Below are 41,897 nucleotides of genomic sequence, written 5' to 3' on the forward strand. Positions count from 1 at the left end.
TACTGACTACTGACTACTGACTACTGACTACTGACTACTGACTACTGATTACTGACTACCGCCATGGTCAAATTTCGACCAGATCTTCCGAAAATTCCTGCCCTCGTTTGACCAGTTCCGCCGCCAGTTTAATCGCTTCAATCAGGCTTTGGGGATCTGCCAATCCACGTCCGGCAATGTCAAAGGCGGTGCCGTGGTTGGTGGAGGTTCTGATGAAGGGAAGGCCGAGCGTTACGTTGACGGCTTCGCCAAAGGACAGGCATTTAATCGGGATCATTCCCTGATCGTGATAGGAACACAGGACAATGTCGAATTCACCTCTGGCCGCCCGTAAAAAGACATTTTCGGCGGGAATCGGGCCAGTGATGATCATGTCGGGGTGTTCAGTGAGGCAGGTTTCAATCGCTGGAACCATTTCCGAAGCTTCTTCAAGACCAAACAAGCCTCCTTCGGCGCCATGTGGATTGACAGCGGCGACTGCAATGCGTGGCCGCCGGATGCCCCATCGAATCAGTTCACGGTGGGTGAGTGTGAGCATGCGCTCAATGCGTTCTTTGGTGATATAGGTCAACGCCCGGCTCAAGGGAAGGTGATTGGTCAGCAACACCACGCGCAACACCGCCGAAACAAAACCCAGGGCAAAGGTGCGGGTCCCAGTCAAATGGGCGAGGAGTTCGGTGTGCCCGGTGAAACTATAGCCGCCAAGCAGAAGCGACCGTTTATTGATTGGACAGGTGGTTAACCCTTCGATGATGCCAGCCTGATAGAGTTTGACGGCGGCTTCGATGTATTCACCTGAGGCTTTTCCGTAGGTCGGAGAGATTTCACCCCAGGTGAGAGGTTCAAAGAGGTTATCAATGGTGCATAACAGCGGGCGGTCACTCTGAGTTGGGATTGATGCTTCGGAAAAGCGGGCCACCAGTTCGTCAAATGGCCAGACATCCATCTCAAATGGAAGATCAAGGTGGCGGGCGACCTGGCGCAGATGATTGGCGTCTCCGACGAGGATCAGGTCAGCCACGGCACGCACCTCGGGGTCGGTGCAGGCTTTCAGGGCAATTTCTGGGCCAATCCCGGAGGGGTCTCCGATGGTAATTCCAATTCTGGGTTTCCAGGTGGACGGGGTAGATGCGGAAAACTCTTGTGTCAAGGTTTGATATCCTCAGTGCCAGAAATAAATCTTGGAATTTGGGGACCGGGCTGAGAGGCATAAATGCCAGAGAAGAGAAATGAACCCGATCTGGACAAGGGGACAAGGGGACAATTCCACCAAATTTGTGAGTGTGACTGACGTTCGGTTGGGAGCGGGGATGAGACGATTGGTTTTTTCTCCAGGTCTTTGTGTCTCCCCATACTTCTTGTCACCCACATACTCAACTTTCCTTCTCCTGGGGCTCATGCCTGTGAGAGTCTGATCGGGATCAAGGGCCACACCAGATCAGGCTCTCGGGAAGTATCATATGGGAGGGCAAAAATCAATATCCGGTGCAGGAGCCGCCGGGAAAGGGCTGGGCCCGCAGTTGCCGCCAGTCAGGCTAAACGTTGAAAAGATAAGGAGATTAGCTCCTTTTTGCCACGCAACCTGCCTTGACAGTCGGTTTTGCGAAATGGTACTTTTTTGGCCGCATCCCCACACTAACCTCCTCCGCATGCAGTTCTATATGAGCAAGAAAGCGTCTGATTTTATTTTTGATGAGCGAAGTCGTGACATTTTGTTGGCGATTGTGAAGCTCCATATTGCCACTGGTGAAGCGGTTGGTTCCCGCACGCTTTCAAAAAATTCCAAACAGACTCTGAGCGCGGCCACCATTCGCAACATCATGGCGGACCTGGAAGAGGCTGGATATTTATCTCAGCCACACCCGTCAGCCGGTCGGATCCCGACTGATAAAGGCTATCGCTATTATGTTGACAATTTGATCCGTGGCGCCCGGGTTTCGCGATTGGATGAGGAATTTATTCACCGGTCACTTTTGACGGATCCTGAATTAACCCGTGAGAACCTGCTGGAACGAACTTCGCATCTGTTGTCGCAAATCTCGCACCATGTGGGCATTGTCCTTTCCCCCAGGTTTTCACAGGATATTATTCAGCATATTGAGTTTATTCGATTGTCAGAAGGACGGATTCTGGTTATCGTCGTCTCCCGCACCGGGATTGTCCACGATTGTGTGGTTCGCCTGGACGAAGACTTATCGCAGGACGAACTCAATCGCACCTCACGATATTTGTCAGAAAATTTCAAAAATTGCAGCCTTGGCGCCATCCGCGAAGAGCTTCTGGTCCGCATGACCGAAGAAAAAGCCCTCTATGACCGCCTGTTAAAAAACGCGATTTTGTTGTGCACCCAGACCATTGACCACGATGCCGAGCAGGCGGACGTGTATGTTGATGGGACGGTGAACATGTTGAATCAGCCTGATTTTGTTGATCTTGATCGAATGCGGGCTCTGTTCCGAATGTTTGAAGAAAAAGGGCGACTGGTGAAAATTTTGAACAAATGCCTGGCGATGGTGCCTGACGGTGGAATTGCCATCCAAATCGGGGCTGAAAACCAGCTTCCAGGCATGCGTGACTGCACCATCATTACCTCACCCTACTCATTTAGCAATCAGGTCATTGGCGGAATCAGCATCGTGGGGCCAACCCGGATGCATTACACCCGCGTCATCAGCATTGTAAGCTACGTGTCTCAACTGTTTAATCAATTGCTGAATGAGGAGGGGCCGTTTGAAATTCGCCAGGATGGGTCAATTCACCTGATTGACCAGAAATTGAAGCCGACACCGTTTGCCCTTCCGATTCCGGAATGACCAGTGGCCAGTGGGAGAAATTTTAAGCCTGCACCAGTTCGGGTTGCTTTTGTAAAGAGTTGCAGCCGAATCCGCAACAGCGAATAGGCTCAAAACGACCTCAGGTGACCCCGCCCAGGTTTTTTTATGGATCCGTCATCACGACGCTTGGCAACATCGCTTTGTTTTCGGTAAGGTAAGACAGCACACAGTTTTTCAAAAACCGGTGTGATTCAAACACCGCCCGCACCCATTCGTGAGTCAATCACCTGTCATTTCTGTTTTCAGCAACGCTCTTTTTATTGTTTTTCCATCTTCAGTCCAGTGCCTTGGACCACAACTGACCAACTGCCGAACCGAAGTTCTTGCCATTATTTGCCTGGTTCATTCACTTGTGCACATTCAGTGCTCATTGAAAACGGTTGTTTTTGTGCTGGCGATGTTGGTTCAGGCGGGTTTTCGTTCCCAGTCCAATCACCGAATCCCCGACCGTTGAAAACTGAGAAAAAGAATGACAGCGCGGCAAAAAATCTTTACCAGTTACCTGTGTTCATTTCATTTCTGATATTGAGCCACTAACCACCCGGAGGGTCTGTGACGAATATTCCCGTTCATTTCGAGTCATCAAAGCAAAAAGAAGAACCTGCGCCCCAGATGCCGGAAACGATACAACCGGAATCTGGTGTCACGGAAATCGAATCTCAGCCGGAGGTTGTTGCGGTGCAAACCCCAGAAGTTTCAGCGGCTCAGCCAGTCGTGGCTGAGCCGGAGCCTGCCGAAGTTGTTGCCCCTGAACCACCCAAAGGGCTGGAGCCGGTTGAACCCCAACCAGAACCACCGGTTGACCCGCCGGCGGCACCACCGGTTGAGGCGAAACCTCAGTCAAGTGGTGGTCTCACAATGGAGGAAACCGTTCAGTTGCTCACTGATCTGGCAACTTTACAGGAAAATCTGGCCCACGCTGAACAGCAAACACTTTTGGCTCGCAAACACGTTGAAATCGTGCAAGAGCAGCTTGCCAAGGTCAATGAAGAAAAGAATTCCTGGCACGAGCAGTTGCTGCGTCAGCGGGCTGAATTTGAAAACTTCCGCAAACGGGTTGAACGTGAAAAGCAGGAGTTGCGGCTGAATTCCAGAGTAGATGTGATCAGAAGCATGCTGGAGGTTTTAGATAACCTTGAGCGGGCACTCACCATCGGGCAATCGGATTCAGGCAACCTGGAAGCCTTTTTGGAAGGTGTCCAACTGATCCAAAAACAATTGTTTGGCTCCCTGACCAACTTTGGCTTGACGCCAGTCAAAGCCGTTGGCGAAATGTTTGATCCGTCCATCCACGAGGCGGTGGCAACTCAAGTATCAGAGGACCTGGAGCCAAACACCATTGTTGACGAACTGCAGCGAGGGTACCAGCTTGGCGACCGATTAATCCGTCCCGCCCGGGTCCGAGTCGCGATTCGGGGCTAAGGGATCGTTAAAAATAAATTCCTGGGAGCGCAGGCGTCCCGCCCGCCATAAGTCGGAAGATGCGGGCAAGATGCCCGCGCTCCCAAATGAAAACGGGAAGTTGATTTTTTACAGTCCCTAAGGATGGGGGCGATTCCTGTGCAAAATTCACTGTGAGGCCACTGGTTTTTGCCTTTTCGGCAACCTGGTTTTGTTTTCACTTATTTTTGATGAATGTTCACCCACCAATTGGCGGCGCTTTGCTGGTTGTCAATTCGGCAACAACAAAAAACTGCCAGATGGATCTACTTAACCGAACACACTCCTTCACTCCCGTATTCAGTCGGGGGGATTCAGTAAGTCTTTAGGAAAGGCTGAAAAGTTTATGGGGAAGGTCATTGGCATTGACTTGGGTACGACCAACTGTTGTGTGGCTGTCATGGAGGGGGGAACGACGCAAATCATTCCCAATAAAGAAGGTGGCCGTACAACTCCGTCCGTCGTCGGGTTTACAGACAAGGGGGAACGACTCGTAGGGCAGATTGCCAAGCGCCAGGCAATTACCAATGCCGCCAATACTGTCTATGCAGTGAAACGCTTAATTGGGCGCAAATTTAACTCCCCTGAAGTCCAGCGGGCACGGGAAAGCAGTCCGTATGAAATTTCCGAAGCCCCAAATGGCGATGCCCGGGTCCGTGTCCAGGGACGTGACTATAGTCCACCTGAAATTTCAGCCATCATTTTGCAGCGACTCAAGGCTTCGGCTGAAGATTTTCTCGGTGAAGAAATTGAGGAAGCCATCATCACCGTCCCGGCCTACTTTGATGATTTCCAGCGCCAGGCGACTAAAGATGCTGGAAAAATTGCCGGATTGAATGTCCAGCGGATTATCAACGAACCAACGGCTGCCGCACTGGCCTATGGTTTGGGGAAGACCCAATCGGAACGCATCGCCGTCTATGACCTGGGTGGCGGCACGTTCGATATCTCAATTTTGGAAATGAACGATGGTGTTTTCGAAGTTCTTTCCACCTGCGGTGACTCGTTCCTCGGTGGCGAAGACTTTGACCAACGGATCATTGACTGGCTGATTGAGGAGTTTAAAAAACAGACCGCCATTGACCTGCGGGCTGACCGGTTGGCGCTTCAGCGGTTGAAAGAAGCCGCCGAACGAGCCAAGTGCGAAGTTTCCACCTCGCTGGAGGCCAATATCAATCTGCCGTTTATTGCGGCTGACGCCACTGGCCCCAAGCATCTTAATATCAATCTGACCCGCGCCAAATTTGAAGAACTGGTTTCGGATCTGGTTGAAAAAACAGTTGAACCCTGCCAGAAAGCCCTGTGGGATGCCCGTTTGAAACCCGAAGACATTGATCAGGTGCTTCTGGTTGGAGGGCAAACCCGTTCCCCCATCATCCACGAGTGTGTTCGCAAAATCTTTAATAAAGATGCTTCAACCGCCATCAACCCGGATGAAGTCGTGGCGATTGGTGCTTCGATTCAGGGTGCGGTGCTGACGGGTGAAGTAAAGGAACTGGTTCTGCTGGACGTGATTCCGCTCTCGCTCGGGATTGAAGTTCGCGGTGGACTGTTTCAGAAAGTTGTGGAACGCAACTCAACCATTCCAATTCGCAAAGGGTTGACCTTCACCACCGTTGCTGATAACCAAAACTCAGTCGAAGTCCATATTTTGCAGGGGGAACGCGAAATTGTCGCCGGCAATCGCTCGCTTGGACGATTTGAGCTGGTTGGGGTTCCGCCGGCACCGCGGGGTATTCCACAGATTGAAGTTGTGTTTGAAATCAATGCCGATGGGATTGTCCAGGTTTCAGCTCGCGACAAAATGACCGGGCTTGAACAGGCAATGCGTGTCACTCCTTCGTCGGGTCTGTCAGCCTCGGAAATTTATGATCTGATCAATGAGGCTCAGATCAATGCCGAAGCTGACCGCCGCACCAAAGAATTGCTCCTGCTCAGGAGCCGCCTCGAAGGGTTGATGCAAAATACTCAGCGGTCATTTAGTGAATTTGGCTGGATGTTGTCAGCTAATGATCAAGAAATGGTTCGTGACACGCTGCTGCAAGCCAAAGATGGGCTCTCGTCCCAGGATCCGCTCTTAATCCGTCAACTCCTTGAAGCCCTTGAACATGCGGCGAAGGTGATTACCGATGCCATGTTTAGCCCGGCGGCTTCTGGGCAGGAACCAGGTCCTTCAAGCGAAGCTGATGCCGGGGAAAGTGGGACCAAATTGTTGACAGAATAGGAAAGACGTTTAAGTTTTGAGTTCTGAAAAAACCAGGGCTGAGGGCTTGGGCTGAAAAGGCCAGGGCTTGGGGCAGAAAGACTCGCAAGCTCGGAGCAAAGGAAGGGATGAGGGATGACGGATGAGGGATGAAACAAAACCAATTCTTCAGCCCAATTTCTTCAGCCCAATTTCTTCAGCCCTAAGCCCTAAGCCAGGCCCTGAACCCTGGTTCTGTAGCTCAAAACTTAATCCAAGACTCAAAATTTTCGCAGTGAGGTTTTAGCAACTGCAATGGCAACCAAAAGAGATTACTACGAGGTCCTGGGTGTCCAGCGTGATGCCAATGAGGCCGAAATCAAAAGTGCATACCGTAAACTGGCCATGAAGTACCACCCGGATAAAAATCCAGGTGACCAGGAAGCAGAAGAAAAATTTAAAGAGGCCGCCGAAGCCCATCGGGTATTGTCTGATCCACAACAACGAGCCCGATATGACCGGTTTGGCCACGCCGGAGTTGGAACGGCAGCCGCTGGCGGTAGCCAGGGATTTGGTGACTTTACCAATATTGAAGATTTGCTCGGCGATTTATTTGGGTTTCGGGATGCCTTTGGTGGCGGTGGTCGTCGAGCCAGCCAGGTCCAGCGCGGAGCTGATCTGCGCTACGACCTTGAAATTACCCTTGAAGAAGCGGCCAATGGGGTCAGACCCCGAGTGCGGATTCCACGGCTCGAAACCTGTGAAACCTGTACCGGATCAGGTGCCGCCGCTGGTTCATCCCCCTCAACCTGTACCACCTGTAGCGGCACAGGTCAGATTCGATACCAGCAAGGGTTTTTCAGCGTCAGTCGAACCTGTTCGGCGTGCCGGGGCACTGGCCGCATGATCAAAAATCTATGTAAAGATTGTCGCGGGGAAGGCCGGGTCCAAAAAGAAAAAGTGCTTGAACCAAAAATTCCGGCTGGGGTTGATACCGGAGCTCGGATTCGAATTCAAGGTGAAGGTGAATCGGGAATGGGCGGCGGCCCGGCTGGCGACCTCTATATCGTCATTCATGTCAAAGAACATGAAACCTTCAAGCGGCAGGACAACAATCTCTATTGCACGGTTCCGATTACCATTTCACAGGCGGTTCTCGGCACCGAAATCAAGGTCAACACCCTCGAAGGCGAAGAAACACTGTCTATTCCCGAAGGCACCCAAACCGATACCGTCTTCCGCATTCGCAATAAGGGCATTGTTTCACTTTCAGGTCGTGGAAAAGGCGATTTGTTTGTTTCAGCGACGGTGGTTACCCCAACTCGCCTGTCACGAGAACAGCGAAAACTCTTTGAGGAACTGGCGAAACTGGAGTCTCAACAGACCGAAGAAGGGTTTTTTGACAAAGTGAAGAATATTTTTGGATAGGAATTTGGTGATTGGCTCTGGGGAATCCATTCTCCCCAGAACCCGGAACCCTGACAAGGTGACCGACTGACAAGGTGACCGGGTGATTTTTTCATCCCTCATCCTTCATTCCTTATCCTGTCCGAAAACCCGGAACCCAAAAATAAGCTCCCAGACCTTCAGGCTGTAAAAATCCATCGTTGACGGATTTACTCAAAGTCTGGTAAGTTAGGCACGCCTACCATTTCGTTTTCATCCAGGGTTTCTCGCACAATTTCATCGGCACCTAGCCACTTCATTGAAAGACCTTCAACTCTTGCGGAGGAACGTCCATGGCATCCTTGTTGAAAAAATTTCTCTTCACGGCCACTCTCACAACCGTGATGCTCGTTGCCGTCGGGCTTTTGGGGACCACAGCAAAGGCTCAAACTCCAGAAAGCCCGGTCTCATTGCCGGTTGCTTCAGAATACACAATGGCCTGTGCCGGGTATATTGCTTCCGGACCTGCATCTGAAGAAATTCAAATTGTTGGTGCGGACCGCGAATCTGAGCACGATATGTTCGCCGATGGCGACATTGTCTACCTCAACAAAGGCCGTGGGAGCAATGTTCAGCTTGGAGCTGAATACCAGATTGTTCGCAACATTGGCCCCGTCAAGGATTTTAAAGGTGGAAAGGTTGTCGGAACGCTGATTTATGAATTAGGTCTTTTGCGGGTCATCGCTTTGCAAGACAATACTGCCACGGCCCAAATCAAAGTTGCCTGCCGGCCAATTAGTTTTGGGGATGCGGCTGTTCCCTACGACAAAAAAGTTTCACCCACCCCTCGGCCTTATAAGCCACTCTCTGTCGCTGGTACCCCAACCGGACGAACGTCAGGTCAAATTTTAGCAGCGCCGGATAACCGGGAATTTTTGGCCCAAAATGATATTGTGTACCTCAATATCGGTGCTGACAATGGGGTCAAGGTTGGTGATTACCTGACGATTTACCGCCGATTGGGCAGTGATGGAATTACCAGGTTTCGCGATGACCGGGTTGGTTCACCCCGCCGGAGAGACTACTCCAGTGATCGCTACAACAGCCGTGACAATACCTCGATTGCAACGGTAACCAAACCAAAGCCCCAAATTATTGAACAGGTACCTCGAAACACGCTCCCACGAGCATTGATTGGTGAAGTTGTCATTGTGCGGGTTGAGGCAAATGCTGCCACCGCGATCATTACCCGAACCACTCGTGAAGCGTACCCTGGTGATTTCGTCGAACTCCAATAACTCCATTGTTCTCCACCAATCCAAATTGTGCCTGCCAGTGCGATGTACTGGCAGGCTTTTTCTTTTTGGAAAGCCCCTCACCCCTTTCTGGAATTTGGTATGGCCTTTCCAGCCAAGTTACGTTACCCTGACCAGTTTTGCTGTTTCATCCAAATTTTAACCCCATTGAATTGTAAAAGGTGAATGTTGTGAAAGTACGTCAGGACCTTCGGAATGTCGCGATTATTGCCCACGTAGACCATGGCAAGACCACGTTGGTTGATTCCATGCTCAAGCAATCAGGACTCTTCCGCTCGAATGAACGAATTATTGACCGCGTCATGGACAATATGGATCTGGAACGCGAACGCGGCATCACGATCATGGCCAAAAATACGTCGGTTGAGTATCACGGTGTCAAAATCAATATCCTCGACACCCCAGGCCACTCTGATTTTGGCGGCGAAGTGCAGCGCATTCTCAAAATGGTGGATGGCGTGATGTTGCTGGTGGACGCTTCGGAGGGGCCGCTTCCGCAAACGCGATATGTGCTTTCCAAAGCCCTGGAACAAAATCTGAAATCAATTGTGGTGATCAACAAAATTGACCGCCAGGATGCCCGTCCCCAGGAAGTGGTCAATGAAGTGTATGACCTGTTTATTGACCTCGATGCCAATGACGACCAGATTGATTTTCCAATTATCTATGCCATTGCGCGGGATGGAATGGCGAAACTAAGCCTGGAGGAAGAGGGCAATGATTTGCGCCCGCTCTTTGAACAAATCATCAAAACGATTCCGCCGCCCCCAGATCGCCGCGAAGAGCCGCTCCAGGTGTTGGTGACCAATATTGCCTATGACGAATATGTTGGAAGACTCGGAACCGGGCGAATTGTGGCTGGCGAAATCAAAATGGGCGATCAAGTGATGCTCATCAAACGGGATCGGCAGATGGAACGCCATAAAATCACCCAGTTGTACACTTTTGACGGGTTGAAACGGGTTTCGTGTGACCGCGCTGGCGCCGGCGATATCATTGCGGTTGCAGGGATCGAAGCGATCAACATCGGTGAAACCATTGCTTCGGTGGAAAATCCGATTCCGCTGCCGCTGATCCAGATTGACGAACCGACCATCTCGATGATCTTTTCAGTCAATAATTCACCGTTTTCTGGAAGAGATGGGAAGTATGTGACCTCACGTCAGTTACGCGAACGGCTGTATAAAGAGACATTGGGGAATGTTTCGATCCGCGTGGATGACACCGACTCTCCGGAAAGTCTGAAGGTCTCGGGACGAGGCGAACTCCAGCTTTCGATTTTGATTGAAATGATGCGCCGCGAAGGGTACGAAATGCAGGTCTCAAAGCCCGAAGTGGTCATCCGGTTTGAAGACGGCATCAAAAAAGAACCCATCGAACTGGCCGTGATTGACTGTCCCGATACCTTTATTGGTGTGGTGACGGAAGCAATGGGCCGCCGAAAAGGCAATATGACCAAGATGGTCAACCACGGTACGGGTCGAGTTCGCATGGAATTTGAAATTCCTTCACGTGGCTTGATCGGATTTCGCTCGGAATTTCTGACCAATACCAAAGGAACAGGCATTCTCAATACTCTGTTTCTCAAATGGGGTGAATGGTCAGGTGCGATTACGACTCGCCTGACCGGCGCTCTGGTGGCTGACCGTTCTGGGGAAGCAACTGCCTATGCCTTGTATGGGTTACAGGAACGCGGCGAATTGTTCATCCGACCGCAAACCCCAGTTTACGAAGGCATGGTCGTGGGTGAAAACTCCCGCGAAGTGGATCTGGACGTCAACGTAGTTCGGGAAAAGAAACTGACCAATATGCGGGCTTCCACTTCGGATGAAGCCATCCGCCTGATTCCATTTCGTGAATTGTCGCTTGAACAGGCACTCGAATTTATCCGGGATGATGAACTGGTGGAAATTACTCCGGCGGCGATTCGGATTCGGAAACGAGTCCTGGCTGCCAATATGCGTCCCAAACGAAAGAGTGAAGAGTCTTGAACCTCCCCGCCCTACCGCTGCGCGGTTGAGGACAGGGCTTTCTCGCATTTTTTCTGGTAAAGAGCTAACTAATCACCGGATACAGGTGCAACTTGAGAAAAATTTGAGCTTTTCTTGAGGACAAAATAAAAGCCAACCCGGTATTGTCACTGCCGAACTACTTCACCGTAGAACTCTGGTTGACGGAGAATGCGAACCACCGTCAACCAGATCACTTTCTTTCATCAAAACCCCGAAGACCCATTGGCCTCTCTCCCCTCAATTTCCCACCTCACCCGTTCAAAGAAGCTTCCCAACCTGATTCGCTTCCATTGCTTTCATTGATGTCCAAAACCACTGGCAACGGAGGTGACCTCCTGCTTCGACAGGGGATTTACCTGTGGAATCAGTCAATCATTTTGACGCTGCGGCTGTGAACGTGGTATCGTGGGGCGTCAATAATTCAATCCAATTACAATTTGCAGGGTTTTTCACATCAAGGGTTTTCCAAAGGGATTATCGAGCCGGGGAGGTTTTTAAACGATAAGTCTCTTTTTGCTTATCGTTCGTTGGCGCCGACCACGACTAAACTCCTTGTTTGGTCAAGCTCAAACCATTGAAAAATAAAGATTTGAGGATTGTATGGTAAAAAAAATCGGTGTATGCGTCTGGATTGCCTGCCTGACCTGCGTGGTTGGCCAGCCGGTGGTTGAACTGAGCCACCATATTGCCAAGCCGGGACATATTGCGAAACCAGGTCATATTGTGCGACCAATCACTGGATCTTCACTTCTGGAGATGCAGTCCTAGTGCATCTGGCGGGCTGGTCCCGCGAGCAAGAGTGGGCATTGGGGGGAACATGCGAAAATATTTAGCTTCGCTTCTATTTCTATTGAGTTTGCTGACGGTTTATGTGCCGTTGCCGTCGGTTGACGCCGATCAGGCTGGTGTGACGGCCAATGTCGAAGTCTTGATGCCGGGCGGGTTGTTGGAACGAACCAACACGGTGGCCTATACCGCCAATGGTCGCTATGGGGTCATTGCTTCAGCTCAGGCCCGACCTGGGGATACCGACCCTCATTCCGGGCAATATGCCTATGCGTTTGATGCTTTAACCGGCGCGATTACCGATCAATACTGGTTGGGGCCAACACCGAGCCGAACCGTCCTGCATAAACTTACTTCACAGGTGGCTATTGTTCACCAAAGCAAAGAGCCGGAAACCTTTGGGGCTGGGTGCATCAGTCTGATTGCGATTGATGGGGCTGGCCAATTTAACCAATCACCACATCTCAATTCACTGCTACCAGAACCGATCCAGGTTCTTCTGCCTGCGTGTGGAAATCCAGACCAGTATTCATCTGAAATTTTGGATGAAATCTGGATGCATCCACAAACACCAGTTGCGATTGTTTCAAACAAAGCCTCGTTGTTTGCTGTCAGCCTGACTGACGGCACGATTTTGAATCGAATCGAAATGATTCCCCCCGACTTGTTTGAAGAAGGGTGGCGAATTTCCGATTTTGACGTCAACGTTCAAACTGGTCGAATTGCCGTCTTGAAGCGGTCAAATGATGAACGATTTAGCCTGAGCTTTGTGCGGTATACCCATCCCGGCAGCTTTACATTTTTGGGTGAAACTCTGCGGGTGGTGGATATTATTGGCGACCAGAGCAACGTCGCTTTCAATGAAGATGGTACTGAGGCTTTTGTCGCCGCCAGTGGGTCTGGGTCGCTGTATCGGTTTACGTTGCAAGGCATTCGGATTTCAACCTTCCGCCTGCCGTTTATGCAGGCCGAAAGCAGTGCCGAAGCCGAGGCGACGCCACTGATTGTGTTATCACTGGCCAATAGTACCCGTCTGGCAATTCAAAAACCGGGTCACATCCAAAAACCAGGTCACATCCAAAAACCAGGGCATATCACGCTGATCAATGATACCAAAGGCACGATTAGCTTTGTGGCTGAACAGACTTTTTCGTCAGCCTTGACCAATTTATCTTTTGATCGGACTGGAAACCTGGGATTTGTCGGTACACTCAACGGCGAGGTTTTCCAATTCTCGTCCTTTGATGGGCAATTCACCCAAATGCCGATGGGTCTGCAAGATGCCATCAGTCTAACCTATGACGATACACATCAACGGTTAAGCATTGGCACAAATCTGGCACAAGCTTCGGATGGCACTCCGGTCAGTGCCGTTCGCCTGGTTGACGTCCAGTAAATTGAATCAATTCCTTTGAGTTTTGGACTCCGCTTCTCTGACCACGATGGTTGGCCGGGAACGGGTTTCAAAACTCAAATTTATTTTGTAGAAGCTCAGGTTCCGGCATTCCAAAAATAGAAAAAATTCAGTTATGTCGTTCTGCCGATTGATTTTCGTGGTTACCCTGGTTTTGACGGCCTGTGTCCAGGTTGGTGCTGGCGTCCCCCAGCGACACACACTGACGGGTGATATTCGGGTCCATCCTCAAGTTCAGTCCAGTTTTTTATCCCAAAATCGGGACATCCTGGTGTATTTGCCTCCCAATTATGAAAAGCACACCACCAAGCGGTACCCGGTTCTGTACATGCATGATGGCCAAAACCTCTTTGACGGCGCGACGTCGTTTATTCCCGGCGCTGAATGGCGAGTTGATGAAACCGCTCAGGCACTGATCACTGCCGGCCAGATTCGACCCGTCATTATTGTGGCCATCTACAACACTCGGGATCGAATTGCCGAATACACACCAACTCCGGATCCAGAATACCCCAATGGGGGCAAAGCTGATCTCTATGCCCGAATGCTGGTTGAGGAAGTAAAACCCTTCATTGATCGAACCTATCGGACCAAACCGGATGCCTGTAACACCGCGCTGGCAGGTTCCTCGCTGGGTGGTTTGGTTTCATTGCATATCAGCTTGAAATATCCGGGCACCTTTGGGCGAGTTGCCGTGATTTCTCCATCTGTTTGGTGGGATAATCGGGTCATCGTGAACGAAGTTTCAGCTTTGCCTGCCCGGTTACCATTCAGAATTTGGCTTGACATCGGGACACAAGAAAGCACCAGCAGCATACCGAACGTGAGGCTTTTGCGTGATACCTTGATTGGCAAAGGCTGGATGCTCAACCAGGATCTGAAGTATCTTGAAGCAGAAGGCGCCAGACACAACGAAAGTGCCTGGGCACTCCGAGTCGAACCTATCTTGAAATTTCTATTTGGACCTGGAAGCACCAAGTTGAGGTGTTAGGAGGATGAGAACTGGGGGTTTTGAAACCCAACCTTCAAAAGAAAACCCTGAACCCGGAGGGGACTATGGCTATTAAACCAACTGATGCAAAAAAACTCGCCGACCAGTTTAACACCCGTGAGCTTTCACATTTGATCGAAGTCTCGGATGAACTGATGCGTGTGGTGATGGAAGCTGGAGAATTTGACAAGGCTGAAGGCGCTGCCCAGGCAGCGGCGGAAATGTCGGCGGCACTGGTGGTTCGCAAAGAGGGCGGGGTGCGTGAACTTGCCCGCCGGGTGCGCGACCGTGTCACAGAGGACAAAACCGCACCCGGGGTTGAGGCTCAACCAGCCGAAACCCAACCGGAGTTCAAAGCTGCTGACACCGATCCACCTGGAGAACCCCAACCTGCAAGCTGAAGACATTGATTGGGCTGAAGACATTGGGCTAGGGGCTGAGGGCTGAAGAAGTTGGGCTGAAGAACTGGGTTTATTTCATCCCCCATCCCTTCAATCGCTCCGAGCTTGCGAGTCTTCATCCCCAAGCCCTGAGCCCGTCTTCTTCAGCCCGATGTCTTCAGCCCAACATTTTCCTCCCCAACCTATGACTGAACATCTCTGGATCAATGCTGCCCAACTTGCTACCCCAACCGGTTCACCAGCGTGCGGTGCCGGACCGATGAATACCTTGCAAATAATTGAAAATGCTGCCGTTTTAGTTCGTGATGGAAAGATTGCGGCGCTTGGGGCGACTGATGAAGTCCGGAAAATCACTTCGGAACAAGCCGAACTTCACGATGTCGGCGGGCTGACGATTGTACCTGGGCTGGTTGACGCTCATACCCATCCGGTCTTTGCTGGAACACGGGCGGATGAGTATGAACAGCGAATTTTGGGGAAGACCTACAAGGAAATCTCGGCGGCGGGCGGGGGGATACGGCGTTCGGTTCGGTTGACACGAGCCGCAACCGAAGATCAATTAACCGAACTGGCCATCCACCGGGCCAGGTCTTTTGTGTCGCACGGAACGACAACCATTGAAGGAAAAAGTGGTTATGGGCTCTCGCTCGAAGATGAACTCAAGCTCCTGCGAGTCCTTCGGACGATGAATCAAACCACGCCGCTGGAAGTAGTTCCTACATTTCTCGGTGCCCACGAAATCCCCGATGAATACCGCGAGCGGCGTGATGAATATCTGACTTTACTCGTTGAAACCATGCTTCCAGCCGTTGCCAAAGAACACCTGGCGGTCAACTGCGATATTTTTTGCGAGCCGCATGTGTTTTCACTTGAGGAATCACGGACCTATTTAAAAGCCGCCAAACAGCTTGGATTTGGACTGCGCGTCCATGTTGATCAACTCACCCGCTCTGGTGGCTCGCAACTGGCTGCTGAACTGGGCGCCGTATCAGCCGATCATCTTGAACAGGCTGAAGAAGAAGAACTCCTGGCGCTCAAAGAAGCCCGAGTCTTTCCAGTTTTGCTGCCGGGTTCGGTTTTCCACCTGGGATTGAAAAAATATCCGCCTGCCCGCCGCATGATTGAACTGGAACTCCCAGTTGTACTGGCAACTGATTTTAATCCGGGAAGTTCGCCTTCACTCAGCCTACCAATGGCCATGAGCCTGGCCTGTACTCAGATGCGGATGACACCCGGCGAAGCCCTCACCGCCTGCACGCTCAATGCTGCCCACAGCCTGGGCCTGGGAGACCGGATTGGTTCGCTTGAAGTTGGGAAGCAGGCCGATTTTGCCGTTTTTGATGTCACTGATTACCGACAAATTCCTTACTACTTTGGAACGCATCTGGTGCAGGCAACTGTCAAACGCGGGGAAGTTGTGTACTTTAAGACCAGTTTGTAGTCAGTAGTCAGTAGTCAGTAATGCCAGTCAAGGGTTGAAGCAGTTTTGGTTTTTAACCTACGAAGTAGGTGACGGCTCGTAGCCCAGGGCGAGTCTTCGAGCCCTGGGAACCGGTCACTCCCCACTTTTCCCGCCTGGCCAGCCGCCGCCGTGGGCGGCGGCTGGCCAGGCGGGGGAAATCTGGATCTGACCCGCATCCGGTGGTAGCGCGTCCAAAGCGACGCTGACCACCGGCTCACCTTACTCCATCCCAACGGGGATGAAAACCAAAAAACACTTCAATCCTTAACTGGCATTACTGACTACTGACTACTGACTACAAATCTGGTATTCTCCCCGATTCTATTTTTCACTACCTCTTACACGTTCTAACCCGTCGCAAAATAAGTTGGTTCAAGGTGCTTTTGAAGAGCGCCTGAATTTTGGCTGCATTGTCAGTCGAGGAGGAGTTCTACCTTCATGAAAATTTTGTTTTCCGTGTGGTTCATTGCGAGTTTTGTGTTCAGTTTATGGATCCCGAATGGAACCGTATCATCCAATACCCGGTTGATGCCGGCAAAAGTTGAAAGCGGCAATACGGTTCAACTTCCACGTCACCCAACGCTGTCTCCGGATGGCAACACCGTTGCATTTAGCTGGCGCGGCGATATCTGGACCGTTTCGACCCAGGGTGGGACAGCGTTTCGGTTAACGGCCCATCCAGCCTATGATTCACAACCTCAATGGTCACCTGACGGGAAGTGGGTTGCGTTTGCTTCGACCCGAAACGGAAACACCGATGTTTTTGTCATGTCTTCGCAGGGAGGCTCACCCCGCCAACTGACGTTTTATTCTGGCGGAGATGCTCCGGTGGGTTGGACGGCTGATAGTCAAGCGGTGCTTTTTACGTCAGTGCGCGAATATCGAAATGCCGGAAACATCCCGTCGCTCTACCGGATCGCACTTTCAGGCGGCCAGCCACAGCGAATGCTTGAAGAAGGTGCAATGGAAGCCCGCCTGTCTCCGAATGGAAAACAGATTGCTTTTACTTCCGGACGGGTTGAATGGTGGCGGAAACGGTATCGTGGCACGGCCAATTTCGATCTCTGGACCTATATTCCAGGCACAAAGAAATACACCCAGTTGACCACGCACGAGGGAAATGACCACTGGCCGCTGTGGTCACCTGATTCAGGCGAAATTTATTATGTTTCCGATGAAGATCAGACCTTTAACCTCTGGATGATGAGCAGCACGGGGGCTGGCAAACGCAAATTGACGAGTTTTAAAGATGATGGTGTGCGATTCCCAACGATTTCGGCGAACGGCAAGATGATTGCCTTTGAAAGCAGTACCGATCTGTATGTGATGGAAACGGCTGGGAAAAGCCCTCGCAAACTCCAAATCGAAGCCCCAACCGATGATTCTGAAAATCCGACGGACCGGCGGGTGCTGACTGGACAGGCCACCGAGATGGCACCGTCGCCTGATGGTGAGCAGGTTGCTTTTGTGGTGCGCGGCGAAATCTTTGTGGTGAAAAAAGACGGCGGTCAGGCCAAAGCCATTGCCAGCCATGCCACACGAGAACAGGATCTGGTCTGGTCGGCGGATGGGAAATCACTGGTGTTTGTTTCAGCTCGGGATGGAAACCTGGAGTTGTACTCGGTGACCTCGGACGAAACGGAAGAAAAGCGGTTGTCGTGGGCGCTCAAGACCAAAATCACCCGATTGACCGAATCACCGGAACCGGAATCGAATCCGGCGTTTTCTCCAGATGGCAAGAAACTGGCCTTTGTGCGTGGACGTGGTGATTTGTATGTCGCCGACGCCGACGGCAAAAATCCGGTGCGACTGGTCGAAGGGTGGAGCACGCCGCAGTTTTCCTGGTCTCCGGATGGTGAGTGGATTGCCTATACCAAAGAAGATGATGAATTTAATAGCGAAGTTTTTATCATTCCCGCCAAGGGGGGCACGTCGGTGAACGTGTCCATGCACCCCGATAATGACTTCTCACCGCAGTGGTCAGCCGATGGGCGGACCCTGGCCTTTGTTTCCCGGCGGCCTCGAACCGATTTTGAAGTGTACTATCTGTTTTTGCGCAAGAGCGATGATGAAAAAAGCAGAGAGGAACTCGAAGACGAAGAAAAGAAAAATGCCAAGCCTGCCCGTCCGATAACTCTTTTACCAGGTCAAGGGGCCCCGAAATCCCAGGCTGAACGCCAGCAGGATCCCCAGGATCCATCTGGCCAGTCAGACGAATTCCCCAAAATGCCCGAGAAATCAGCACCGGTCAAAGTTGAGATTGACTTTGAAGACATTCATAAACGGTTGCGGTTGCTGACCACGTTTCCGGGCACAAAAAGTACCTTTGCGATTGCTCCAGACAGCAAAACCTATGTGTTTACCTGTGACAACCAGGGTTCAATGGACCTCTATTCGATTGTCAGAGATGGCGGAACGGCTCAGAACATCACACGGGGCGGGCAATTCCCATCCAGTTTGAAATTCACCAAAGACCAGAAGCTCTTTTTCCTGAGCCAGGGCGGGCGGATCAATACGGTTTCGATTCCACCGGCACCAAAGCCAGGGGGGCGTCAGTTGCCGGCAGGTCTTACCGGTGGTGGTGGTGCGACCCCCACACCGGTGGCATTTCAAGCCCGTGTCCTGCTTGACCGGGCGACGCTCCGGCGCGAAGCGTTTTTGGAAGGCTGGCAGAATATGAATGATGGGTTTTATGACCCGAAATTTCATGGTGCCAACTGGCAAGCCTGTCGCCAGAAATACCTGACCTGGGCCATGGCGGCTTCCTGTGATGAAGATTATTTCGATGTCTTTCGAATGATGCTGGGTGAACTCAACTCCTCGCATCAAGGAATCTCCCCACCGTTTGAAGGTTCGGACCAGGCGCCGCTCCAAACCGGTGCTTTGGGTGTGATGTGGGATGAAGCCTACTCCGGCGAGGGGATGCGTGTCGCCAGAGTGATTGCTCGCTCACCAGCTTCAAAAAGCATCAGTCGGCTCAATCCCGGAGATGTGGTGCTCTCCATCAATGGCGAGCCGGTTTCGATGAAGACGGGTGTTGATCAAGTATTAAATGACACCGTTGGTCAGCGGACGTTGCTGGTGGTGGCCAAAGACAATGCCCAGGGAGAAAAGCGGGACGTAGTAATCCGTCCAATCAGCATGGGTGAATTTGGAACGCTGATTTATAACGACTGGGTTGAAAGCCGCCGCGTGATGGTTGACAAACTTTCGAATGGAAAGCTTGGGTATTTGCACATTCGAGGGATGGATCAGGTGAGCCTGGACCGGTTTGAACAAGAACTTTATTCCGAAGCTCACGGCAAATCCGGGCTGGTCATTGATGTTCGCGACAACGGCGGCGGATCAACCGCGGATTATTTGTTGACGATGATCAACGTCCGCCCGCACGCCTACACCACACCACGGGGAAGCAATGGAAAAGGCTATCCACAAGACCGACTGCCGTTTTATTTCTGGACTAAACCGACGACCTTACTGTGCAACCAGTTTTCCTACTCGAACGCTGAAATCTTTTCGCATGCGTTTAAAGCCACCAAACGCGGCAAATTGATTGGGAAGCAGACGTACGGAGCCGTGATCAGCACCGGGGCGGCCCCGTTGATTGATGGTTCGACGCTTCGCATGCCCTTCCGCGGCTGGTACGTGGTTGGGACCAACCTCAACCAGGAACTCAACGGTGCCATGCCGGACATCACGGTTGACGTGATGCCAGGTGACGAAGCCGCTGGTCGTGACCGCCAGATCGAACGGGCCGTTCAGGAACTGATGACTGAGGTGAAATAAATTCCGGGTTCGGGGTTCGGGGTTCGGGGTTCGGGGTTCGGGGTTCGGGGTTCGGGGTTTTTCGAACTGTCACCTCTTTCGTCCTTTTCGTTTTTCCCGGAACCTGGGACCTCGGATTTCACCGTGGGCTGCGCACCACGGCTATTACACGACGACCCTGCGGGCCTAAACCCTTATCCTGGTGTAGATGAAAAGGTGAATCTGTCATTCCTCTTCTCTCATGCCTTTGAAAACCCTGAACCCTGAACCCTGAACCCTATGATCTACCGCACCTTAACCCCTGAGGATTTTCCCGAACTTTTCCAGGTGATGCGGCTGGCTTTTTCGGATTACGTGGTGCCGATGCAGCCCACGGAAGCGCAATTTTTTGAAATGTTGACCCGGCGGGGTGTGGTCTATGACCTCTCCGCTGGTGTTTTTGATGACGGTAAGCTGGTTGGATTTACCTTAAATGCCGTGGACGACTGGAATGGTGTCATTACGGCGTATGACATCTCAACCGGAGTAATTCCCGCCTTTCGAGGGAAAGGCGTTGCCGGAGCATTGTTTGAATTTTGCCGGCCACGGTTTGAATCATGTGGTGTCAGGCACTATCAGCTTGAAGTGATTGACCAAAATACCCCGGCGATCAAAGCCTACCAAAAAATGGGGTTTGAGACCGTTCGCCACCTCGACTGCCTGGTCCTGAAGCCCAATACAGTTCGATTGCCAGTTGAAACAACCCCGGTTGAAGTACAAGCGGTGACTTCACCGAAGTGGAGTCACCTGCAAACTTTTTGGGATTGGCAGCCGTCGTGGCAAAACTCAATCCGGTCGCTCGAACGCAGCCGGGAGCCAAAGGTCATTCTTGGTGCCATGGTGGAAGGGAACTGTGTTGGCTATGGCGTGATTTATCCTTCCAACGGAGACCTTCCGCAACTTGCAGTTTCACCAGGGTTTCGAAGACAAGGGATTGGAACTGCAATTCTGGCAGGTTTGATTCAGTATCTGTCTGGTGAAACGACAGTTCGATCGATCAACATTGATGCCGCGGCTGACAAAACGCTGCAGTTTTATCGGAAGCTTGGATTTGTGCCACTGGTGTCTCAGCTTGAAATGCGGCTTGAACTCTGAGCTTTTAATATTCTCCGTGGAGCGTAAACGCCGCCCAGTAAAATGGGGAAGCGTACTTCTTACTTCGGTACAGTTCGAGTTGGGCGGCTCGAAGCGCAGCCGAAGGCGACATCTTCTGCTTGAGAATTTTTTGATAGAAGCGGGTCATCAGTTCGGATGTGGCTCGGTCATTGACCGACCAGAGGCTGACCATCACGCGCGGTGCCCCGGCGTATATAAATCCACGAGTGAGGCCCACGAGTCCTTCACCCTGGATATTGGCACCGAGACCGGTTTCACAGGCGCTTAAAACAACCAGGTCAGCGTGTAAATTGAGCTTATAAATGTCAGATGTGCGAACAAATCCATCCTGTGTTTTTCCATCTGGGCTGACCAGCGACAAAATCAAAGCCGATTGTTCGGGTTTCTTGGGGTCAAAATAGCCGTGAGTTGCCAGATGAACATACCGAAACCGGCTGAGTTCGTCTGAAAACAATGCGTCTCGACTGGCTTCAAAGTCAAACCGGGTCAGTACTTTATCTGAGCGGGGAATCAGTCGGAGGATATTGGTGGCTTCGGTGCGGGTAAACGGCAGTCGCGTGAGTTGTAATCGGGTGTTGTAGTCAGACACGATAGCCGTGAGGTTGCGCTGGCCAGAGGCAAGTTGTTTCACTGTTTCCGCAATGTCTGAACGAGGGGAAGGGGATTTCTGTCCTTCAGTTTCCGGTCCACGAACTCCCATCACTTTGAGTCGTGGGTCAGAGGATTCAAACACCGGATCAGCAAACAACGCCAGGGTGCCATCGGCTGGCGTGCGAGTGGCGTGTTCCTGTCGAATTAAGGCCAGGGTGGTGGCCGATGGAATCGAAACAATTTCGTGCTCAACCACCAGCGGCACGTAGCTGGACTGGCCGGGAGTTGAAAGCACCCCAAATGGAAGGTAGTGCAAGGCCCCATCCGCCACCACCAGCAACCGTCTGGTGCCGAGTTTTTTCGCCACCGGACCCAATACCAGGTCTGAGACCTCACGCGCCAGTTGAGTCAGTTCCACTTCAGAGCAATCGGCTTGTGACTTGCTGGCTTTATCTGAAGTTTCCTGGCCCAAGAAAACTCGTTTGAGGGGATTGAGTTTCAGGCATTCATACAATGCTCGGGTTTTGGTCTCGATTTCTGCTTTTCCCGCAAGCTGAAAGACCTGACAGTCGGTTTTAGAAATCACCCACAGGTAGCTGTGAGGTGTGCCCAGCGAATATTCAAGCAGGAGCGTGTTGTTGTCCAAACACGTCCGCTGAACCTGCTCGACACTGAGGGGTTGAGGCTGGGTCAGGCTGGCATAGTGGGGGCTTTGGTTGCGAATCTCAATCTGGGTCTTTCGATAATCATCATAGAGGGTTGAAATTTCTTCCTGAATGCGGGTGATCCGCTCCTTACGGGCCGATTCGGCCAGGGTTTTGGTCAGGTTTTGTTCTCTGGCCAGAATCCGCTCAATCAAATTTTTTTCCTGAGAGAGCAAATCGCCTGATCCTTCGGTTGGCAATCCTTCGCCGGGCAACAAGAGCAACTCAAGCAAGCTCCGGGCCCGGCGAGCTTCGTTCTTTTGAAAGGCTTCGCGGTCATACCCGGCTGAAGGATTGCGGCGATGGAGTTCCATCAACAAGTGAATGTAATTTTCAAACAAGGATTGAGTTGATGAGAAGTAGGACAGTCTGAACGATTGATCAAGGACGGTGGACCGAATTTGTTCCACCAGTTGAATGGCTCGTTCCAGGTCAGCCCGTGCCTCATTATATTGACCAAGCTGAAAGTGGATGGCAGCCAGATCATTGAGCAGGTTGACAGTGGTGGCGCGATCTCCTCGTTGTTCCGCTGAGGCCAGTGATTTTTGAAATTGTTCGAGGGCGAGCGGATAGTTTTTTTCCGCAACGTAGACTTTGCCAAAGACGCGCCAGATTCGACTCAACTGGCTCTGATTTCGGGTCGCTTCAAAAATTTGATTGGCCTGGGTCAAATATGAAAGCGCCTCCTGAGTATTGTTCTGGTCAAGATGAAACTGCCCAAGCAGGGCCAGGGCCGCCGCTTCATCAATCTGGCTTTTCAAAGTCCGCGACAAGGCAAGTGATTGATTCAAATACTGTAAACTGGTGGCTGGTGAAATATTTGGCAGGCGGGCAAGGTCATGAAGGAGAAGGATTTGCTGTTGTTGATTCCCAATTCTGATGGACAGGTCTAAGCCTTTTTGGAAGTACTCGGTGGCCTCATCTATCTTTCCGAGTTTCAGATACAGGTTTCCAATCTGTGCCAAAATTGAAATTTCGCGGTTCTGGTCATTGAGTTTCACCAGCAACTGGTATGACTGCATGGTGTAGAGCAGTGTTTTCTCAAAGTCTCCTAAACTGGCGTTGATGGTTGCCAGATTTCCAAGATTGGAGGCCAGCCCGCTGATGTTTCCGACTCGCTGGGAAATTTCAAGCGAGCGTGTCAGGTATTCTTCAGCTTTGCGATATTCGCTCGAAGCCACATAGACCGAGCCGATGTTGTTGAGTTCAATAGATTCCCCCACCAGATCGTCAATTTTCCTGCGGAGCACCAGCGCCTGCTCATAATAGTCAAGTGCGGTTTCAAACTGTTCCATCAATCGGTAGGACCGGCCAATGTTGGTCAGTGCTGCTGCCTGAATGACCAGATCCGGCTGGGTTTCCAGTAACTTCAGCGCCTGGGTATAGTATTCGATTGATTTTTGCAGGTTCCCAAAGGTTCGCTCAATCCGCCCGGCAAAAACGATCATGATGGCTTCACTGGCCAGATCGCCGGCTTCGTGGAATTCCCTGGCGGCTCCAAGATATGAATCAAGTGATTTCTGGAAGCCGGCTTTGTCCTTTGCGCCACGGCCAGTGGTTTCCGCCACATAGTTCAGCTCCTGGGCCCGGAGCAGGTGTTGATCCTGTGGAGTTGGGGGGCGATGAACGGTTGGCCGGATCACATAGCTACCCGGAATTTCTTCCTGGTAAGTAGAGCCCACGATCACAAAGTACCGGCTGGGTGTTTCACTGGAGAAATAAATGGGCTCGATGCCACGATCACTTTCCAGCCGGTTACAATGAAACAGTTTTTTCCCATCCGCATCCTCAATGATGAGGTACAGATCCATGCCCTTCTGTTCAAAATCAATTTTGAGGAATTCGCCACCCTCCAGATCAACGATGTAGCGGTGTAATTGATTGGGACGAAGTTTAAACTCAGTTGGAACTTTCGGGAGTGGAACGGTTTCAGGTTGACTTTTGGCGGTTGCAGTTTGAAAAATGGGGGCTGACTCCGCCAAAACTGGAACCCCAGTCAGGTACAGCAAGCCAATGAGGTTGCTCAGGCAAAAGACAATCTGACGAGAGAAAGAGGGGCGATTCCAAAAAGTCGAGATAGGCATAGATGTCGAACACAAGAATGAAAAGGTACGGAGTTCAAGCTTTCGCTTGTCTTCAATCTGGCGCTGAACCAAATTAGGGCTGAGGATATTAGGCTAAGGGCTGAGGGAAATACAATTTTATCAACAGCTTAACCTTAATGGTATTATTATCTGAAAAGCAGTGAATGCAAAATGCTTTGAAGGGAGCTTGTAATGTCTGGGTTGTACATCGTGATCGAAATTAAAATACCAGATTTCGATCATTACGTGAGCGGGCGGGTACTTTCAAGAGTAGAACCCGTCCTTCACGCGGTTGCCCAGCACCAAAATGTCAAACCCTTGATGGAATTCTTTAGCCAAAATCCAGAGGCAACCCTGGAGATCTTGCGGAGCGAAGGTGTTCCTGTAAAAAAGCAAAAACCAAAAATCCTTCCTGAGCAATGGTTTGAAGCCAAAGAAGGATTAGCAACTGTTCAAACACTTTTAAAGTGGGTCACTGAAAACCCGGAGCGAATTAAAAATCATGAGGCACTCATCACAGAACTGAAAGATTTTAAACGGGTACTGGAACGGGCTCAGGCAGCAGGTGTCAGATGGCATTTAGATGTTGATTATTAAGGGTAGCTTCCAGTTCAAAAAATCAATCAACCCAGATGAGCCACACGAGGTTAAAACGACAATTGTGATTTGTTCAAATTGCAAAACACTCAATCCAGATACCCATGTGTCCTGTGCGGAATGCGGAACCCCATTGAAGGCAAGAGAGTCCATCCGTTCGGTTGATCATTTCCGACCAGTCAATCAAGTGTCAACTCCAACCTCAGTTGGCAAATGTATCACCTGGGAAGGCCACCAGGTGCGGTTCTTCTCATTTCTCTCGCCCCGGTACTGGTATTTTGCAACCGAGATGTATCTCTATGTTGACGGGAAACTTCTCGGAACAGCGGGCGGATTTGGTTTTGTTGACTCAATTGAATGCCAGATCACCCATCAACGGCAAAAAGTCCAACTGCGGGTGACGACAGGGCCAAGTTTGATCCCGATGTTTGAGAACTATCGGGTATTTATCAATGATCGGTTGATTGATAAAGGAAGAATGCGGGTCTTTTTTGGTCTCGATCCCAATCTCCACCAAAAGTCAGGTTGAATTTCAGCCAAAATCAAAATTTCAGACCAAGCGAAGGAGGCACGGAATGACTGGGCCAGTAAAACGGGCTTGTTTGTTGATTGGAGTTGTTCTGGTTGGTATGACGGGAGCTTTCTCTGGTGTTTCAGGCCAGACCGCTGTGCCTGCTGGGAAAGCCAATGTCGCCGTACCGGCGGAACTGGTTACGGTTCGCACGAAAATCCTTGAGCGAATACAGAGTGACCATATCCCCTCCTTTGCCATTGGCGTTGTGCGAAACGGAAAAGTGATCTGGGAAGAAGGACTTGGCTGGGCTGACCAGGAACGAAAGATTCCAGCGACAGCGGAAAGTCTGTACGCGGCGGCTTCGGTTTCGAAGTCAATTACAGCCACTGGTACCCTGGCACTGGTTGGGAAAGGCCGGTTCAAACTTGATCAATCGGTAGATTCGATTCTGGGGGCTGGTTGGGCGCCGCCGATTGGGTATCCATCGCAGGACGTGTTGATTTCCCATCTGCTTGCCCATACTTCGGGAATTCCACACCTCTGGCATTATCAATATCCTGACGTTCCAGCCAGTCTTGTCGGACGTGATGTGCTCATTCAAAAGTATGCTTTCCAGGCGGCACCTCCCGGACAACGCTACGTTTACACCAATTTGGGCTATGGCGTGCTGGCAAAAATCATCGAAAAAGCCGGGAATGCCCCATTTCAGCGAGTGATGAAACAGTCACTCTTTCGACCCCTTGGAATGCAGCAAACGACAACTGATGCCTGGCTCGGAGACAAAAAGACCGTGCGTGGCTACAGCGGAGACGGAAAAGTGCTGCCATACCGTTTTCGACTGGGACCGGATGGCGGCGCTGGGTTTTTCTCGACGGCACACGACCTGACCCGGTACGCTTTATTTCATCTTGGAGCGATTGCTCCGGCGGCGCATTTGGGTGGAGCTTCGATTTCGACGGAACTGGCCAATTTGCCAGTGGAAAAAGCCTACTATCGTGGCTGGGGTGTGGTGAAACTGCCGACTTCCACCCTGCTCATCAGCGACGGGCAAATGGCTGGAGGCACAGCGGTTGTGATCTTGGTGCCGGAACAGCATGCCGGAGTGGTCGTGCTTTCAAATGCGACCGGGAGTCCATCAGCCGAAGTAGCGGTTGATATTCTCAATGCACTGATTCCTGAATTCGGTGCTCAGTTTGGCGCTGCGATTGGTGAACTTGAACAAAAACTGACCGCCCCTGGTCAAATTCCAACCGGGCGTTTCAAAGGATCACTCAAAAGCGTGGCCGATGAAGTACCGGTCAGCCTGGATTTGACCAATCCCGCCCTGCCGGTGTTTGAACTTGGCGGAAGCACGTTTGTCCTGCGGGGAATTTCCTGGGAGCGCGGCGCGATGCAGGCAACGGTGACTGGTTCGCTCGCCTTTGCGCGAGGGCGTGACCGAACCCACAATCTGGTTTTAACAATGTGGCTGCACAACGGAGAGCTTCAGGGCATCGCCCAGGAAGATTTTACCGATGACCGGTCACGAAGTGGCGTTCCCTATCGGCTGATTTTGAAACCTGTTCCATAAAGAATCAGCCAATGAAGCCCAGACGAATCATGCTCATCCAATATTTTTGGAGTGCGGGGACTTGTCACCGCTTTGGTATTCGGCGACTCGTCGCCAGAGTTTGGGTCTTGGGGCTGAAGGCTGAGGGAAATATTGTTTTCTCAACAACTTTGCCTCTGAGGTTTTGGACCTTGGCGACAAGTCGCCAGATATAAAAGCTCCGACAAGTCGGAGCACTCCAAAGGGTTTGTTATGCTTTTCATTCGATTGTGGTTGGTGTTGTGTCTGATGATGGTTTTAGCGGGGTGTCACTCTTCAGCATTGCCGCCGCCAGCCGCCAGGCCAGAGGTGATACCCAAGAAACCGCCTGAATCAATGTTTCAGATCCAGGATTTTTTTCTCAAGGTAGACCACCTGACCATCAACGAATATGAAGTGGTTAAAGTGAGAAAAACAACTGCTATCAAGGGGATTCGAGAACCTGTCCCGGTCAATGTGGCTGTTCTCAAACACCAGGGAACAGTGCTGGCTACCTTTGAAGGTGCCCCTTATCCATTGGGGAACGCGATTGACTTTGCTCTGGTCTCATTGCTCAACGATGCGCACAAAGAACTGGTCATTTCCTCCACTATTCCGCGAGGAGGGAGGCATTGGGTCGTGAATTTTTCTCCCCAACCAGAAGTCATTTTTGATAGTGCTGAGTTTCAGCTTGGCGGAGAAGACCTGTTCTTCAGCGACCTTGACCAGGACGGGATGGCCGAACTCTCAATGTCAGTTAATGCGTTTGCTGGGTTTCAAAATATAAATCTGGCCGAAAGCCCTCGCCCGGAAGTCATGTTTAAGTTCGATCCAGTGGCCAGGCAGTATCAAATTGCCAATAAACTCTTTCGGGAAAGGCTTTTACAGGGAATCGAAGTTCAGCGAAAACACCTCAGTCCAAACCAGACTGAGCCTTCCCTTGCTGCACGGCTCGATGTGTTGCTCCGCTATGTGTATGCCGGGGAAGAAGCGCAAGGGTGGGCGTTTTTTGATGCTGCGTATCCTGGACATGATCGTGAAGAAATCAAAAAAGCGATCAAAAAGGTACTTGCGCAGGATCTGGTTTATAAATCCCTCAATCAATAAATGCGGTTTCCCAGCCTGACTCTAACAAATATGTCTGAGGAGCGCCTTTTGAATTTTCCTTCACGAACACAATTGACTTTATAAAAGAGGATATGTACGGTTTTTCTGTACAGATTCTGAGAGGTATCCCATGCCAATTCAAACCACCTACACTGATGCCCGAGCAAATTTTGCGAAGTTGTGCGATCAGGTGACATCTGACCGTGAGGTGGCGATCATTACTCGCCGTGGTGCCGAAGATGTCGCCCTCATTTCAGCTTCTGAATTATCCAGTTTGCTTGAAACCGCACATTTGTTGCGCTCCCCAAAGAATGCGGACCGGTTATTGACCGCGCTCAAGCGTGCCCAGGAGCGAACAGTCGCTTCCCAAACAGTTGATGAACTGCGCCAGGAGCTTGGGGTTGATGAGTGATCGGGATGCTGTGTTCCAGCCTGAATTTCGTGAAGATTTGCGGTTTTGGGTTGAAACAAACCGCAAAATCGTTTTACGGGCATTTGCTCTGATTGAAGCCACCATGCGTGATCCGTTCAAAGGTATTGGTAAACCCGAACCGCTCAAATATTTGGGGGCGAATGTCTGGTCACGCCGACTGACCCAGGAACACCGCATCGTCTATCTGGTCAGTGACGACCGAATTGATTTTCTGCAAGCCAGATATCATTACTGATCCACCCGTTTTCTTCAGCCCGAAGTCTTTCAGCCCCCCGCCCCAAGCCCTCAGCCCTGGTTTTCTCAGCCTCACACTCCACAAATCTTCTTCCACTCTGGATTGAAGCCAGTTCCAGCCGCCGCCAGTTGGCGGATTTCATGCCAGATTTCGCTCAGGAGCACCGGCGAGATCTTGCCGAGTTCGAGTTTTTTCGCTTCGTAGCCATAACTTGAGAGATCTGAAGTCAGGTAAAAGTTTTTGAGCGCCACCGTCCGTTTTTCCTTCAAGTCACCGCTGCCCGTGTATTCAATCACCACTTTCACGCCCAGTGAGGGCAGGTTTTTTTGATACACCCAAAACCAGAGGCCATTGTCAGACTCAGCCCGGCTATAGCCAAATTTGGCGGCTTTGCCGTGCAGCACGACGGATTCGATGAGATGGCCGGCAAAATCAGCAAGTTCTTTTATTTTGTGAAGGTTCTCAGGCAGGTGATAGGGCGCCCAGGCAACCTGTGGAAAAAGGGTTTCCACTTCGTAATCGGCCAGATGTGACTGCCACTGAGCGCGTTCGGCTTCGGTCATTGAAAGTGCATGCGCGACTCGAATCCGCGAATCCGCCGGCAGTTCAACCGGGTTGTCATCGGCATCGGTCAACGTTCCATCTGCCAGCGGTCGAAATGAACATACCGATGAATGCGGGGTGGCTGCTTCCCAAATCACGTGCTGGCACAGTCGGCCCATGACTGGATGCTTTTGGAAAGACAGCGTCCAGTCTTCCGCCGACCAGTTGCGGCGAAGGCACATCGCTTCCCAGAGGTGATTGGTCTGAAAATCAAAGAGTTCTTTCAGTTGTTTTTTGAGATCCGAAAACGTCTTTTTGGCTTCTTTGGCCAATTTTTCATCATCGCTGGCTCGCGGTGTCGGAAGTGCTTTGAGTACGGTACCTTCTGCGTCCTTGAGCACCAGTTTGACGCTATCATCAATCTGGACTGAAAACGAACGCGGGCCAAAATCGAGCTTCAGCACACCGTCGGAATCAAACCCAAATGTCGGAATGGTGCGGTCAATCAGGTCATCTTGAGACCAGCCTTTGCCTTTGGCCAGAATGTCCAGGTACTTTTGGGCTTGCTGGCGGATACTTTTGGTTCGATTCTTTGCCTGCGAAGTCCGCACCAGCCACTGAATACACCGCGCATCATCAACCGTTCCAAGCATTTGCACCAGTGCCCAGCATTGGGCTGACCGTTTGACCTGCCAGTCGTCAAGATACTTTTCAATCAGCGGAATCAACGTCGCTCCACCAAATGACCCGGCAACCGACAGAATGCCTTTTTCCTTAATTGCGCTGCCGCGTTTGGTTTTGTCGGCAATCATATAGGTCAGAAAGTCCTGAAGCCGCTGATTTTCTGCTTCGGGCGTGAGGTTCAGGAATGAAAAATGCCGAAATTGTTGAAATTCAGCGGTGAATTGCTCAGTCAGGGCGGCAATGTCAGGGTGCTCAATAATCTTTATATCTTGTTGAATCCATTGCTCCAAAACAAATTTTCCCAGGACCTCGCCCTGCGAGTTGGGGATTTGTTCGGGCCAGCCCTCCTGGAGCAAGGTGGCTTCGGGATTTTTCTTCCGAAAGCCTTGAACGAGCCACCACGAAACAATGTCAGGTTCGACTGGTTCTCTGGTATCGCTCCAGGTCACAGCCGGAAGTTGATCAAACGGAAACCAGAGCAGGTCTTCAGAAATGCCTTTTTTCAGGCCACGTTGGGCCGTGTCGAGCAGGGAGTCACGGGTAAGCATAGAAGAAGGGTTCAGGGTTCAGGGTTCGGGGTTCGGGGCTGTTTTACGGTTTTTGAATAAACTCGTCAAACTGTTTTTCGGTGAGTACTCGGGATGATGCCAGTTCGGGTTCAGGGTTCAGGGTTCAAAAGACAAAAAGGACAAAAAGGATGAAAGGGACACAAAATCGAAACCCTGAACCCTGAACCCTGAACTCCGAACCCCGAACCCCGAACCCCGAACCCCGAACCCTGAACCCTACTTCATCGGCAATCGCCGCACCCGTTTGCCTCCGGCAGCAAAAAACGCATTGAACACTGCTGGCGCGGCTGGAGGCACCGGTTGTTCGCCGATGCCGGTTGGAGGCGCCGTGCTGGGGACCGTGTAGACTTCGACCCGCGGCATATCCTTGATTCGAAACACCCCAAAATCAGCATAATTGCTTTCGGCGACGCCACCATTTTTCAGCGTGATTTCACCTGACATCGCGGCTGAGAGTCCCCACACGATACCGCTTTCAATCTGACCTTCCAATCCGAGCGGGTTGATGACCTGTCCACATTCGACAGCACAGACAATTCGATGGATTTTGGGCCGGCCATCGGCGCCAACTGAGACTTCGGCAATTTGCGCCATGGTGGTTCGTTCGTGATAGACGTTACAGGCGATGCCCAGTGCGTGGCCGTTGGGAAGTGGTTTGCCCCAGCCGGCTTTTTCAGCCGCCAGTTGGATCACCCGTCGCAGACTCGGACGAATGGTTTGAAACGGGGCAACATCAGGCTTGAGAAACTCCAGTCGAAATTCAACCGGGTCGGCTTTGGCCGCATGCGCCAGTTCATCCAGAAAGCTTTCACGGGCAAAGACATTTGGTGGGTAATGCACCGCCCGCCACGGCCCTGAGGGTACCGGCGAATCAACCAGTACAAAATCATAGTGCATGGCTGGAAATGCGTAGGGTGAATCATAGAGCCCCCATCCATAGCCAACGTGCCAGTTTGGATCCTTAAAATCAGGTGGACTCAGAACTGAGAGTAACGACGCACAGAGCCGATGGCCGAAACTGGTCAATTTGCCGCTGGCATCCACCGTTCCGGTCATCCGGTGCATGGAAGCCGGATGAAAATAACCATGTTTCATATCATCACTTCGCGACCAGATAACCTGGACCGGGTCCGGGCTCTGTTTGGCGACTTCGACGGCTTCGGTGACATAATCAAACTGCAATCTCCGGCCAAAGGCGCCTCCGAGCAGAGGAACGTGCATTTTGACAGCGCCAATTTCAAGGCCAAGCTGTTTGGCTACGCCTTCCTGAGCCTGATTGGCGCACTGGGTACCGGTCCAGATTTCGCATTCGCCTTTGCGGACGTGAACCGTACAGGTCAGGGTTTCCACTGGTGCGTGGGCCTGAAAACCGTAGGCATATACTTCTTCAAGTTTATGGGTTGCCGATTCAACCGCTTTGGCCCGGTCACCCTGGGTCCAAATCACTCGGCCTTCCTGGCGGCTCAAGTCCTCCATCCGTTTCCAGTGGAGTTCAGACGAATAGTCTTTATTTGCACCCAGATCCCATTCGATTTCAAGGGCTTCGACGCCCCGAAAGGCCGCCCACGTGTCATCGGCAATCACGGCAATTCCAGTTGGCACCTGCACGACGTTGCGCACACCCCGAATCTTTTTGGCTTTTGTTGCGTCCCATCTGGCCACTTTTCCACCCAGGACTGGAGACCGTTTCACAGCCGCAAATCGCATGCCGGGCACGCGAATATCTGCCGTGTAGGCGGCTTTCCCGTTCACGATATCTGGTCCGTCAACGCGTTTGACCCGGCTTCCGAGCAGTTTGAAATTGTTTGGGCTCTTCACTTTCGGGGAAAGCGGTGGTGTCAGTTTGGCTGCCGCCGCGACGAGTTCGCCATACGCCGCTTTGCGTCCCGTCGGAGGATGGATGACCATTCCCTGTGAGGTTTCACAGGTCGCGGGCTCAACCTGCCAGGTGGTCGCTGCTGCTGCAATCAACATCTCCCGAGCCGTGGCCCCGGCGATCCGAAGTGGGCTCCACGAACCGGTAACGCTGCCGCTGCCGCTGGTGCGCATCCGTGGAAAGTCAGTGCCAGGCATGGGGAATTGAACTGTGACCTGTTTCCAATCAACGTCGAGTTCTTCGGCCACAATCATTGGAAGTGATGTCCGGACACCCTGACCCATTTCAGCCTTGGCAGCCATAATCGTGACGTTTCCAGCCTGATCAATCGAGAGCCACTGGTTGGGCTGAAATGGCGCTTGTTCCAGGCTCAGATTGCGCACTGCGCTTTCAGCCGAAGCCGGGATTTCCAGAATAAGTGCCAGCCCGGTGAGGGCGCTAAGTTTGAGAAATTGTCGTCGTGAAGTACTCATAAGATTAGGGTTCGGGGTTTAGGGTTCGGGGTTCAGGGTTCAGGGTTCGGGGTTCGGGGTTCAGGGTTCAGGGTTCAGGGTTCGGGGTTTTCGAATAAATGTCATCTTGTCACCCTGTCACCCTGTCATTTGTCACCTTGTCATTTGTCACCCGGTTACCTTGTCACGTTGTCACTTTGTCAGTTTGGTCGCGGCTCGATGGACGGCCCGGCGGATGCGCTGATAGGTGCCGCACCGGCAGACGTGTTGGGAAAGCACTTCGTCAATTTGTTCGTCGGTTGGATGTGGCGTGTGTTTGAGGAAAGCGGCGGTCTCCAAAATCATGCCGCTCTGGCAAAAACCACACTGGGCGACGTCTTCTTCAAGCCAGGCTTTCTGACAGGGATGGGAATTGTCTTTCGAGAGTCCTTCGATGGTGGTGAAGGACTTCCCGGCGGCATCCTGGCACGGGATCTGGCAGGCGCGAACCGACTGGTTCCCCTGCAAAATGGTACAGGCGCCGCACACCCCAAGGCCGCAGCCAAACTTGGTTCCGGTCAGCCCCAAATAATCACGCAACACCCACAGGAGCGGCATTTCGGGTTCGACCGAAACCGTTACTTTTTGCTGATTGATCGTTAATTTGTAATCTGGCATATCTGGAGTGCTGCGGCTCAACGCAGCTTTGGAGTGCTGCGGCTTGACGCAGCTTTCAGCTTTGGGAAGCTTTGAGGATATGAGCGAAGGGATTTGAAGTAGAGGAACTTCTTGTGGTCGGTCTGGTAGAAACCGACTCTAGCGGAGAAATTTAGATTGCACCAGATGCGTGATTGGGAATTTACAGATTGTTTACAGCCATCTGAGCCGTAACCCAAATCCTAGAGGGCAAAATCAATCCAGTTGCCGCCCAAACCCCAGTCCGAAAAGTTCTGGATTTATACCGAAAAATCCCGCCAAATTTGCCTGTTCAAAGCGGTTATTCACGGTGTGTTTAACTTCGGCATTCTAAGCTGGTGAGCAACCGAACGATCTTTCAATCCCCAATGATTCTGATTTGTGGTTCATTACTCGCCAGAGAAGGATGGTGGTTATGGTCACCTTGAGGTCGCCGCACTTTGTTATTTCTTTCATTCTTTTTGCAATGAGCTCAGTATTTTGGGTTCCTGCCAGCCTGACATCTGCTTCGTTTCTTCCGCTGCAATCCGCTTCATTTTCAATTGTTGAACGCACACCAGTGGTCAATGAAGGAAATCAACTTCGATTGACGGTGATTGATGCAACTGGTCAACCGATTTCGGGTGTTGTCTGGGAATCCGGTAGCCCGGAAATTGTGACTGTTGAGTCCCAAACCGGAGTCCTGCACGGGGTTTTACAGGGAGTTGCCACGGTGACGGCTCGTCGGAATGCAGAGAGCACATCGGTGTTTGTCGTGGTGACGCGAGTCAGTTCCAATCGCGGCGCAACTGTGCCGGGTGAAACCAAAGTTGATACCCGAGGACGAGTCTATCTGACCGACCCGGTCAACAGCGTGGTTCTGCGCAAGGAAAGTCTTTCCGCGCCGGCTCAGCTTTTTGCCGGTTCAGAGTTAGCGCACGGCCATCGGGATGGAAATCGGCTGGGTGCCTGGTTTGCCGGGCCAACCGCTGCCACGATTGACAACGGTGCGCTGGGCGGAGTGTATGTGGCTGACACGCTCAATCATTGCATTCGCAAGGTTGGGTATGACGATCAGGTTTCAACCGTGGTGGGGAATGGTACCGCGGGAATCTTGACGGCTGACATCACGCCGCTTTCAAGCGCGGTTTTGCGCGGTCCACGTGGCGTGGCGATTGATACGGGTGGCAATCTGTTTGTCGCAGATACCGAAAATAACGCCATTTTTTATGTTGATTTTAACCGGCAGGAGATCCGTCTGCTGGCTGGAATGCCCGGTGAGGCGGGGCTGGCAGATGGAACTGGCCGCACCGCCCGGTTTGCTCATCCGCGAGGGCTGGCGCTCAGTCCAGATGGGCGACTGCTGGCGGTGGCTGACGAAGGAAACCGGGTGGTCCGACTGGTTTCAAAATCCGGGGTGGTCAAAACAGTCGGTCGCCAATCTGCCGCACGGGAATGGAAGACGAGTTCCGAAGATGAATTTTTGTTTCAAGCGCCACAATCGGTCAGCTTTGACGGGCAGGGAAATCTGTGTGTGGTTGACAAGGCCGAAGCCTACGTTGTGACCAATCCTGAGACGACCTCTCCCGAACGGATCCCGCTGGCTCAACCGGGCGTGTCGTTTGGACAGGCGGTGAGTGTGACTGTCCGGGGCTATCAGACGTTTGTGCTTGATGCCCAGGCCGCCAGCCCAGACGAGGCGGTCAAAGTGGTAACGATTGGCCCGCCGCGCATTAAAACCATCAGCCGGACGTCTGACCAGATCGAAGGTGGTGCCGAAGTTGTGGTTGATGGTCAAAATTTCGGACCCGAAACCCACGTTCTGCTGGGTGACCGGCTGGTTGAAGCTGCGGTCATCGAAAGTGCCACACGCTTGCGGTTTCATGTTCCGCCACAAAATGCGCCTGGGAAACGCACCCTTTCGATCCAAACCCGAGGCGGTCTGGTCCAGCAAAAGTTCGAAATCTTTGCCAAAACTTTTGAAGCCATGGCGGCTGGGGAAATCACGACCGTGGCGGGTGGGGTTCCGTACTCGGGCGACAGCGGCGTTGCTACCCTGGCCAGCTTGAAATTTCCGCGTTCGATTGCCATTGACGGTGCCGGAAATATGTTTATTGCTGATCGGCTCAATCATCGTGTTCGGCGGGTGGATGCCATTTCAGGCATTATTTCAACCGTTGCCGGAACCGGAGCGGCAGCCTATAACGGCGACGGGCAACCAGCCCTGAGTGCCAGTTTGAACTTCCCGACTGGTGTCGCGGTTGACCACGATGGGAATGTCTGGATTGCTGACCAGCTCAATCATCGGATTCGCCGGGTGGATGCCATGACGGGAATCATCACGACGGTTGGTGGAACCGGGGTGGCTGGTTTGAGTGGTGACGGAGGACCAGCGACCAACGCACAACTCAATTCACCACAGGCAATTGTCTTTGATTCGGCTGAAAATGTGTTCCTGACAGATTTAGAAAATCATGCGGTTCGCCGGATTGATGCCATGACCGGTGTGATAACCACTGTGGCCGGGACCGGTATCAGCGGTTTTGGCGGCGACAACGATCTGGCCCAGCGGGCACGGCTCAATCAACCCTATGGATTGGCCGTTGACCAGTTTGACAATCTTTTCATTGCCGACACTGGCAATCACCGGGTTCGCCGGGTGGATGCTGGGTCGGGTGTTATCACAACGGTGGCCGGAAACGGGATTGCAGACTTTCACGGAGACGGTGGCCCGGCTCCTCGTGCCAGCTTGAATCAACCCTATGGTGTCACGATTGACCTGACTGGAAATCTCATCATTGTCGACCGCAACAATGGTCGGATCCGCCGGGTTGACTTCGCCACCCAGGTTATGAGCACTGTGGCCGGCAATGGTTCGGATGATTTCAGCGGTGACGGCGGCCCCGCCGTCAGCGCCGGGTTATTGGATCCGGAAGCAGTTGCGGTTGATGGCAACGGGCGGTTGTTTATTGCCGACACCGAAAATAATCGAGTTCGGCTGGTTTCTCCGGATGGTGTCATCCAAACCGTGGTTGGAACTGAATTTGTCAGCGGTGACGGAGGGCCGGCGATTAACGCCAGTTTGAGCAACCCCTTCAAAGTGCTGATTGACCACCAGGGTAACCTGATTATTGCTGATTCTGAAAACAATCGCGTGCGTCGCGTGGATCGCCAAACCTGGATCATTCACGGCGTGGCTGGAAACGGGGTTGAAGGTGACAGTGGTGACGGCGGACCAGCGGTTCTGTCACGGCTACACGATCCGGAAGGGCTGGCCATTGACCGGGCCGGGAACCTTTATATTGCCGACCAGGAAAATAATCGCATCCGCCGGATCAATGCCGCCACCGGCGTGATTGTCAATTTTGCTGGAAATGGACAGGCTGGATTTGCGGGTGATGGCGGGCTGGCGACGCTGGCGACGTTGAATTCGCCGCGTGGGATCACCATTGATGTCAACGATAATCTGTATCTGGCTGATCGGCTTAACCATCGCATTCGCCGGGTAGATGCCCAAACTGGTGTGATCACGACGATTGCTGGAATGGGAACTGCCGGGTTTACCGGAGATGGCGGTCCAGCTATGTATGCCCATTTGAATTCACCGGAAGAAATTGTGTTTGACCAGCAGGGAAACCTCCTGATTGCTGATTTAGGCAATCACCGCATTCGTCGGATTGATGCCCGGACCAGTATTATCACGACAATCGCCGGGGTTGGCATTCCAGGTTTTAGCGGTGATGGGGGACCAGCCATGCTGGCACAACTCAATTCGCCGCATGGCATTGCGGTTGACGGGGCGGGCAATCTGTTTATTGCTGACCGTGATAATCATCGCCTCCGCCGGGTAGATGCCCAAACGGGAATCATCTCGACGATTGCGGGAACTGGGGAACAGGGCTACAGCGGAGACGGTCAGCCTGCCAGTGAGTGTCGCTTAAACTATCCGCTGGGACTCGTCATTGACGGGGAGGGCAACCTCTGGCTGGCGAGTGGGTTCAACGATGCCATTCGGGTCATCCGGCAGGCGGCGGTTGGACTGCAGAGGGTCACAATCACTCAGGTCAACTTCCAGGCCCGGCGGTTGACGATTACTGGCACCGGGTTTGGTTCAACCGGCGCTCAGGTTTTGATCAATGGAACGGATGCAACGGCATTTCTCAAATCCCAGACTGATACCAGCTTGATGCTCAAAGGGAAGAAAAAGAAATTGGGTCTCATCAATGGCACGAACCTGATCAGGGTGATCGCGGGCGGTGTGAGTTCGAATCAATTTGAGTTTGATATCAGTCGAGATGAGTTTTAGTGCCGCAAGGCACAGAGTTCAAGCTTTCGCTTGCTTCCATCGAACGGACCAGGCAACCCACCGGAAACCAGTTGCCTCTCCGACATTGCTTCGGAGACGCCGTTACTCCTGGCTGTAAATCATTTTGACATATTTGCAATCAGAAACAGCCGTGCGGTTGGGTTGGGCCAGATAAGAATTCAAACAGGCCAAATCCTGTTCAATTTGACGGCGTTCCTGGATGGACAATTGGGGAACCGCCAGATCAACGGCGATTGCCCCAGCAAGTTGGTATTTTATTGATTCAAGGATGTTCTGCTTGACAGTTTCTGAGTCAGATCGTGAGCCTTTAACACTTGCCTCGATATAAAGAATCATCTCTTTGGATGTCGGATAATAGAGCAATCCGCCACCATAACACTTGGCAATTACACTCCACTGGTGACCTTTTATTCTTAATGATGCAGCAAGTTTGTATGATTCTTTGGCGACCTGTTTTCTTAGCGCATCATGCTGCCACTCCGTAGCTTTCTTCGCGAGGAGCACAGGGTTTTCCAAATCGCTTTGGTTTAAATGTTCTTTGGGTAGGGGAACAGTTTGTAAAGAAAAAAGCAAAACAAGGATTGCCAGTAGATTAAATAACTTTAAGGGTACCCACATTCTTTCTATCTCCTTGCCTTGATAGAATCAGAAAACGATAAAGATCAGTCCATTGGTCAGGATTGGTGGTTGCACAACCGGCAGTTACTTGCCCTGGGTGCAAATATCTTGCATTTTGCCCCTGAACTGCTACACCAGTTCCAATCAAAAACCAAGTTTGAGAAAAAACTGATTGCCCAAGATAGCCGTTTCCTAACTGATGCGGGAAGTCTGGAATTTGAATATTGTGAGTTCCTTGTGGAATTGGAGACCTTGGATAAGTCAACGTACCAATCCTTTTGTTTCCATTGTAAGTGATTTCACCTTTTGTAGTATTGAACACAAGTCTTGCTGGCCCACGGTAGACAGGAAGAGGGAATCCAAGGTTTGTCTTTCCTTGTGAAGTAAGCCTCACCGAAGCTTTTTTCCCCCGATAAACTCCTTCATAAATGGTGAAGTAGTCCCGCCGTTCACTGGAATTTTCTTCTTGTCGGGTTTCTTGATAATCAACCCGGAGGTATTCAGGTAAGGCGATGATTTCACCGCTTGGCTCAAGTCTGACACGAAGCCAGCCATTTGCGTCTCCGATAATGTATCTATTTGACATAAATATTTGATGATCCTTGAGTTGTCAGAGTAATGAAGAGCGGTAGAAATTAAATTTCTTGCTCAAGAACCAACAGAGCAAAATCTATGCCACAGAGATTATTTAAATTTGAATTTAACTTGGTTGAGATTCGTTGTTTTGGTATCACAAAAAATTAAATTGATCTTGTTTTGCACTCCGAAGGATTGCCGTTCGGATAGCCGGTCGGTTGCTCGGCTACAGCGAGCTACCACCGGTCACAGGTCACCCCACCTTTCATCCCGAAGGGATGCGGCTCATCAGTTCAGGTCCACAGGTAACGTTCATCATATTCGACGCCGCTTCGCTTGAGGAATGCCAGATATTCATCCTGGAAGGTCCATTTTCGGTGATGGTTTTCCTGGTTGTGGATATACACTTTGGCAGCTTCAACTTGTGATGAACTGACGGTAAATGCCCCATATCCTTCCTGCCAGGAAAATTGAGGCAGCCGGTGTTTCTCGTGAATCCACATTGAGGAAGATCGTTTTAACTCACGCACCACTTCGGCCAGACAATGATTTGACCGTAGCCGCATAAGAATATGAACGTGGTCGCTTGTTCCGCCTACAGCTAGAGAAACTCCGTTGAGCGTTTGGATTGAATTGACCAGAAACGCATAAAGCTGATCGCGAAGGGCTGCGGAAATGAAGGGCTTCCGATTTTTGGTGCTGAAGACGACGTGATAATGGAGTGATAAATGGGTTGACGCCATACGGGTGTAAATGGATGACTTCGCCGCATCCCTTCGGGATGCAATCAGATATCGGATTGGGTTTAGCACTCCGAAGGGTTGCCATTCGAAGTGCCGATTGATTTACTGATCTGAGCTTGCCACCGGTAACAGGTTGCCCCTCCCTTTTCTCATCCCAAAGGGATGCGGCTCAATGCTTCACATCAAACCAAACAACCAGAAAACAAGAATGCCATTTGCCAAACCACCAGGTTGATACCTGAATGGAATCGCAAATGGCACAACAAGAAAACCAAAATTGAAACGGTTAAATGACATCCTGGTTTTCAGGCAGATGCTTTTGATTTGCCTTCCAATGGATTGCCATTTGGAAAGCAACTCGGCTTCAAGAATTGAAAAAAGGTTTCGCACCCCGAAGAATTGCCATTCGGAGTGCTGGTTGATTGACCAATCTGAGCTTGCCACCGGTAACAGGTTGTTTTTCAGGTATCGGATTGGCTTGAGCACTCCGAAGGATTGCAGTTCGGATAGCCGGTCGGTTGCGAGGCTTTGCGAGCTACCACCGGAACAGGTTGCCCCTCTCCATCTTTCATCCCGAAGGGATGCGGCAAGAAGAAAGGTAAATCAATAAATGACACATAAACCCATTATGGGCTGACAGATGTGCCGTCGCCGCTGTTCTTTGGTTTTCGCGGGGCGCGAGTTCGAGAAATTACGGTTGTTCCAAAGTTCCCAAGCACCGGGTTGTCTTTTCCATAAAAACCACGAAGCATACTGTCATCTTTTGACAGTTGCTCAGTCGCAGCTTTTAGCAAGGATTGAAAACGATCATAGGCTAAATCAGCCGCTCTTTGCTTGGATTCATATTCTGTTCGAATGCTTTCCAGTTCTGTGCGCATTCTTCGGCGTTCAGCTTCAATTAATGTAGGTGGAAAGTGAGTTTCCTGGTTATGTTGAGCGATTCCATCAGCCATTCGCTCAAGTCTTTGGGTTGTTTCTTGAAAATTTTGAGAATTTAGACGTCTCATGTAAATCAATCTCCTTGAATTAAGAATAGAGATTGGAATTATATCCATAAACCTATTTTTTTTGACAAGAATAATTAATAAAATAATTAATTTTTGGATAATTAATAAAATAGTTGTAGGCTTTAACTTAAAAAATAATATGAATTTGTGTTGTTTTAGTTATTCTTGTAAGGTTTATGTTAAGTTTTCAAAGAATAAATATAAATATTGTAAAATCAATGATAGGATAGAAAATATTATGAATGAAAGCGTGACGAATAAGCTTAATATTCTTAGAATAAGATTAAAATTATTATTTGAACTGAATAAGATGATAAGTTAATGATACTTGGGTTGTTAATATTCAGGCCATTTCCAAGGAATAGCTATTTTATCTTTATTAGTTTCACTCATATCGTTATTATTAATTCTTTCTTCTTCACTTTTAAACATTTCTTCACAATTATTCAAAATTTTTTGATACCAAATTTTATGAGCATCATTATTGGCATGTAATATAAAATGTGGTCGTTCACTAACTTTAATTTTATTAGGAGTTAGTTCCACTAAAATAGTTCCATTCGGTTGATCTCCATCTATAATTTGAAAACTCAGCGTTGGTACATAATTAATGATTCTGAGGTTGATACGATATTTTTGATCATCTGGCAATTCTCTTCTAAATTTAGTGATAATTTCGTAAAAAGAATTAAAATCTGGTTCAGTGGAAGAACTTTCAATTACACCGAGGCTTATTGTTTTGGTGCTCATCGGCTAATACTTTGAAAAAGAAACAGGTCAGTCCTACGATAGAAAAGACAAAAAACAGAAGAGAAGTCGGAGGGCTGACCTGTGAGAAAACCAAAAGAATGGGGACAAGGATGCCCCAAACC

At 51.0% G+C, this 41,897-nt stretch carries 30 protein-coding genes; 20 read left to right on the plus strand and 10 right to left on the minus strand.

From position 1 onward, the window contains the following. Positions 1-67: 67 nt before the first annotated feature. Entirely contained in the window at positions 68-1,150 is a 1,083-nt protein-coding gene (gene pdxA, locus HY774_20585; GenBank protein MBI4750883.1) for a 4-hydroxythreonine-4-phosphate dehydrogenase PdxA, read from the minus strand. Between the two features lie 511 nt (positions 1,151-1,661). Here pdxA and hrcA point away from each other — a divergent pair. The 13 genes from hrcA (at position 1,662) to HY774_20650 (ending at position 21,123) form a co-directional block, all read left to right on the plus strand. Next, positions 1,662-2,813, plus strand: a complete 1,152-nt coding sequence (gene hrcA / locus HY774_20590) for a heat-inducible transcription repressor HrcA (GenBank protein MBI4750884.1) — start codon at positions 1,662-1,664, stop codon at positions 2,811-2,813. 573 nt (positions 2,814-3,386) lie between these two features. Continuing rightward, complete coding sequence (gene grpE, locus HY774_20595; GenBank protein MBI4750885.1) at positions 3,387-4,256, plus strand: nucleotide exchange factor GrpE; 870 nt, start codon at positions 3,387-3,389, stop codon at positions 4,254-4,256. A gap of 364 nt (positions 4,257-4,620) precedes the next feature. Further along, positions 4,621-6,498 carry a molecular chaperone DnaK gene (gene dnaK, locus HY774_20600; protein ID MBI4750886.1) on the plus strand — a complete coding sequence of 626 codons (1,878 nt, stop codon included), beginning with the start codon at positions 4,621-4,623 and terminating at the stop codon, positions 6,496-6,498. Between the two features lie 273 nt (positions 6,499-6,771). Next, entirely contained in the window at positions 6,772-7,884 is a 1,113-nt protein-coding gene (gene dnaJ / locus HY774_20605; protein MBI4750887.1) for a molecular chaperone DnaJ, read from the plus strand. 311 nt (positions 7,885-8,195) lie between these two features. Beyond that, positions 8,196-9,140, plus strand: coding sequence for a hypothetical protein (locus HY774_20610; protein MBI4750888.1), 945 nt, complete (start codon positions 8,196-8,198; stop codon positions 9,138-9,140). Positions 9,141-9,328: 188 nt separating this feature from the next. Continuing rightward, the gene (gene typA / locus HY774_20615; protein MBI4750889.1) at positions 9,329-11,149 is read left to right on the plus strand and encodes a translational GTPase TypA; all 1,821 of its coding nucleotides are present in this window, start codon (positions 9,329-9,331) and stop codon (positions 11,147-11,149) included. 621 nt (positions 11,150-11,770) lie between these two features. Beyond that, positions 11,771-11,938 carry a hypothetical protein gene (locus HY774_20620; protein MBI4750890.1) on the plus strand — a complete coding sequence of 56 codons (168 nt, stop codon included), beginning with the start codon at positions 11,771-11,773 and terminating at the stop codon, positions 11,936-11,938. A 49-nt stretch (positions 11,939-11,987) separates the two neighbouring features. Continuing rightward, complete coding sequence (locus HY774_20625; protein MBI4750891.1) at positions 11,988-13,352, plus strand: hypothetical protein; 1,365 nt, start codon at positions 11,988-11,990, stop codon at positions 13,350-13,352. A 133-nt stretch (positions 13,353-13,485) separates the two neighbouring features. Further along, a complete protein-coding gene (locus HY774_20630) occupies positions 13,486-14,361 on the plus strand; it encodes an alpha/beta hydrolase (GenBank protein MBI4750892.1) in 876 nt (291 codons plus the stop codon). 65 nt (positions 14,362-14,426) lie between these two features. Beyond that, on the plus strand, positions 14,427-14,762 hold the full coding sequence (locus HY774_20635; GenBank protein MBI4750893.1) for a hypothetical protein: 336 nt from the start codon (positions 14,427-14,429) through the stop codon (positions 14,760-14,762). 184 nt (positions 14,763-14,946) lie between these two features. Continuing rightward, positions 14,947-16,203 (plus strand): imidazolonepropionase, encoded by a 1,257-nt coding sequence (locus HY774_20640; protein ID MBI4750894.1) that lies wholly within the window; start codon positions 14,947-14,949, stop codon positions 16,201-16,203. Between the two features lie 459 nt (positions 16,204-16,662). Then, a complete protein-coding gene (locus HY774_20645; protein ID MBI4750895.1) occupies positions 16,663-20,010 on the plus strand; it encodes a PD40 domain-containing protein in 3,348 nt (1,115 codons plus the stop codon). Positions 20,011-20,268: 258 nt separating this feature from the next. Then, complete coding sequence (locus tag HY774_20650) at positions 20,269-21,123, plus strand: GNAT family N-acetyltransferase (GenBank protein ID MBI4750896.1); 855 nt, start codon at positions 20,269-20,271, stop codon at positions 21,121-21,123. Positions 21,124-21,127: 4 nt separating this feature from the next. On the opposite strand, the gene HY774_20655 is transcribed toward HY774_20650, so the two are convergent. Next, positions 21,128-24,523: a CHAT domain-containing protein gene (locus HY774_20655; protein ID MBI4750897.1), complete on the minus strand. Its 3,396-nt coding sequence runs from the start codon at positions 24,521-24,523 to the stop codon at positions 21,128-21,130. A 192-nt stretch (positions 24,524-24,715) separates the two neighbouring features. Here HY774_20655 and HY774_20660 point away from each other — a divergent pair, with 192 nt between their 5' ends. The 6 genes from HY774_20660 (at position 24,716) to HY774_20685 (ending at position 28,976) form a co-directional block, all read left to right on the plus strand. Then, a complete protein-coding gene (locus HY774_20660) occupies positions 24,716-25,120 on the plus strand; it encodes a hypothetical protein (protein MBI4750898.1) in 405 nt (134 codons plus the stop codon). 64 nt (positions 25,121-25,184) lie between these two features. Next, positions 25,185-25,649 (plus strand): hypothetical protein, encoded by a 465-nt coding sequence (locus HY774_20665; GenBank protein ID MBI4750899.1) that lies wholly within the window; start codon positions 25,185-25,187, stop codon positions 25,647-25,649. A 46-nt stretch (positions 25,650-25,695) separates the two neighbouring features. Further along, the gene (locus HY774_20670) at positions 25,696-27,204 is read left to right on the plus strand and encodes a beta-lactamase family protein (protein ID MBI4750900.1); all 1,509 of its coding nucleotides are present in this window, start codon (positions 25,696-25,698) and stop codon (positions 27,202-27,204) included. 231 nt (positions 27,205-27,435) lie between these two features. Continuing rightward, entirely contained in the window at positions 27,436-28,308 is an 873-nt protein-coding gene (locus HY774_20675) for a hypothetical protein (protein MBI4750901.1), read from the plus strand. A 130-nt stretch (positions 28,309-28,438) separates the two neighbouring features. After that, a complete protein-coding gene (locus HY774_20680) occupies positions 28,439-28,720 on the plus strand; it encodes a type II toxin-antitoxin system Phd/YefM family antitoxin (protein ID MBI4750902.1) in 282 nt (93 codons plus the stop codon). Next, positions 28,713-28,976, plus strand: coding sequence for a Txe/YoeB family addiction module toxin (locus HY774_20685; GenBank protein MBI4750903.1), 264 nt, complete (start codon positions 28,713-28,715; stop codon positions 28,974-28,976). The genes HY774_20680 and HY774_20685 overlap by 8 nt, the downstream gene beginning before the upstream one ends. A 71-nt stretch (positions 28,977-29,047) precedes the next feature. Here HY774_20685 and HY774_20690 read toward each other — a convergent pair whose 3' ends face one another. From HY774_20690 to HY774_20700, 3 genes are all read right to left on the minus strand, one after another. After that, positions 29,048-30,751 carry a DUF4132 domain-containing protein gene (locus HY774_20690; GenBank protein MBI4750904.1) on the minus strand — a complete coding sequence of 568 codons (1,704 nt, stop codon included), beginning with the start codon at positions 30,749-30,751 and terminating at the stop codon, positions 29,048-29,050. A gap of 237 nt (positions 30,752-30,988) precedes the next feature. Next, on the minus strand, positions 30,989-33,121 hold the full coding sequence (locus tag HY774_20695) for a xanthine dehydrogenase family protein molybdopterin-binding subunit (protein MBI4750905.1): 2,133 nt from the start codon (positions 33,119-33,121) through the stop codon (positions 30,989-30,991). A gap of 171 nt (positions 33,122-33,292) precedes the next feature. Continuing rightward, on the minus strand, positions 33,293-33,757 hold the full coding sequence (locus HY774_20700) for a (2Fe-2S)-binding protein (protein ID MBI4750906.1): 465 nt from the start codon (positions 33,755-33,757) through the stop codon (positions 33,293-33,295). A 484-nt stretch (positions 33,758-34,241) separates the two neighbouring features. Between HY774_20700 and HY774_20705 the strand changes: the two genes are divergently transcribed. Next, positions 34,242-38,060, plus strand: coding sequence for an IPT/TIG domain-containing protein (locus HY774_20705; protein ID MBI4750907.1), 3,819 nt, complete (start codon positions 34,242-34,244; stop codon positions 38,058-38,060). Positions 38,061-38,162: 102 nt separating this feature from the next. Here HY774_20705 and HY774_20710 read toward each other — a convergent pair whose 3' ends face one another. The 5 genes from HY774_20710 to HY774_20730 all read right to left on the minus strand — a co-directional run bounded on the left by HY774_20710 (position 38,163) and on the right by HY774_20730 (position 41,775). Beyond that, positions 38,163-38,699 (minus strand): hypothetical protein, encoded by a 537-nt coding sequence (locus HY774_20710; protein MBI4750908.1) that lies wholly within the window; start codon positions 38,697-38,699, stop codon positions 38,163-38,165. Continuing rightward, a complete protein-coding gene (locus HY774_20715; protein MBI4750909.1) occupies positions 38,674-39,285 on the minus strand; it encodes a hypothetical protein in 612 nt (203 codons plus the stop codon). Before HY774_20715 ends, HY774_20710 begins: the two co-directional genes overlap by 26 nt. 283 nt (positions 39,286-39,568) lie before the next feature. After that, positions 39,569-40,018, minus strand: a complete 450-nt coding sequence (gene tnpA / locus HY774_20720) for an IS200/IS605 family transposase (GenBank protein MBI4750910.1) — start codon at positions 40,016-40,018, stop codon at positions 39,569-39,571. Positions 40,019-40,644: 626 nt separating this feature from the next. Continuing rightward, the gene (locus HY774_20725) at positions 40,645-40,896 is read right to left on the minus strand and encodes a hypothetical protein (GenBank protein ID MBI4750911.1); all 252 of its coding nucleotides are present in this window, start codon (positions 40,894-40,896) and stop codon (positions 40,645-40,647) included. A 465-nt stretch (positions 40,897-41,361) separates the two neighbouring features. After that, positions 41,362-41,775 (minus strand): hypothetical protein, encoded by a 414-nt coding sequence (locus HY774_20730; protein ID MBI4750912.1) that lies wholly within the window; start codon positions 41,773-41,775, stop codon positions 41,362-41,364. Positions 41,776-41,897 lie beyond the last annotated feature (122 nt).

The sequence above is a fragment of the Acidobacteriota bacterium genome (genome assembly GCA_016208495.1).
Lineage (GTDB): Bacteria > Acidobacteriota > Blastocatellia > Chloracidobacteriales > Chloracidobacteriaceae > JACQXX01.

Coding starts and splice junctions, on each gene's coding strand:
- HY774_20685 (MBI4750903.1), top strand. CDS start 28,713: ATGAGTGATCGGGATGCTGTGTTCCAGCCTGAATTTCGTGAAGATTTG.
- HY774_20640 (MBI4750894.1), top strand. CDS start 14,947: ATGACTGAACATCTCTGGATCAATGCTGCCCAACTTGCTACCCCAACC.
- HY774_20635 (MBI4750893.1), top strand. CDS start 14,427: ATGGCTATTAAACCAACTGATGCAAAAAAACTCGCCGACCAGTTTAAC.
- HY774_20670 (MBI4750900.1), top strand. CDS start 25,696: ATGACTGGGCCAGTAAAACGGGCTTGTTTGTTGATTGGAGTTGTTCTG.
- HY774_20710 (MBI4750908.1), bottom strand. CDS start 38,699: ATGTGGGTACCCTTAAAGTTATTTAATCTACTGGCAATCCTTGTTTTG.
- HY774_20625 (MBI4750891.1), top strand. CDS start 11,988: ATGCGAAAATATTTAGCTTCGCTTCTATTTCTATTGAGTTTGCTGACG.
- HY774_20700 (MBI4750906.1), bottom strand. CDS start 33,757: ATGCCAGATTACAAATTAACGATCAATCAGCAAAAAGTAACGGTTTCG.
- HY774_20730 (MBI4750912.1), bottom strand. CDS start 41,775: ATGAGCACCAAAACAATAAGCCTCGGTGTAATTGAAAGTTCTTCCACT.
- HY774_20620 (MBI4750890.1), top strand. CDS start 11,771: ATGGTAAAAAAAATCGGTGTATGCGTCTGGATTGCCTGCCTGACCTGC.
- HY774_20715 (MBI4750909.1), bottom strand. CDS start 39,285: ATGTCAAATAGATACATTATCGGAGACGCAAATGGCTGGCTTCGTGTC.
- HY774_20695 (MBI4750905.1), bottom strand. CDS start 33,121: ATGAGTACTTCACGACGACAATTTCTCAAACTTAGCGCCCTCACCGGG.
- HY774_20645 (MBI4750895.1), top strand. CDS start 16,663: ATGAAAATTTTGTTTTCCGTGTGGTTCATTGCGAGTTTTGTGTTCAGT.
- dnaK (MBI4750886.1), top strand. CDS start 4,621: ATGGGGAAGGTCATTGGCATTGACTTGGGTACGACCAACTGTTGTGTG.
- HY774_20610 (MBI4750888.1), top strand. CDS start 8,196: ATGGCATCCTTGTTGAAAAAATTTCTCTTCACGGCCACTCTCACAACC.
- HY774_20675 (MBI4750901.1), top strand. CDS start 27,436: ATGCTTTTCATTCGATTGTGGTTGGTGTTGTGTCTGATGATGGTTTTA.
- HY774_20630 (MBI4750892.1), top strand. CDS start 13,486: ATGTCGTTCTGCCGATTGATTTTCGTGGTTACCCTGGTTTTGACGGCC.
- hrcA (MBI4750884.1), top strand. CDS start 1,662: ATGAGCAAGAAAGCGTCTGATTTTATTTTTGATGAGCGAAGTCGTGAC.
- HY774_20660 (MBI4750898.1), top strand. CDS start 24,716: ATGTCTGGGTTGTACATCGTGATCGAAATTAAAATACCAGATTTCGAT.
- HY774_20705 (MBI4750907.1), top strand. CDS start 34,242: ATGAGCTCAGTATTTTGGGTTCCTGCCAGCCTGACATCTGCTTCGTTT.
- HY774_20725 (MBI4750911.1), bottom strand. CDS start 40,896: ATGCGCACAGAACTGGAAAGCATTCGAACAGAATATGAATCCAAGCAA.
- HY774_20655 (MBI4750897.1), bottom strand. CDS start 24,523: ATGCCTATCTCGACTTTTTGGAATCGCCCCTCTTTCTCTCGTCAGATT.
- tnpA (MBI4750910.1), bottom strand. CDS start 40,018: ATGGCGTCAACCCATTTATCACTCCATTATCACGTCGTCTTCAGCACC.
- dnaJ (MBI4750887.1), top strand. CDS start 6,772: ATGGCAACCAAAAGAGATTACTACGAGGTCCTGGGTGTCCAGCGTGAT.
- HY774_20690 (MBI4750904.1), bottom strand. CDS start 30,751: ATGCTTACCCGTGACTCCCTGCTCGACACGGCCCAACGTGGCCTGAAA.
- HY774_20680 (MBI4750902.1), top strand. CDS start 28,439: ATGCCAATTCAAACCACCTACACTGATGCCCGAGCAAATTTTGCGAAG.
- HY774_20650 (MBI4750896.1), top strand. CDS start 20,269: ATGATCTACCGCACCTTAACCCCTGAGGATTTTCCCGAACTTTTCCAG.